Consider the following 48,560-nt stretch of genomic DNA (forward strand, 5'->3'; position numbering starts at 1 on the left):
TCAGCGCCCCTCCGAAAGCCATCGCTCTAATTTTCTTAGACGCGAAGACGTTCAGCGCCCCTCTGAAAGTCATCACGCCAAGTTTCCCAGACGCGAAGGTGTTCATCCTCCATATAAGATCCTTAGGCCGCACTTCCTCGCAGCTGTCATCAGTAAGTGCACAATTTCATCCAATTTTTTTCAGCACGTTTATGAATAATCAGCCAAAATTTTCATAAAATCCCTGCCACAAGCCTTGGGACGGAAACTGTATGTATAAATAGCAATCATTTTTATTTTTTTTACGCATAAATTAGTAAGAGCAATCAGGCTATGGAAGGTATGGTGAACAAGTATGTGTGGGATTATTGGCTGGATAGATTTTACAAGAAGATTAGATCAGGACCAGGGACAATTAAGTCGTATGACAGATGAATTAGCTCATCGCGGACCAGATGAATATGGTTATTGGTATGATCAGCATGTAGGTTTCGGACAGCGGCGGCTCGTTGTCGTTGATCCTGCCGGTGGGAAACAACCGATGATTGCAGATAAGAACGATGCAAAATATGTGCTCGTATATAATGGAGAATTGTACAACACGGAAGAAATAAGAATAGAATTAATTAAGAAAGGCTGGAGATTCCATTCTCACTCCGATACCGAAGTTCTATTAAAAAGTTATATGGAATGGGGTGAAGAACATGTAGAAAGGCTTAATGGGATTTTTGCTTATGCTATATGGGATTCATCAAAAGAGCAGTTGTTCCTCTGTCGTGACCGTTTAGGAGTAAAACCACTGTTCTATAAAGAACACCAGCAGGGATTATTGTTCGGATCAGAGATAAAGGCAATCCTCAGTCATGAGGAAGTAGCGCCAGTAATCACTGCAGAAGGCTTATCAGAATTGTTTGCACTTGGCCCATCAAGAACACCGGGAAATGGAGTATTTTCTGAAATAAAAGAATTGCGGGCAGGTCATGCAGGAATTTTTGATAGAAATGGCTGGAAAGTTTCCAGGTACTGGAATGTAAAAAGCGAAAAACATGACCATAGTGTAGAAGAAACTGCTGCCAATGTCAGGAAACTGTTAGTGGATGCTGTGGAACGCCAACTCGTATCAGATGTGCCGCTCGGAACATTTTTATCTGGCGGCGTTGATTCCAGTGCCATTACAGCAATAGCGGCAAACTATTTAAAAAAGTACAATCAGGCTTCATTAAACACGTTTTCCATTGATTACGAAGAGAATGATCGATATTTTAAACAAAGTGATTTCCAGCCAAATCAGGATAAACCATTTATAGAAAAAATGGTCAATACGTTCCATACAGAACATACAGCATATGAGATGGATAATGATACACTTGTACAATTACTGAAAGATGCTGTAACTTACCGGGATTTACCTGGAATGGCTGATGTCGATTCATCCTTGTTATGGTTCTGTAAACAAACCAAAAAGCAAGTAACTGTTGCGTTATCAGGAGAATGTGCGGATGAAATATTTGGTGGTTATCCATGGTTTTACCGGAAAGAAGATTTAGAACGTGAAGGCTTTCCCTGGATCCGTTCCTCTGAAGTCAGGCAACAACTATTACGCAAGGATATACAATCAAAAGTGCATTTGAAAGAATATGCTGTTCAGCGTTATAAAGAGACGGTAGATGAAACTCCCCTTTTGGAAAGTGATAACAAAGAAGAGCAATATCGCAGGCAAATGTTCTACCTTAATATGCAATGGTTTATGCCTACACTGCTTGATCGAAAAGACAGAATGAGTATGGGAGCAAGCTTTGAAGCCCGAGTCCCTTTCAGTGATCACCGGCTTGTCGAATATGTCTGGAACATTCCCTGGGAAATTAAAACACACGGTAACCGTGAAAAAGGGATATTAAGAAAAGCGCTGGAAGGAATTTTACCTGATGAAATTCTCTACCGCAAGAAAAGTCCATACCCGAAAACACATCACCCCGCATATACTAAAGCAGTCGTTCAATGGATGGAGGAAATTATTGAGGACAGTAATTCCCGGATATTTGAGATCTTGGACCGGGCATCTGTAATAGAACTTGTGAAAAATAAAGCGACAAATATTCAGACACCATGGTTTGGACAATTAATGACAGGACCGCAGCTGCTAGCTCATTTAGCTCAAATTGATTATTGGCTGAAGAAATATGAGGTTCAAATAAAAATATAAATTAACATGGGGACGAGAAAGAGAAAGTAGTGACTGTAATGATGAAAAGAATTATTGTTATCATTCTATTTTTATCTAATCCACTTATTATCCAGGCGATTGACAGGGGCTATCCTTTTGTGATTTTTGACGGAAAAATTTATAAAGTGTCAGAAGAGCATGTAAATGAAGAGCAGATTGGGCGAAAAATCGGCCAGGTAACTTCGAATCCAGATAAAAACGGCCATTACTATGGAAACGCCTCTAACTATTATCCAATAGGAACAATATACTATGAGATTAAACAAATGAAAACAAATGAAGGCATATCCGTTTATTACGATGATAAATACATGAAAGCAGTTTTCATAGAAAAAGCACCATTCCATTGGAAGAATTGGTTTATACCTTCTATGCCATATCTGTTTTTATTATCACTAGTTGTATTATATGTTGTAAGGGAAGAATATAGGAAGCAAGTCCTCAAAAAATCAAGTTTCTAAAAATATTCACAAATAGAAAAGATACGGATTCCCCCTTTCATCACAGCAATAAGCAATCTGCTAGTGATCATTGGGGGATTAAAATTTCCTCTGATCAAAGGTCTCCCTTCAACTATTGATTGACAATTTATCTTAGTCTTGGATAATGGAAGATGGATATTGATAGTAAAAGGGGACGTTTTATGAATAAGATAAAAAAAGGCGCAGTTGCTGCCATAGTATGTTTCATTCTGATGATACCTGCAATTCCTTTACATGCCGCTGATCAACTGGATGAAAGAATCTATTACATACTTGTTGACCGTTTTGTAAATGGAAATAATGAAAATGATCACAACATTAATGTGGAAGACCCGGAGGCGTACCATGGCGGAGATATTGCAGGTATTATTGATAAGCTTCCGGAGATTAAACAAAAAGGCTTCAGTGCAATTAATTTAAGTCCAATTATGGTATCAGAGTCATACCATGGTTTTGACACAACTGATCACCAATTAATAGATGAACAATTTGGTACAATGGAAGATTTAAAAGAACTTGTTGAACAAGCCCATGAACAGGATATAAAAGTAATCCTGGACTTTGTTATTTCCCAAGTCAGCTCCAGTCATCCATTTGCTTCAGCAGAACAAGTCGGTGGATACTTTGATCAATCCTTGTCAAAATTGGAGATAACTAGTGAATCAACTAGCTACATAAATGATGCAATAAAGTTATGGGTTGAGGAAGCTGGTGTTGATGGAATTCATGTATATGCGGATGAACCGGAAAATGGAGAATTAATTGATCGGATTACAGAAAACTTACAAGATCAGGCTTTTGTGATTACGGAAGGAACCGATCGATCTGGTATAGCAATGAACCACGATTTTCAACAGGAGGCAGTTAACTTGTTGAGTAATCCCGGTGAGTCGCTCGAACCGCTTTTTGATCAGGAATATGCTTTCACTGCAAATGGTATTAACTATATGGAATCTGTCTTAACTAGCCGTTTTGCTTTTGAAGCGGTAAGGGAAGGCTACCACCCTGTTACGAGATGGAAACTTGCCTCTACATTGCTATACACATTACCAGGTTCTTCACTATTCTATCAGGGTGGAGAAGTACCGATGGATAATGGACAGGCAGAGCCTGATCACAGAATGGCAGAATTGAATAAAGAAGATGAAGAAATCATACAGCATCTTGAAAAGTTATCACAAATTCGTGAATCATCCCAGGCTTTATCAGAAGGTGAGCTGGAATTAGTGGGGCAGGCAGGTGCAATGACTGTATTTAAGCGTACATCTGCTGAGGAAACGATGTATATCGCGGTAAATAATGATACAAAAACACAGGTAGTACCAGTGGAAGATATCGATTCAGATATGCAGCTTACCGGGCTCCTGGAAGATGATATTGTAAGGCGGCAGGATGATGGGACATATCGCATCGCACTGGAACGTGAAACAAGTAATATCTTTATTGTAGAAGAAAATAAAGGAATCAACTGGTTTTTCATCACAATGATGGTCATTATCTTCGGAGGATTTGTCGCTTTTATTACAGCACTTAATATAAAAGTAAAGCATCGAACAAAATAATTGTTCGATGCTTTTTTAAACGAAAGCTTTTCTAACCCAGACTTTTGATCTCCATCTTCGCAGCATCAGCATTCCGCGGAGCCATTCGTCTGCAATAAAGCCGATCCATATACCTGTGAGGCCGAGGCCAAGGAAAATTCCAAAGAACCAGGCGAAAGTAACACTAACTCCCCACATGGAGAGAATACCCATGAAAACAGGGAATTTGACATCGCCTGCAGCCCGCAGCGCACTTATCACTACTAGATTAAAAGCCCGGCCCGGTTCTAAAATAACGGTCACTAATAACAGGAAAGCACCTTGCTCAATAATGGTAGGGTCATCAGTGAAGATACCTAACAAGCTTCTATGAAAAACATAAAAAACAACTGCAGTAATTGTGCTGATTATAATGGAAATCTTTAAACTTTTCATACAGCGCTCATATGCAGAATCTATATTTCCTTCTCCGATCATATAGCCAATTAATATTTGTGTCCCTTGTCCGATTGCATGGGAAAAGAGCAAAATAAACATCATTAAATTCTGAACATACACTTTAGTTGTAATTGCAACAGTTCCTAACTGTGCAACAAAATAAGTGATAATCATCTGACTGGTATTATAGGAGAGCTGTTCACCGGCAGATGGAACACCAATTCTTAACAGGTCAGTTACATGGGTTCGTTCATAGCGGTAAAACGATGTAAATGGCAGCTTTTTTTCACTGCGATATATTAATACGAAAGTAATAACAATAAAACCAATAATACGGCTAATAATCGTTGAATAAGCTACACCTTCCACACCTAATACCGGAAAACCGAATGGACCGAATATAAAAAGATAATTACCGATCACATTCAGAATATTCATGCCTATCGTTACATACATGGTGTCCTTTGTATAACCATAGCTTCTTAAAATAGCTGAAATTGTCATAATTAATGCCTGAATAAACATAAACCCGCCAACAATATTCATATAAATGGATGCTTCTGCCATTAATTCTGCTGGTAAATCCATTAATTCCAGGATAAAATTACTTAGTAAAAATAAAACAAGACTGATAATAAGAGAGAATATCAGATTGAGACTGATAGAAGTCATGGAAATTTTTGCAGCATCCATTTCCTGTTTTGCACCCAGATATTGTGCAACTAAAATAGAAGCACCGGCTGCTACGAAACCAAACATTACAATAACAACAGCTAATATTTGATTTGCTACTCCCACCGCTGCAACAGAATGGTCTGAATATTGACTAAGCATTAATGTATCCGCATTCCCCATTAACATGTGCAAGAGAATTTCGATAAAAATCGGCCATGTTAAGGCAAAAAGAGTCATTTTCTTTGTGTCTGTATTTTTCAAGTTACTTCCTCTTTCCTAAAATCTCATTCAAAAATATAACTTTACACTATTTTTTAAGAAAAATAAATAAAAAACTTGACATAAAGTCAAGTTTTAACATGAATTCAATATATTTTTAAGAAAAAATCCTTAGATTACGGTACCACCGTTTACATGAATGGTTTGTCCTGTGACGTAACTGGAGTCATCACTGGCAAGGTAAACATAGGCAGGTCCAAGTTCAGCAGGTTCACCAGGTCTACCCATTTCAGTGTCAGAACCGAATATGGACACAGTATGTTCATCAAAAGATGCGGGAATTAAAGGTGTCCATATCGGGCCTGGTGCCACACTATTTACACGAATCCCTTTTTTAACCAATGATTTTGCTAAAGACTTGGTGAAAGTGGTGATCGCTCCTTTGGTACTGGAATAGTCAATTAGACTTTCATTGCCTTGGAAAGCCGTAATAGAGGATGTATTAATTATTGTGCTTCCTTTTCCCATATGCGGGAGTGCGGCTCTGGTCAGGTAGAAATAGGAAAAAATATTAGTTCGGAACGTTTTCTCTAATTGTTCATCAGTTATTTGCAGAAAATCCTGCTGTGGATACTGTACTGCAGCATTATTGACAAGTATATCGATATTTTTATATTCATTGATCATATTTTCAATAACTTGATTACAAAAAGCACTGCTTGAAATATCACCGCGGAAAAGGCTGCAACTGACTCCTTCTGATTCGACCTGTTTTTTCGTTTCTGCTGCATCTTTATCTTCATCAAAGTATATAATACCAACATTCGCGCCTTCACGGGCGAAGTGAATAGCGACAGCACGGCCAATGCCACTGTCCCCTCCAGTGATAACAGCAGTTTTTCCTTTCAATTTATCTGCACCTTGATAGTCTGGCTGGATACTGACAGGAAGTGGGTTCATTTCACTTTCCAATCCTGGCTGACGATCCTGATGCTGTTTTGGTAATACTTCTTTTGTTTTATTAGCCATATGATTCACTCTCCAACTAGTTTTTAACTAGTATGGCTAAAAGAAATTAGATCATGTAATATCTTTCGGTGACTGGTTTAGGAAAAATAATGCAATAGTTCCCGGGCCTGCATGGGCACCTATCGAAGATCCGACCATATTTATTTTAATTTTTTTTACATTCCATTTCTCACGGATCATTTCTGCAAGATTATTTGCAGTATCAAGAGCATCTCCATGACTAATAGCAACCATTTGATTATCAAGGTCTGTCCCGCGTTCTTCCATCAGTTCAATCATACGCTTTAATACTTTTTTTGATCCGCGTACCTTTTCGAGTGGGATCAGTTTCCCATCCTCCATATGCAATAGTGGTTTAACTTTTAGCAAAGTCCCCACAAATGCTGCTGTTTTACTAACACGGCCTCCGCGATATAAATACTCTAAATCATCTACTGTAAAAATATGTTCCATACTTTCATAGTAATACTTACTCACTACCAGTATTTCTTCAACAGTTGCGCCATTATTAGCTGCCTCTGCCGCTTTCAGTACTACTAGTCCATATCCTAAAGAAGCACATTTTGTATCAAGCACATGCAATTGGAAGTCAGGATATCTCTGTTTAATTTCTTCTTCCATTAATTTCGCTGCCTGATATGTACCAGATAATTCTGAAGAAAAAGCAAGATAAACAACCTCATTTCCTTCTTTTGCATGCTTCTCAAATGTGTCATGGAAAACCTGTGCACTTACTTGGGATGTCTTTGGTGACTTGCCTTCACGCATGGCATCGTAAACTTTTTTAGAGGAAATCGAGATACCATCTTCATAGTTCTCTCCATCAAGCTGAACTGTCAGCGGAACCATTTCTATATGATATTTTTCATAATCTTCCTTAGATAAATCGGATGCAGAGTCAGCAATTATTTTTACTGTCATTTGAAAGCCTCCTTTATTTCTTAGGTTCATGTATGTATGCCCTAATTTTGTTTATTATAAGTTTAACCATATCTTTAATCTTCGTCAAAGTAAATCACGGTAGAAATCCATTTTAAAAAAACACAAATACTTCTTTTGCTATTATACATAATCTATGATGGATTAAAGCGAAATAATACAGGGTATTTATTTATAAGATGATTACTCAGGTTGGAGGGATTTTATTGTTCTTAATGGAAGCTAAGCGGATTGCGATCGTTATTGTTGGCGCCATGTTTAACGCAATCGCATTAAACTTTTTCTTAATTGGTGCCGATGTTTATGCAAGTGGTTTTACAGGGATGTCTCAGATTTTATCAACCATATTCACTGAATATCTTGGATATGAGAATATAAGTACAGGTATAATTTTATTCATATTAAATATTCCTGTAGCCATTCTTGGCTGGTTTAAAGTTGGTAAAGGGTTTACCATTTACAGTTTTTTGTCTGTAATATTTACTTCTTTATTCTTGGAAATTCTACCTATTATAAAGTTGGCTGATGATATCATACTAAATGCGGTATTCGGTGGAGTTATCGCTGGTATAGGTGTAGGGATCACATTAAAATGGGGGGCATCTACTGGGGGATCTGATATTGTCGCAATGGTACTATCCAGAATGAAAGATAAGCCAATTGGCGGCTACCTCATGATTATTAACGGATTAATCATCCTGGTCGCAGGACTATTGAATGAACCGGAAAATGCCTTATATACACTTGTTGGGTTGTATGTGACAACACGTGTCCTTGATGGTATTCATACACGTCACGAAAAAGTAACGGCAATGATTGTAACGAAAAAAGCAGATGAGCTCCAGAAAGCAATTCATGATACAATGGTAAGAGGAATTACCATTTTGCCAGTAACAGGTGCTTATACCAAAGAAGACAAACACATGTTATACTTGGTAATAACTAGGTATGAGCTGTATGACCTAGAAAAAATTATTAAAGAAGTTGATGAGAATGCTTTTACGAATGTAGTACAAACAGCAGGAGTATATGGTTTCTTCAGAAGAAATGACTGAAACTTTCTTTCTTATCAAGCGACTATTAAAGTAAAAGGGGAGATATAGTGATGAAAAAACTGTTTACACTATTTATTTTGTTAATGTTTGGTTTGCTTGCGGCATGCGGTTCTTCGAATAGCGGTAATGAAAGCGGCCAGGCAAATGCAGAAGAAAATGATCAAGAAAATACAACAGAAACAGAGTCGGCCATAAGAGATAATCTGGAATTTACAGCTGAGGCAGAGCAACAGCAGGATGGTATTACATTTAGTTTTGAATTAGTTAATCATAATGAAGAGGATGTAACGGTCACTTTTCCATCAGGCCAGCAATATGAAATCGTACTGAAAAAAGATGACGAAGTTGTATATCAGTTCTCTGAAGGTAAGATGTTTACGGAAGCACTAGTGGAAGAAACGATAGCAAGCGGTGAATCAAAGACGTGGGAAGAAGAATGGCAGCCTGAGCAGGAATTGGCGCCTGGTGAATATAATGTGGAAATGCAATTACTGCCAACTAAGGCAGGCGATGAAGAATTGGAGGAAGGAGCTTTCACTAGTCAGTTCTCTATCCAGATTTCAGATATGGCGGAAGAAACAAGTGCAGATGGTGAGGAATTAATCCGCAACATTGAAGTAACAGGAGAAAACGGTACTTACAAGGTTACAGGTGAGATGCATCCATCGATTGGAAATGTTTACTATGAAGTTGAAGATGGTCATAATTACTTAGTTGAACAAACAGAGATTCCAATCGAAGGTGAAGACTGGTATTCTTTCACCATAGATATTTCGATTGCTGAAGAAGATCTTCCGTTTAATGGTGTTATCATGATGTCCATATTTAATGAAGATCGCTCATATGTTGTACCGGTCCAGTTAGACCAGATTCAATAAATCAAAAAAAGAGAAGGTGGTATAAACCTTCTCTTTTTTCTATCTAATATCCAAAATTTGTTATAACCTCTTCTACCTGGCTTATTAGGCTATCCCATTCTGCATCCATTTTTTTATTTACTGTGATAAAATGCTGAAAGCCAAACACGTTATCAACACCATCAAGTTTCATTAATTCATTTAATACGTCATGTTCACTTGTTTGTCCTTGCATTACTGAAACACTGCTGTTTCCTTCAAAGATCATTTTGTCACTGGTAAATTTCATTGCATTTGGATTTGGGGTAGCTTCAACATGAATAGCCATAATTATTTCCTCCTATTTCACCGTACTTTCTTTCTATCATATCAGAAATGCGAAGAATTAAAAAGCTTTTCTACCTGTAATACCAACGTCAAATGAGGTTAGGGGTGATGTGGAATGTTTAAATTTTCAATGATTACCGGGTTCTTTTCCGGACTTGTTTTAGGATGTTTCCTGTGGATGATGGAGAAGCTCATGAATGTAAAAGTTTATACCTTATTAATGAATGTAGACTTCCTGCCATTTTTCGAAGGAAGGGTATTTCCGCCAATATTAGAATGGATCTTTCATCTGCTAATTGCCTGGATTATTGCATTTTTTTATTTAGTATTATTAAAACCAAAATACAAAATCAGAAAGTCGCTTTTAGCTTGTTTGTTAAGTTTTATTGCAGCAATGAGTTATTTTCCTTTAACGGTATTAGCGAAAAAAGAAACACCAGCAGTGGATAATGCAACAGCGGTAATCTTCTGGTTTAGCGGTCATGCAATTTATGGATTGGTCCTTTATCGATTTGGTAAAAGAAATATACACCACCATTGACTGGTGGTGTAAAAAGTGCATTATTTCAACTCGTTTTCTTGCTGCAGTTGTTGTTCCAGTTGTTTCAGTTCACGCTGTTCTTCTGCAGTAGCATTTGTGTAAGCAGATTGTATCGCGTTCTGAGCCGCTTGTTTATCCTGTTCACTAAAATTGTTTCTGTTCATTAAGTTGTTTACAGCATTTTTTGCCTGTTCAAACATATTATTACGCATTGGTGGCCCTCCTTATAAAAATAAGTTTAACCATCAATATTGATGATCAAGCTTATTATGAAGAGATTAAGCTATTTTTATTCTGGTAAATGTTTTCTTCCGGAAGTGGCTTGTTCGAGTTGCAGATAATCAGTGAGGAAGTTTCCAATACCATTTTCTTCATTTGTAGCTGTCTCATATTTCGCAACAGCTTTTAATTCGTTGATTGCATTTCCCATCGCAACACCAACACCAGCAAAGTCAATCATTTCCAAATCATTATCTTCATCCCCAAATGCGATAATATTCTCCTGAGGAATATGGTAGTAATGAGCGATCTTATGTAAGCCGACAGCTTTATTAATACCTTTACGGACAATTTCGATCACATTCCATGGAACACCCCATTTGCGGTGTTCAATAACCGATGCATGTTCATCATCCAGGTATTGCCTTAGTTGTTCGATGTGTTCTTCTTTTGGATGAATCAAAATAGAGGTAGGATCATCCTGTAAGTGATTTTTCAGACTGCCGATTGTTATTAAATCACGGTGGTCAGGCTCTGTGAATATATCCAGTATTTCTTCATCATATCTGTCTAAGTATATGTTGTCTTCTATTTCAGCAAAAATATTTTCTACATTAAAGTCATAACATGTCTGAATGATTTTTTTTGCGGTACGGTTTGGTAAAGGAGAGTGTATACTATCCCATTTACTGTCTCCAGGATGATGGATCAGTGCCCCGTTAAAATTAACCATTGGTGTATTTAAACCAAGTTCATGATAATACATAATACTTGATCTGTGCGGTCTTCCTGTTGCTATAACTACGATATGTCCCTCTTTCATTGCAGTCTGCACTACTTCTTTAGTATATGCACTTATAACCTTTTGTTCTGTTAATAATGTCCCATCTAAATCAAGTGCTATCAAATGTTTTTCTTTGCCCATATCATCACCTCACTATGTAGTATAGTCTATAGTTGTAGACAGCAGATGTAAAGTTCTTGTATTGTTTTGTTTCTATATTTTGCAAGTTCGATTAGAAAGAGATATCATTAATATTATGGGAATTCTATGAAGAAAGGAAATTTAAATGATTATTGTAGAGAAAGAATATTGGCAGGAGATACCATTATTACATGTAGTTGATCATGATAAGAAAGAAGAACCTCTCCCAACGCTTACATACATTCATGGCTATACGAGTGCAAAGGAACATAATTTACCAACAGCTTATTTGCTAGCAGAGAAAGGTTACCGGGTCATATTGCCTGACTGTTTGTTACATGGTGAAAGAGATGAAGAAATAACACATATGGAGCGTGAGTTGCGCTTTTTTGATATTATCAAACAAAATTTGGATGATATTGAATTAATTTATGAAGAATTAGTATCACGACATCTGGTAGAAGTGGAACGGTTTGGACTTGCTGGTACCAGCATGGGAGGAATTACGACAGCAGCTGCATTAACTCAGTTTTCCTGGATTAACACGGCAGGTATTTTAATGGGATCACCGAAACTTACGTCATATGCGAATCAATTGATCGAATTTACAAAAACAAAAGTAAAAGATTTTCCGATATCAGACGAACAGCTCACACTTATTATGGAGGAGTTAAAAGAAATTGACTTATCCATTCAAATTGATAAATTATTTGACCGTCCATTATTTTTCTGGCACGGGGAGGATGATCAGGTGGTTCCGTTCCGGCATGCGTATGAGTTTTATGAGGAAGCAATTGAACATTACAAAAATCCGGAAAACATTCACTTTCTTAAAGAAATGAACAGAGGGCACAAGGTAAGCAGATTTGCGATAGTGGAGTTTGTAAACTGGTTAGAAAATAAGCTGTGATAAATATCATTTTAAAAAATTTCAAAATTTGTTTATAATAAAGATAAGCCGTAAAAGTAACAAGGAGGGATATACAAATGGATCAGGCATTGGAAGAGAATTTAATGGGAGCTTTGGAGAATGTTATTGACCCTGAGCTTGGTATAGATATTGTGAATCTGGGACTTGTATATGGTGTGGACCTAGATGATGAAGGTATTGCAACTGTGACAATGACGTTGACTGCAATGGGCTGCCCGTTAGCAGGTCATATTGAGCAAGATGTTAAGCGTGTGATGGAAGACATTCCGGAAGTAAAAGACACGAATGTGAATATTGTATGGAGTCCGCCATGGTCAAAAGACCGCATGTCACGCTATGCTAAAATAGCACTTGGTATTCCGGATTAAGCAGAAAAACGGACAGAGATGTCCGTTTTTCTAATGAAAAAGTTCCTCTTCAATTTTATCAGCATAAATAATCCATTCATGCGTGGACTTTTGTTCAATAAGCTTATCTTTTTTCAATTGACTTAGCGTTCTGCTAATAGTTTCTCTGCTTGTGCCAATCATATTCGCAAGTTCTTTGTTCGAGAATTGTTTAATCAATCTCATTCCGCCATTTTTATCTTCCGTTCCATTCTTCTTTACAAGCCTTAATAAGAGCATCATCAGTTGTTCACGGCTGGAATGCAAAATTTGTTCCTCTAAACGGTGTTGCAAATCAACAATCATATCACCAAGTACACGAAATATTTTAATACTAACTGAGGGGTAACGGATTAAATAGTCTTCAAATTTCTTTTTAGGTATGTAGATGAGTACACAATGCTCAGATGCTTCCGCATGTGCCGGATATCCATCCTGGCGAAAAAATCCCTGATGTGGAAACATCTCTCCCTGATTCAGTATGTTAACGATCTGTTCACGGCCATGAATGTCCATCCGGTAAATTTTTACTTGTCCCTCTAACACAAAGTACACATTTTTAAGCGGATCGTCCTGCATAAATATATGTGTTCCTTTTGGATATTTTCTCGTATGTGCAATTTCTTCTAATGAGTTTATTTCATGAGAAGTTAGTTCTTCAAACAATGGTATCGCCTGTAAAACCTGATTAATCGAATACTGATTCACGCTGCATCCCCCCTTAACTATTCTACAGAATAAATGGAACCCCTGTCATAAAAACAGGGGTTCCATTTGGCAATATTAATTCTCTTCCTTTAAAATACCGTCACCTAAAAGGAATACTATAATACTAAAGATAGCAGCAATTGCAAGAGTTCCTGGTACATCGAGGGCTTGACCTGCCATACTTGCTAAAACATAACCTACGACTAAACTTATGATAAGCGCCCAAAAAATAGTCATCACATATTTCATTGTTTTCACCTCTTTAGTCATTTATGTAAAAAATAAATTCATATACATTCATTTTTCTATTTTATCAAAAACAATACAGAAAATAAAGTCAGACTTTTGATCAGTGGGGGTGTTACAGACGATTAGTGTTGTGCAAATAAATAAATTGTGCTGTTTTTTTCATAACAGATATTAAGTCTGTAATAAGATTGTAATGTTTTCTATGTTTACGAGCAACGTTGAAAGCGATAAAATAGTCCTATAGACCAAATTTTAGGGATATTTCCAAGGAGTGCATAGATTGAAGAAGCGATTTGGAATTTCAATATTGATTTTTTTTATAATGATGCAGTTAGCAGGCTGTATGCAGTCTGGAGAAATAAATGAAATTGAACGGGTCGGTATGTTAATTGAACACTCAATTAATGATCAGACATGGGGCAATAAAGGTTATCGCGGATTACTTGAAATAGAAGAGGAACTTGATGTGGAAGTTTTCTTCCAGGAAGGCGTAAATACCCAGCAGCTGGTTAATCGTGCAGTAGAAGAATTTGCGAACCAGGGTGTTCAGCTGATTATTGGCCACAGCAGTAATTATGGCGAACTATTTCATACTATACAAGGTGCTTATCCTGACATACATTTTCTCTATGTTAATGGTGCATATTCTGATGAAAATTTAACAAGCTTAAATTTTAATTCATTAGCTATGGGTTATTTCGCCGGTATGATTGCAGCGGAGATGACGGAAACTAATCATGTTGGGATTATTGCCGCATATGAGTGGCAACCGGAAGTAGAAGGTTTTTATGAAGGTGTGAAATATCAGAATGAAGATGTTGAGGTAGCCATACAGTATGTATACAATTGGGATGAATCCGACTTAGCTATGGAGTATTATCATCATATGGTGGAAGGCGGAGTGGATGTCATATACCCGGCAGGAGATTCATACAGTGTTCCAGTTGTGGAAGCTGCAAAGGAGGATCAAATTTATTCGATCGGTTTCGTAAATGATCAGCAAGTAATCGGTGGACAATCTGTATTAACAAGCACAATTCAGCATATTGATAAACTGTATGTGCATGCAGTAGAACAATTGATGGAAGGAAATCTTGACGGCGGAATATATAATTTCGGCTTTGCGGAAGAAGTTATTACAATGGGGCCATACAGTGAGAAAGTCCCGCACTATTTGCAAGAAAAAATAAAGAAAAACATTGAGACATATATTGAAACAGGATTATTGCCATACCAGCAGAATGAGAATAAACCATAGTCTTTCCGGGACTATGGTTTTATTTTTTTAGGGAACACTGTATATATGACTTTGATTCGCGAATGGAGAAAAATTAAACACTTGAAAAATTTTGTATAATATTTTAAAATTAGTACCAAGTCTTAATAATTGATATTAAATTAGTTCCTTTGAGAGGAAGGATAGTATGAAAGCAGGCATTTTAGGAACTGGACATTACGCTCCAGAAAAAGTATTAACGAACTTTGATATGGAGAAAATTGTTGACACGAGTGATGAATGGATACGGACAAGAACAGGGATAGAAGAAAGAAGAATAGCTTCTGACAACGAAGATACGTCAGATTTAGCATATAAAGCTGCATTAAATGCGTTAAACGAGGCTGAATTGTCAGCAGAAGATCTTGACTTGATTTTAGTAGCAACAGTGACACCAGACCAGGCTTTTCCAACAGTTTCCTGCATTCTTCAGGACAGATTAGGTGCAAGCAAAGCTGCGGCAATGGATATAAGCGCAGCATGTGCAGGCTTTATGTATGGTGTGATCACTGCTAAACAATTTATTGAAACAGGCGCATATAAACATGTTCTAATTATTGGGGCAGACAAATTATCCAAGATAACAGATTGGACAGACAGGAATACATGTGTGTTGTTTGGTGATGGCGCTGGAGCTGCGGTTATGGGACCGGTAAGCGAAGACAAAGGTATCTTATCTTTTGAATTAGGTTCAGATGGTTCAGGCGGGAAACACCTAGCTCAAGAAAATGAACATATCATCATGAATGGTCGAGAAGTATTTAAGTTTGCTGTTCGGCAAATGCCCGAATCTTCAGTGAATGTTGTGGAAAAGGCAGGCTATGCTAAAGAAGACGTTGATTATTTAATACCACATCAGGCTAATATTCGTATTATGGAAGCTGCAAGACAGCGGTTAGGCATAGACCCGGAGAAATTAGCTGTGAACGTAAATAAATATGGTAACACTTCTGCTGCTTCTATACCGATCGCTTTATCTGAAGGAGTAAAAGAAGGTAAAATAAAAGATAACGATTTAGTCGTTTTAGTAGGCTTTGGTGGCGGTCTAACATGGGGTGCTGTCGCTCTAAAATGGGGGAAATAAATATACTTGAGGACTAAAGGAGGATGTAGTATGGGTAAAAACAGAGTTGTAATTACAGGTCTAGGTGCAATTACACCGCTTGGAAACAATGTTAATGAATTCTGGAGTCATTTAAAATCAGGTCAGTCAGGTATTGACTTTGTAACGAAAGTAAATAAAGACGAGTTTCCTGCAAAGGTCGCAGGAGAAGTCAGGAACTTTGACCCGACAGAATATATGGAAAAAAAGGAATCCAAAAGAATGGACCTTTTTACACAGTACGCAGTTGCTGCAGCAAAAATGGCGGTAGAAGATGCGAATTTGGAAATTACAGATGAAATCGCCCCAAAAGTAGGTGTCTGGATAGGTTCTGGAATAGGCGGTATGGCAACATATGACGAACAGTTCAGAAGATTTGTTGATAAAGGTTACAAACGAGTTAGTCCATTCTTCGTGCCTATGCTGATCCCTGATATGGCTGCAGGCCAGGTATCCATACAGTTAGGCGCGAAAGGTATCAATAACTGTTCTGTTACTGCTTGTGCATCTGGTGCAAATTCCATAGGTGATGCTTATAAAGTAATTGAGCGTGGTGATGCGGAGTTTATGATTACAGGTGGAGCGGAAGCCCCATTGACTCCAATGTCATTTGCCGGTTTTTCTACAGCAAAAGCATTATCATTTAATGATGATCCGAAAACAGCAAGTCGCCCATTTGATAAAAATCGTGATGGATTCGTTATGGGTGAGGGGGCAGGTATTCTGGTAATTGAATCATTAGAATCTGCTCAAAAGCGAGGAGCGAAAATTTATGCGGAAATAGTCGGTTATGGTGCTTCGGGTGATGCCTACCACATTACGTCTCCAGCTCCGGAAGGGGAAGGGGCTGCTCGTGCAATGAAACAGGCTATTGAAGATGCAGGTATCAGTACAGAAGATATAGATTATGTAAATGCACATGGTACAAGTACTGAATACAATGATTCTTTTGAAACACAGGCAATTAAATCAGTATTTGGTGAACATGCCTATAATTTAGACGTGTCTTCAACGAAATCAATGACAGGGCATTTATTAGGAGCAGCTGGTGCGGTAGAAGCCATTGCCTGCGTTAAAGCAATTCAGGACAGTATTGCACCACCTACCATCAATTATGAAACACCAGATCCTGCTTGTGATTTAAATTATGTCCCAAATGAAGCGAAACAAAAAGAGATCAATTTTGCATTAAGCAATTCGTTAGGTTTTGGCGGACATAACGTGACATTAATTTTCAAAAAATACCAGGATTAATATACAGCGAGGCTTTTGAACGAGTGCAGAGAGTATTTGCACTCGTTCTACTTTTTAGGGAAGAAATGAAGGGGTGCTTGATATGTATAAATTCGCAGCAAATATTTTAAAAATTATCCTAAGTCTATTTGGAAAAATAAAGGTCTATCAAAAAGAAAATCTGCCCAAATCAGGCGGATATGTTATTGCATGTACACATACAGGCTGGGTGGATATATTATGGCTGGGAATTGCTACACTTCCAACAGAAATAAATTATATGGCAAAAAAAGAATTGTTTGAATCCAAATTGTTAAAATGGCTGATGAACCGCCTGCATGCATTTCCTGTTGACAGGGATAATCCAGGTCCAAGTACGATAAAAATACCAAAACGTCTGCTGGCAGAAGGAAAGGTTGTAGGAATATTTCCGAGTGGAACGAGAACGAGTGAGGATGTCCCTTTGAAAAGAGGTGCGGTAACCATCGCAGCAAACTCCAAAGTACCGATAATTCCAGCGGCATATATTGGACCCAATAATTTCAGTGACTTACTTAAACGGAAGAAACCAAAGCTGATTTACGGGAAACCAATATATCTTCCGGAAAATGAATCAAGAAAAGCCGGAATGGAAGTAATGATGTCCCGAGTGAATGAAGAGTTTATAAATTTATCAGATAAATTAAGAGCTAAGTAACCGCTGGCTCTTTCCTCTTCACTGAACATAGTAAATACTTCTCCCCCCTCTATTTTCTAAACTCCGATTCTATATTAAAGGCTTGTACATATAATGAATAAAGTAAAACTCTGATCGTACAGCACTTTGAAAAAGATAAGGACAAGCAGGTGAATAAATGATCTATGCATTATTTTTTCTCTTAGGATTTGGGTTCGCTATATCTGGTGGGATGTCGATTATTTTATACTTGAATTTCATTCCGGCTGGTCTTTCATTCATCGATTATTTATCGATTATTCAATCAAAAATGGAGTGCTATTTCTTTATTGTTGGCTTAGTAATGATGGGGATTTCCTTAAATAAATTAACAGTGATGTCTGTAAAATAATAGTAATGCAAGAATAAATTTTCCTCATTTGGTCATACTGTTTGATAAGAAATTAGCGTAAAGTGAGGGTTTATCATATGTTATATTTACATGATGTATGGGTGAATTGGTTTGAAGGTGAAGAGAATGGATATAATATTTGTTCTTTCCATGAATGGCGGACATCTGATGGAATTGAAATTTTAGATCAAGTTCCCGTACTCTATATTGATAAAGAAACCTTTCATACGATTGAGAATGACTTACATGATATTCCGAAAGAAATACTGGAACAGATTTATAAACGGGCTTATATTCGTAAAAACCAGGAACGGAAAGTATTAGAGTATGCATGTGTTGTTACTGATGGACGGTCTATATTGGCATTCGATACAATGGGTTACCAGATTCCCATTAGAAAAAGCCGCCTGATACCAAGACAGGAAAGGCTTGTTTTGGAGTTAATTGAAGGAAGGGAAGTAAAAACCTATCATAACAATGAACCTGGCGAAAAGGAATTCCATATCTTATCACTGCCGCCAGAATCGATGATGGGTTTGACCAGAAGAGAACGACAGTTGAAACAGCTGTTAATGATCGCACTGGATCAATTACAGGTTTCTAAATGTCTGGAAGAAATTCGCTACTGGTTAACAGAGTGGCAGCCTGAAAATTATGCAATGATTAAAAATATGAATTTTAAGGAAGCATGGACCCATTTATACAATGATCTGGTAACAGGATGGTCCCATAAACATGAAGCGTTTTGCCGACAGATTATGAAAGGGCAGGCGTTCTATGAAAACATTTTGGAAGAGGAACAAAACAATAGAACAACTAAATCAGTAAAGTAAATGATAAGGCTGGAAGAAAACGATGAAGTTTCACCTAATATAAAAAATCTCATGAACTAACATGGTTCATGAGATTTTTTATCTGCTTATTTCTTTTTCTTTACACGGCCAAGTCCCATTGCTTTTTTAGCTTTTGCTAGCATTTTATTTGCAACAAAGTTAGCTTTTTCTGCTCCCTTGTCTAGTAACATATCGAGTTCTTCTGATTCCATTAATTCGTGGTATTTCTGCTGAATAGGACGTAAAGTATCAATCACTGCATTGGCAGCATCCTGCTTAAAATCACCATAACCTTTTCCTTCATACTTTGCTTCAAGTTGTTCGATACTTTCACCAGTACAGCTTGCATAAATTGTCATGAGGTTACTGATCCCCGGTTTATTTTCTTTATCAAATTTCACTATTCCATCCGAATCGGTTACAGCACTTTTAATTTTTTTCTCGATTTGTTTTTCTGTATCCAGCATGAGGATGGACGCTTTCTGATTGTCATCAGATTTACTCATTTTCTTTGTCGGTTCCTGTAAAGACATAATCCGTGCACCAACTTTTGGAATGCTGATTTCCGGGATTGTAAATATATCATTATAACGGTTATTAAATCGTTGTGCCAAGTCACGTGTTAATTCTAAATGCTGTTTTTGATCCTCACCAACTGGCACTATGTCTGTTTGATAAAGTAAGATATCTGCTGCCATTAATGGAGGGTATGTAAGCAAGCCGGCAGAAACGGCTTCTTTTCCTTTGGATTTGTCTTTAAATTGGGTCATTCTTTCCAGTTCACCGATATAGCTGACAGTTTGCAGCATCCAGCCAAGCTGTGTGTGTGCCGGAACTTCAGATTGGATGAAAAGAACAGATTTATCTGGATCAATTCCAGAAGCTATGTATAAAGCTGCTAAAGATTTAATATTTTGACGAAGTTCCAGCCTGTCCTGTGGAACAGTGATGGCGTGTTCATCTACTACGCAGAAATAGCATTCATTCTCTTCTTGTAATGTAACAAAGTGTTTCATCGCACCTAAGTAATTGCCTAGTGTTAATGTTCCGCTTGGTTGAATTCCTGAAAATATCTTCTTCATGTTTTCACCTCATATTAATTTGTTTGCATATAAAAAGGTCCATTCTCCCCAAAAAAGAAGGGACGAATGAACCGCGGTACCACCCTTGTTATCACTAAACTTGTGATCACTTGATAAACTGGATAATGTTAGTTAAACAATGAAAATATACGTGAGAAAAGCCCAATTCCTTCCTAATCTTAGTACCTATTCCCACCATCCATAGGCTCTCTGTAACCAGGGGACTAAGAAGTACTCCACTTTTCATTTTCAAAAAAATTATGATTTTTATTGAATTATATAGAATTCCTGCCATTTTTTCAAGTTTAATTATAGTAAATAACGAGAAGTATACCCATAAGAAGAAACATTAGCCCGCCTTGTAACAAGAAGAACAGGATCCAGTCAGGGTTCACTTTATCTGATGGTGCACCATTATCCTGCCAGGTTTCCTCCCATTGCTTCTTTTTATCAGTTCGGGTAAAAACTTTTCTGAAACTATTTACAGTAATATCAAAGAACCCCTTAGAGATAACGAATAATAATAATCCGGAAACTAAATAAATCCCTGAAAGATAAAAGGTAATATTTATAAAATCAATGATTGAAATATCTTTTTTTAGTAAAAGAAGAAAAATTAGACACACTAAACATTGAACAAAAAAGAAAAGAAACTGTTTTTTCATGTGATCCCCCCTCACAGCTTATTATCTACGAAGAAGAAGAAAATAACAATTATTTAAATAGTCTGAATAGATGGAATATTCCCTATATTTGTCGAAATATAGGAAAAAATATTTATTTTTCGTAAGGTAATCGACTCATTTTTAGCGTAAAAAGAGAAAATATGTCGAATATGTAAGGGGTTAAATGTATAATAAATTGTGAAAAGTTTACAAAAACTTTATCTACATTAACAACAGGAGGTTTCACAATAATGAAGAATAGAAATTGGCTATTTTTATTGCTTGGATTATTGTTAGCAATATCATTGGTTGCATGTTCAACCGGTGGCGACAATTCATCACAGGAAGACACTGAAGAAGAAGAAGGCAATACAGATACAGATACAGTTACAGAAGAAGAGAAAATCTTAAGGATTTCTTCCACATCGGATATTCCAACAATGGATCCAATTATGACGGAGGATAATGTTTCGACACAATGGATTGATACAGTTTATGAAGGTCTATACCGTCAGGCACCAGGTGGAGAAATTGTTTCAGGTATTGCGAAAATGGAAGAAACAGAAGTTAGTGAAGATGGTTTAACTTATACATTCCATTTACGCGATGATGCAAAATGGGCAAACGGAGATCCTGTTACCGCACAAGATTTCGTGTACGGTTGGCAGCGTGCAGTTAACCCTGATAATGGATCTTTCTATGGTAACTACTTAATGAGCGGTAAAATCAAAAACGCAGCACAAATATTTGCAGGAGAATTAGCACCAGAAGAACTTGGTGTAAGTGCTCCAGATGAACATACATTTGTAGTGGAGTTAGAAGTACCAGTTCCTTACTTTGATTCTTATGTAATTAATGCAAACTTCTTGCCAGCACATCAGGAATTTGTTGAAGCACAAGGAGATAACTTCTCGTTATCACCTGAAAGTATTTTAGCAAATGGTCCTTATAAAATGACTAGCTGGAAAGCTGAAAACGGTTGGGAATTAGTGAAGAACGAAGAGTATTGGGATGCTGAAAACGTAGCATTAGACGGAATTTCAGTTAAAGTTCTTAAAGAAGCTGACACAAGATTATCTAACTATGAAACAGGAAACCTTGATCGAGTTACATTGTCAGGTTCACAAGTTAAGGATAATCAAACAAGCCCAGAATTCCAGTCACTAAATGAAGCATCAACATTTTACATGAAAATGAACCAGGAATCTGCGGAGAAAAGTGAATATATGCAAAATTATAATTTCCGTATGGCTCTATCAAAAGCATTTGATAAACAAGCATACATTGATGTAGTATATGGTAATGATTCAACACCAGTAAATTACTTTGTTCCTGCCGAATTTGTAGAACATCCGGAAACAGGGGAAGACTTCCAGACAGGCAGTGATCTTCTAGCTTTCGATAAAGAAGCAGCACAGGAATATTGGGCTAAAGCAAAAGAAGAACTGGGCTTTGAGGAAGTAACCTTAAGCTTCTTAAGTGGGGATACGGATGTTGCAAAAGATATTAGTGAGATAATGAAAACAGAATTAGAGAAAAATCTTGAAGGTTTAACAATAGAAACAGTGAACGTACCATGGGCACAACAATTAGACTTAATGCGTACGAAAGAATATGAATTAGCAGTATCAGGCTGGGTGCCAGACTATAAAGATGCCATTTCATTTATCGACATATTTGTAACAGGTGGAGAGAACAATGATGTTGGCTACTCCAACGAAGAATACGATGCACTTGTTAAATCAGCTAAAAATGAACTGGCTTTAGATCCTGTAGCCCGTTTTGAAGCATTACAGGAAGCGGAAAAAATCCTATTGGAAGATGCTGCAATTGCACCAATCCTTCAAAGAAAAACTTCTGTTTTAGCTAAAAATTATGTAAAAGGTTTAGATCAATTAAATCCTTTCTCTAATAATTACAGCTTTAAGTATGTAGATATTGAAAAATAAGGTTTTTAATGGAAAGAGAGTATATGACTTTATACTCTCTTTTATCCTGTTAAGTGAATTTTTAGAATATTCAATCTTTATTATTTAATGTAGGAGGTGGGGGAATTGGCTAAATACCTTATACAAAGGTTAATTTATATGATTATTACGTTATTTATAATCATAACAGCAACTTTTTTCCTTATGAAGATTATGCCAGGATCTCCCTTTAATAACCTCGGAGGGAAAATAACCGAGGAACAGCAGGCGTTATTAGAGGAAAAATACGGGCTGGATGATCCGGTACCTGTTCAATATTTTAAATACTTAACAGGTATAGTTCGCGGAGATTTCGGTGTGTCCTTTCAATACGAAAATCGCCCGGTAACTGACATGCTGCTTGAGCGTATTGGTCCTTCGGCAGAGCTTGGTGCACAGGCATTAATTATTGGAGCAGTACTCGGAATCATTCTTGGGATGATTGCCGCAATTAAACACAACACCTGGATAGATTATACTTCCAATATTGTTGCAGTTATTGGTATTTCAATACCATCCTTTGTTTTTGCAGGTTTATTACAATATTACCTTGCTGTGAAATGGAGACTGTTCCCTGTATCGTTCTGGGAAAGTCCTATTCATACGGTGCTTCCGACCATTGCGCTTATGATTTTTCCAATGGCGATTTGTGCCAGATTTATGCGAACAGAAATGTTAGAAGTGTTAGGTTCTGATTATATTGAATTAGCACGTGCTAAAGGTGTATCAAATGGAAGTATTATGTTTAAACATGCCTTAAGAAATGCATTAATACCGGTAATTACTGTATTAGGCCCTATGACTGTTAGTTTAATGACAGGAACTTTAGTTATTGAGCAGATTTTTGCAGTTCCGGGTATTGGTGAACAATTTGTTTCATCAATAAACACGAATGATTATCCTGTCATCATGGGAACAACGATATTATTCGCAGTACTGTTTGTTGTCGTTATATTAATTGTAGATTTACTATATGGATTAATTGATCCTAGAATTCGTATTACAGGAGGAGGGAAGGACTAATGGACAAAGCGAAAAATGAATATACAAAAGAGAAGTTTCAGCGTGTCCATGTTCGAGAAGAGTTAGGTGAAGAACTTACTCGTCCTCAACTCTCCTACTGGAAAGATGCCTGGCTTCGACTAGCTAAAAATAAAGGAGCAATTGGCGGGCTTGTTGTCATCCTGTTTATTGTCGCGATCGCATTGACAGGCCCTCTTATGAATGATTATTCAATGGATGATGCGAACTATGATGCTGCATATATGCCGCCTAAAGTAAAAGGTTTAAGTTGGCTTGGATTGGATGGAATGCAAACATATGAAGTTCAGGGGACAACTGTGGAAGATGCCATTCAACGTGGATTAGATGGTTATGAAATTGAAGAGAAATATGTACAGAATACCGAAGTTATAGAAGAACCGAATGAAGGTAATGACAATTATTATAAAGTGGCAATGGAAGTAGATATATATGGTGCCAAGGGACTTGATGACACTTATTACTGGTTCGGAACAGACAGTATGGGGCGTGACCTCTGGACAAGGATATGGAAAGGCACTCAAATTTCCCTTTATATCGGAGTTCTGGCCGCTATGATTGATATGGTAATTGGTGTGTTATACGGTGGTATATCAGGTTATTATGGTGGGCGTACTGACAATATTATGCAACGTATTATTGAAGTATTATCAGGGATACCAAACTTAGTCATTGTTATTTTGATGATTATGCTGCTTAGTCCCGGTTTATTAGCTATTACTATTGCCTTAACGATTACTGGATGGATAGGTATGGCAAGGATTGTGCGTGGGCAAGTATTGAAATTGAAGAACCAGGAATTCGTTTTGGCTGCAAGAACGCTTGGAGCGAATGATAAAAGAGTTTTAATGAAACATTTAATTCCAAATGTTCTAAGTGTAATTATTATCAATACTATGTTTACAATACCTAGTGCTATTTTCTTTGAATCATTTTTAAGCTTTATTGGACTTGGACTACAACCGCCAGATGCATCATTAGGGACATTAATTGATACAGCCTTCGATGATTACAGAGTATATCCATACATGTTATTATTCCCGGCTTTAATAATTTCTCTATTGATGATTGGCTTTAATATATTAGCAGATGGATTACGGGATGCCTTAGATCCGAAAATGAGACGATAGAATGGGAGGTGGCAGCTTTGGAAAATATTTTAGACGTAAATAATTTACATGTTACTTTTGATACGTATGGTGGAAAAGTACAAGCCGTTAGAGGTGTTAATTTCTCGTTAAAAAAAGGGGAAACGTTAGCAATTGTTGGGGAATCAGGTTCTGGTAAATCTGTAACAACAAAGGCGTTAATGGGCTTAATCAAAAAACCGGCAGGGAAAATCCCGGAAGGTGAGATTTTGTTTGATGGTAAAGACTTAGCAAAATTAAACGAAAAACAAATGCAGAAAATAAGAGGTAAGGATATTTCAATGATATTCCAGGATCCAATGACTTCATTGAATCCGACAATGAAGATAGGTAAGCAGATTATGGAAGGTTTAATTCTCCATCAAAAGAAATCCAAACAGGAGGCAAAAGCAAGGGCACTTGAATTATTAGACCTTGTAGGAATTCCGAATCCCGAAAAGAGATTAAATCAATACCCTCACCAGTTCTCAGGCGGGATGCGTCAACGTGTAGTGATTGCTATAGCACTTGCATGCAATCCGAAAGTATTGATTGCAGATGAACCAACAACTGCCCTGGATGTTACCATTCAGGCACAGATAATTGAGTTAATGAAGGACATTCAATCAAAAATGGATACTTCTATTATATTTATAACGCATGATCTAGGTGTGGTGGCAAATGTGGCAGACCGGGTTGCTGTAATGTATGCTGGGAAAATAGTGGAAATAGGAACAGTGGATGATGTTTTCTATAATCCCAAACATCCTTATACGTGGGGATTACTAGGTTCTATGCCTACAGTAGACAGTACGGAAGAGAAACTTCTTGCCATTCCAGGTACACCGCCTGATTTAATTAGTCCGCCTAAGGGAGATGCATTTGCGGCAAGAAATGAGTATGCCTTAGCGATTGATTTTGAAGAGGAACCTCCTATGTTTAAGGTATCTGATACCCATTATGCTGCAACATGGCTTTTACACGAAAATGCACCGGAAATCGAGCCGCCTCCAGCAGTAAAAAAACGAATGGCAGGTATTGCTGGTGAGGAGGGAAGTCAATCATGAAGCAGCAAGAGAAGATATTGGAAGTTAAAGATCTTAAGCAACATTTTCACTCAGGGAAAAATGGTGTGATTAAAGCGGTAGATGGTATCAGTTTTGATATTTACCGTGGCGAGACATTTGGACTTGTGGGAGAGTCCGGATGCGGCAAGTCAACTACTGGAAGGACAATCATCAGATTATATAATGCAACAAGTGGAGAAGTGATTTTTAATGGGACAAATGTCCATGGAGGTAAGTCAAAAAAAGATTTAAAAGCATTTAACAGACAAATGCAAATGATCTTCCAGGATCCGTACGCTTCCCTTAATCCAAGAATGACGGTAAAAGATATTATTGCGGAGGGTATGGATATTCACGGATTGGCTAAGAGTGATAAAGAGAAAACAGAAAGAGTTCATGAATTGCTGGAAACTGTCGGGTTAAACAAACAACATGCCTCACGCTATCCGCACGAATTCAGTGGAGGGCAAAGACAGCGGATAGGTATTGCAAGAGCATTGGCAGTTGATCCGGAATTTATTATTGCCGATGAACCGATTTCAGCATTAGATGTTTCTATCCAGGCTCAGGTTGTTAATTTACTGAAAGAGCTGCAACAGGAGAGAGGATTAACTTACCTGTTTATTGCGCACGATTTATCGATGGTAAAATATATCAGTGACAGAATTGCCGTTATGTATGCTGGTAGAATTGTGGAGTTAGCTGAAAGTGATGAACTCTACAATAATCCACTGCATTCCTACACGAAGTCATTGTTGTCAGCAATCCCTGTCCCTGATCCTGACTTTGAGAGAAACAGAAAGCGAGTCGCATTCGATCCAGATAGCTATCGTCCTGAAGACTCCGAATTGAGGGAAGTGAGCCCGGGACATTGGGTATTGTGTACTTCAGAAGAATATAAACAATATCAGGCTTAACGAAAAAGCTCTTATCCTATTTAACAGATAAGGGCTTTTTCCTTCTCTAAATTAATTAATGTGAAAATTCAGGTTTTTTTACAATTAATTGGTGGAATCTTAACAAAAGTAATAGAATTTTCTATATAATGTAGTAGAGAATAAAAAAATGTAGGAGTTTGATAGAAAATGATGAACCTTAGACAGCTAAGAAATAAGCTATTTATATTATGTATTATCGGATGTTTGCTTATTCCGGTCAGTACATACGCAGATGAGGGAGACGAAACGTTAAAAGCTTCTTTACATACAGTTAAGCAGAGTTCGTCAATAATTCTGGAGATTCCTGACAATCTTCCGCTTTTTACATATCAATCTGGTTTGACATTTGAATATCCAGATGCTGTTAGAGGAATTTACGTAACAGGACCATCAGCAGGTGGAAGCCGATTTGAGAGCTTACTGAACCTTGTAGAGACAACCGATTTAAATGCGATGGTGATTGATGTAAAAGAAGACCATGGTAATTTAACTTTTAAACCTGAAGCAGGATCTGAATTTGAAGACATTTCCCTTAACTATATTAAGGATCCAAGAGCTTTGCTTGAGCAATTGGAGGAGAAACAAATATATCCGATAGCAAGAATCGTTGTTTTCAAAGATTCCGTATTAGCAAAGAAACGGCCGGATCTGTCCTTTACTAAAAATGGTGAAGTATGGGTTAATGGAAAAGGGGAAGCGTTCGTTAGTCCATTTCAAAAAGAAGTTTGGAAATATAATGTAGAATTAGCCAAAATGGCAGCAGAACTCGGTTTTAAGGAAATTCAGTTTGATTATGTTCGTTTCCCGGAAGGTTTTGAGAAGCGGGATAAGGAATTGACATATGACCTGGGGGACTATAAAGGTGATGAACTAAGTGATGTGAAGAAGAGGGTAGAAGCTGTGACAGACTTTGTTGCATATGCTAAAGAAGAATTATCTTATTATGACGTGGATGTATCTGTTGATATATTCGGTTATTCAGCGACAATTGAAGAAGCGCCTGGAATCGGCCAAAATTTCTCAAGAATTGCTGATAATGTTGACGTGATATCCTCTATGATCTATCCAAGTCACTGGACGCCATATTTTGGTATAGATAATCCTGATAAAGAGCCATACCGACTGGTTAATGAGTATGCTAAAGTAGAAAATGAAGTTCTTGGTAAGTTAGAGAACCGTCCGGTGTCAAGACCGTGGATCCAGGATTTCGAAGCACCATGGTTATACAGCGGCGCAACTTTCCAGTATGGAATAGAAGAAGTTGAGGCACAGATACGCGCATTAAATGAAAATGGTATTGATGAATTTCTTATCTGGAATGCTGGAAACTCTTATACTGAAGGAGTAGATTATACACCATTTAATTAATATAGAAAAAAAGGTTTAAGTAATAGTAAAACCGGGTATATTACTTTCGATAATCACTAAACAAATGCATTAATAAAGGGTGTTGTTATTGAACTGGTATGAGAAGCTGAATCAGTATTTCCCAGTAGAAGAGATGAAGTCAAAAGAACACATGGAGCTCCTTCTGCAGGAAAAAGGGGATGTTTATTATAAAGATGAAGGGCCACATCATGTCCTGATGTATGCTGAGTTTCCCACATTTATCTTTATTGATTATGTTTATGTCTCAAAAGAGTCACGAGGCCAAGGGATTGGTCATCAGCTGATAGACAAATTAAAAAACAAGCGAAAACCAATTATCCTTGAAGTGGAACCATACGACTATCAGGATACAGATTCAACGAAAAGACTGCGCTTTTATCAGCGGGAGGGATTCAAACACGCACTTTCCATCGGTTATACACGAAAATCTTTGGCTACAAATGAGAATAACACACTGGAAATCCTTTATTGGTCGCCTACAGGTGAGAATGAAGAAGAAATTTATCAGCAAATGAAGCGGATGTATGAAGATATCCATACATACAAAGACGAAGAACTGTACGGGAAATCGTACCAGCCGGTGGATGAGGTGTTAACATATGGCCAGGAGCGGAGAACCGATGATATATTTAAATCGTTAGATGAATATGACAAAAAAAGAAAAAAATAAATAAAAAAGCGTTTAGTAATTGATTGGAAGGGTATACTCTAGTTGAGTAAAGAATATGGAAAAAGTGAAGAAAATCACGTAAGTCTCTATCATTCAAACGAAATATGTAGTATACTTATACATATTGAGTTATTTAAACTTATTTTAATGTAATAAAAGATGTTAAACAAAACATCCATATTATAAATTTAAATCGATATTGAGGAGTGAAGTTACATGGTAACACTTTATACCTCGCCAAGTTGTACATCATGTCGGAAAGCTAAAGCATGGTTAGAGGAGCATGACATTGCATTTCACGAACGTAATATTTTCTCAGAACCATTAACGCTTGATGAAATTAAAGAAATTTTACGAATGACAGAAGATGGTACAGACGAGATCATCTCAACACGTTCCAAAGTTTTTCAAAAACTGAATGTTAATCTGGATCAGTTACCTTTAAAAGATTTATTTCAATTAATTCAAGATAATCCAGGTTTATTGAGAAGACCAATTATCCTGGATGAGAAAAGACTTCAAGTAGGTTATAATGAAGACGAAATTAGACGATTCTTACCACGTACTGTAAGAACATTTCAATTGCGTGAGGCACAAAGAATGGTTAATTAAAAAGCAGATCTCCTAAAAGATCTGTTTTTTTTTCCACCTTTTCAATAAATGGGTGGAAATGAAACGTAAAAATGATGTATTTATCTAATGACAAATTATATATAATAAGCTACAATCTATAGTTAATACCACCTTTATTTAAAGTAATAAAGTAAAAATATGATAAATTTAAGTTTTTATGTTTTCAAATATGCCATCATTGTCATACAATAGAAATAACACCTTTTCATTAAATGGTTTAGCAATGTATTAGGGTATGAGAAAGATAAGGGTTTAGATAGATGAATAGTGATTCCCTTCCAACCCAAACATTCATATAAGAAGGGAGAGTTAATCTATGGAGATAGAAAGAATTAATGAAAATACGATCAAATTCTATATATCCTACATGGACATTGAGGATCGCGGTTTTGATCGTGAAGAAATATGGTACAATCGGGAAAAAAGTGAGCAGCTGTTTTGGCAAGTGATGGATGAAGTAAATTATAATGAAGAAGATTTTCAAATAGACGGACCTTTGTGGATTCAAGTTCAAGCTCTCGAAAAAGGGCTGGAGATTGTGGTAACAAAAGCCCAAATATCGAAAGATGGTCAGAATTTACAATTACCAACAGAGTCAGGTAAAACAATCGATATGCCTGTAGATGATAAGATAGAATCTTTATTAGAGGAGAAGTTTGGACCTTTGAATAGGGAAGACATCGATGTAGAGGAACAGTTTGGCCATGATTTTGTAGTAGTAGTTAGCTTTAGGGATTTAGAAGATATCATCCAGTTAAGTCATGTATTTGAACCTGTTGAAGGAATGGGCGAGGAACTATACTTTTTCAATGGGAAATATATGCTCATCACTAAATTCGATGAAGAATATTTATCAGATGATGAACAGGAAGATTTAATTAGCCAGATTTTAGAATTTGGTAATGAATCTACGGAAACCATGTTTGTTGTGCAGGAATATGGAAAAGTTATCTTCGCGGAAGATGCATTAATCCAAGTGAAAGAACATTTTCAAGCATAACTAGGTATTTCTAAAAAAGAAATGCCTAGTTTCTTTTTTTGTAACTCCTGGTAAACAAATACTTCGTAATACGAAATAAATTATGTTAATATATTTAAGGTGTAAAAAATACTTATTAGTACAGGCTAAAAAAGACCGTGATACAGAAAGAAGGAATTTAAGTTTATGAACGAAGGACCAATAAACCGGACCCCACTTATGATTGTTTTAATATCAGGGGCTTTTGTTGCAATATTAAATCAAACACTGCTAGGTACAGCCTTACCTCATATAATGACAGATTTAGAAATTGATGCAGCGATGGCACAGTGGCTTCAGTCAATCTTTATGCTTGTAAATGGTATTATGATTCCAATTACAGCTTTTTTAATTGGAAAATTCACAACAAGGTCATTATTTTTAACAGCAATGGGAAGCTTCGCTGTTGGTACATTAATTTGCGGAATTGCTCCCGGATTTTATGTTTTACTTATAGGACGCGTGCTGCAGGCAGCGGGTGCAGGTATCATGATGCCGTTAATGCAGACGATTATGTTTTTAGTATTTCCTATTGAAAAAAGAGGCTCAGCTATGGGAATGTTTGGACTAGTGATAGCATTTGCTCCTGCTATCGGTCCCACGTTATCAGGTTATTTAGTGGAGCATTTTGACTGGCGCAGTTTATTTTATGTGATTTTGCCAATCGCGATTATTGATATCATTGTGGCATACAAAATCCTGGTAAATGTTACGAAGCAAATAGATCCGAAAGTGGATATTTCATCAATTGTATTATCAACATTAGGTTTTGGTGGTTTGTTATATGGATTTAGTACAGCTGGTGATGTAAATCATGGATGGACCAGCCCGTTAGTTTATATTCCGTTAATAATTGGTGCCATAACTCTGTCAATTTTTATTTTGCGACAATTAAAGTTACCACAGCCAATTCTGGAATTTAGAATCTTTAAGTATAAAATGTTTACATTAACTACTGCAATCGGTATGATTTCCTTTTTTGCCATGATCGGTGGTGCCATTATTTTACCGATTATGATGCAGGATTATCTGGGATTCTCTGCATTACAATCTGGTTTAATGCTTCTTCCGGGAGCTTTGTTAATGGGTGCGATGAATCCGGTCACTGGCAGGCTATTTGACAAATTTGGCGGAAGATGGTTGGCCATTATCGGTTTAGGTTTACTTGTTATTACCACATTCTTATTTTCCATCTTGACGACAGAAACAAGTTTTCTTTATTTAACGATAGTTAATGCTGTCAGAATGTTTGGTATAGCAATGGTAATGATGCCTGTTACGACGGCAGGTTTAAATCAATTACCAAGCGATATGGTTCCACATGGTACGGCAATGAATAATACAATGAGACAGATGGCTGGAGCAATTGGTACGGCATTATTAGTGTCTATCATGTTGAATCAGGCAGATCCGGCAAATGGGATGGAAGGGATGATCCATGGTGTGAATGTATCCTTCCTGGTAGCTGCTATCATATCAATCGTAGGCTTTGTCTTAGCTTTCTTTATTAAAAACTCCATTCCCGGAAAAGTAGAACAATAAGCAGGAAAAGTCATCTCCATGTCGAATAAATGTCATGGAGGTGATTTTTTTGTTACAAGCAATAGATAGTAAAGGAAGGATTGTGACGCTCTATTCACTTGATGCCGGAATTCTTGCACAAATGAAAGAAGAAGGCCAGTTTTATTGTCCAGATTGTAAGGAAGAACTAATAATCAGAGCAGGAAGAAAGGTTACTGCTCATTTTGCCCACAGGAAAAAATCAGCATGTCTGCATAGTGGCGAAGGATCCTACCATGCGAAAGGCAAATTAGATTTATATCAATGGTTAAAGAAACAAGGCATTGAGGTGTTTTTAGAGCATTATATATCTGAAATTAAACAAAGGCCTGACTTATTGGTAAAACTGGGAACAAGGACATTAGCCATCGAATATCAATGTGCCAGAATATCACTAACTGAACTTCGGAGCCGAACAGAAAAATACCGGCAAATTGGAATGATTCCAGTATGGATTTTAGGTGCAAACAATCTTAATCGCTTATCAAGTCAACTTATTAAAATAACGTCTCATGATGCCGCCTATATTCACCAATTTCATGAGCACTTCCCTCAGATTATCTACTATTATTGCAGTTCCCAGAAACAGCTTATCTTCTTCCAGGATTTTTATTTCCTTACCCAAACAAAAGCTTACGGCAATTTTACTGTCAAACCACTAGAAAAATGTACATTCAAGGAATTTTTCCTCATTAGAAAGCTGCCAACACAACAATTGCTTCAGATATGGAGAAAGGAATTAAAAAACTGGCGAAATCGACCGGTATCTTTTCATCAAAGAAGAGAAACAGAATGGCGAAAATGGTTGTATTTACACAAGTTTAATACACAAACAATCCCTTATTATGTTAATATACCTGTACAAAGTGAATTTATGATGAAAACACCGCCATGGATATGGCAAAGCTGCCTGTATCTTGACTTAATTGTGAAACGGAGAGAATTTTCATTGAAAGATGCAGCAGATTTAGTGCATAATCATCTTTATCCTGCAAGAGATTTTCCTCTTCTTCATGCCCCTTTACACCCCGTAAAAGAATATTTTCAATTACTGGAGCGTATAGGTATTCTTAAGAGCTGTAAACAAAATGTGTATGTTGTAGTACGTACCGCTGTATGATAAGTGCCAATGTAAGTTATAATAATATTATGCATTTATTCTAGAGTTTGGCAAAGGAGGAAATGTTAATGGCAAAAGCAACAAAATCATTACCTGCCCGTAATGAAATACCTGAGAAATTAACATGGCGATTAGAGGACATCTATGCAACTGATGAAGAATGGGAAAAAGAATGGAAAGCGGTGAAAGAACGATTACCTGAGTTCACCTCCTATCAAGGGAAATTAAATGAATCTGCTCAAAAATTATTCGAATTATTCCAGCTGCAGGACGAGGTATCTGATCGGCTGAGCACATTATATACATATGCACATATGCGTTATGATCAGGATACAACGAATTCTGTATATCAGGCGATGAACGCGAAAGCAGAGAATCTGCTGACCCAAACATCAAGTGTAATGAGTTTCATTACACCAGAGATCTTAACATTAGATGAAGAGACTATCGAAAAGTATCTGAAGGAATTTGAGCCACTGCAGTTATATAAACATACACTCGATGAAATTAACCGTAAAAGGCCGCATATTCTATCGGAAAAAGAAGAGGCACTGCTGGCGGAAGCTTCTGAAGTAACAGATAATGCTTCACAAACATTTGGCATGCTAAATAATGCCGATATTAAATTCCCTGCGGTCAAGGATGAGAATGGAGAAGAAGTTGATTTAACACATGGCCGTTATATTAACTTTCTGGAATCAAAAGACGGCAGAGTACGGCGTGATGCTTTCAAAGCGATGTATGAAACTTTCGGAAGTTTAAAAAATACTTTTTCTTCGACATTACAAGGTGTAGTCAAGAAGGATAATTTCTATGCGAAAGTACGCAATTATGACAGTGCGCGGCATGCGGCACTGGATCGGAACAATATTCCGGAAGCTGTATATGATAATTTAATTGAAGCGATTCATGAAGGTCTTCCATTATTGCACCGTTATATCGGTTTACGGAAGAAAGTAATGGGCTTAGACGAATTGCATATGTATGACTTATATACACCGCTAGTTAAAGATGTGGATATGAAGTTTACTTATGAGGATGCACAGCAAACAGTACAGGAAGCACTGAAACCTCTTGGTGAAGAATATTTACAAGTTATGAAAAAAGCGTTTGAGGATCGCTGGATTGATGTCGAAGAAAACAAAGGAAAAAGAAGTGGTGCCTATTCTTCAGGTTCCTACAGCACCAATCCTTATATATTAATGAACTGGCAGGATAATTTAAATAATCTTTTCACACTTGCCCATGAATTGGGTCATTCGATGCACAGCTACTATACACATGAAAATCAGCCATACCGCTATGGAAACTATTCTATTTTTGTAGCAGAGGTTGCTTCTACATGCAATGAAGCATTGTTAAATGATTACCTTGTGAAGAAAACGGATGATGTGAAAGAAAAACTCTACCTGCTGAATCACTTTCTGGAAGGGTTCCGTGGCACAGTTTTTCGTCAAACGATGTTCGCTGAATTTGAGCATAAAATTCATATGCTCGAACAGGAAGGTGAGGCACTTACTGCAGATAAACTGACAGAAGTATATTATGATTTAAATAAAAAATACTTCGGTAATGACTTAGTGATTGATGAGGAAATTGGGCTGGAATGGGCAAGAATCCCACATTTTTATTACAACTACTATGTTTATCAGTATGCGACAGGATATGCAGCAGCACAATCATTAGCAGCCCAGATTCTCGAAGAAAAAGAGCCTGCAGTTAAACGGTATATAGATTATTTAAGTGCAGGAAGCAGTGATTATCCAATTGAGGTATTAAAACATGCTGGAGTTGATATGACAGAAAAGACACCAGTATTGAATGCTTTACAAGTATTTGAAGAGAAACTAAATGAAATGGAAGAATTGCTCGATCAGATAAAATGATTTTTTAGCTCTATGAGAATTTAAACAAAAGGCTGCCCCGCTAATGTGGCAGCCTTTTTCTAAACCCTTTAAATTTCTTTCTGTCAAAATAGAAATAGACGGACATATAGATTGTAATAAATAACAATGGAATGGTTAGATACATTGGTATTAAACGCATTAAGCCGAAAATATTTAAAAATAATGCAAATAACGGTAAGAGGAAAATAAGTATACGCATTAATATCTCACCCTTTACAATTTTTAATTACACAGAGCTAAAATAAGTTATGTAAGCAGGCATATATTGAGTTATTCCAGTATCTACTCTATGCAAAAAGGCGGGGAATTAGAAGTGTGACACTTTTGTGAATTGTTGCACATATGTATTGTCAAAGAAAAAAACAATTGATATAGTATATGTATGAAATGTTTACAAACAAACCCCTTTGTTTGACCTAAACTTTCTCCCATCCCTTATCTAGTAATAGATAAAAGAAAAGGACATGTATTTACCTACATGTCCTTTTCTTCTTACTTGATATATTTCCAGAAACAGCCGTATTTTACTGGAACCTTCTCAACTAATTGCTTTAATTGTAATTTCTTCATCTCTTTTTCCGTTTTTTCAACGGACCAGTCGTACACAACAGCAACTTCTTTTGTTGCAACAAATTCGTATTGTGATAAAAAGTCAATTAACTCTGGTTTCTTTGCAGGTAAAGGGTCCTTCTGAAGCATTTGCTTTAAAACTTTTACATAAATATCATACGGATAAATTCCGGAAATCTTCAGACCCGCTTCTTCATCAGATTCATTGAAGAAAACCATTGTTGGAATATATTCTACTTCCATTTCTCTTGTGATTTTTAAATCGCATTGTAACGCCTTTGCAGCTGAATTTGAATAAAGATCACTCTTAAATTCATCAATATCTAAATGAATCTCTTCAGCACAGTGCAGCAGAATTTCTTCGCTGGAAATATCCTTCTTATCTAAAAAGGCAAACTCCTGAATTTTACGCAGAAATTTCTTTCCGGCTTTTTTTCCTTGTAATTCTGCTGCCTTCACTGCAATGGAAGTCAGCTTTGGATGGTGGATCGGGTTTTCAATCCATAGATCACCATCACAACACATTCCAGTTCGGTTAGCTGTTTTCTCCCAAATGTCCTTAAGTTTTCTCGGCCGTTCAAATTTGTCTTTGTGCAAATTGGTGAGCTGTCCGCTGAGTACAGGTCTTATCGTAAAAAAGCGCCCATATTCAACAGTTAACTTTTTTAAATAAGGTTCTAATGACCAACATTCTGGACATAGAGGATCGACAAAAACGTAAATCTCTATCGGTTTTTTAAGCATATCGATAAAGTGAAATTGAGTCGACTGATTTTGATCCTGGGGCTGCCATGACCCAGCTGAATTCCAATTCACCACAATGATTCTCCTTTCTCTTCGTCAGGTGTGTTCATCATGTGATTGGCTGTAAGTGTTAAACGTTCAAACATGGCACTTCTGAACGGCTCCTGAATTTGAACTTCGCTTAATGCACCTTCCATACACTTCAGCCATGCATCTCTTCTTACTGGAGTGATTGGAAAGCGTAAATGGCGCTTTCTCATCATAGGATGCCCATGTTCTTGTATATATAATGGCGGACCACCAAAAAATTGTGTTAAAAATTGTTTTTGTTTACGAGCAACTTCTGTAAAATCGTCGGGGAAAATCGGGATTAAGTCAGGATGCTTAGCAACACGCGCATAAAATGCTTCCACCAGCTGATCGATTGTCTCCTCGCCACCTATTGCCTCATAAATTGAGCGTACATCATTCATTTCTTCCAAACCTTTCGTTCCACTATTGTCCAATGAATTGTTAAAAAATATTCATAATTGTTACTATATTGTAACAGTGAAGTGCTGCTTCAGGCAAATAAACTGTTTTGCTAATTTCAACCTATTAATATAAAGGCATTGAGCTGTTATTGTACAGTTTAAAAACAAGATAAAGAACTATTACAGTGTATGATAAAATCTCTCAATTTTGTTCCTCGTTTTTCTAACTGGTATCTGGAATTTTTTTAATAACTGGTCAAAAACTGCTTTTCCATATTTTTCTTCTAGGCACTCTAACTCCAGTTCATAATCTTCTCTGCCATTATACATGCTATGGTCCAGCACTACTAATGTTTCTTCATATTTTACTTCCGTTCGATTTGTGAGAAGTTTTCCTCCATAACGCAATTCAGTTATCTTAATACCCATTTGCTTTAAGGCTGAAGAAATCTCGCGACAAGGTATAATTTTATGATGAAACCACTTATCCGCCTCCTCGGGTGAAATTGCCTCATGTGTTTCTAACAGTCCGGCTCCATCTGGATTAGGTTGTTTTAAAGTAACGGTAAATTTATTATTCTTTTCTCGTATTCTAAGTGCTGATCCGTTTTTTTTCAATGAAAACGATGGTGTTTCAAAATAATGGTTAATGTGTACAATTTCTTTTTTAGAAAATGATTGAAAAAAATCATGCAATAAGCGGAATTCTTCCTCTGTTAGTAAATTCTTAAATTCTATTTCAATTTCCTGAGACATCCGATCTGCCACCTTTTCGTCTATTCTACTCATATTGTGCTTCTTCTTGATTAAAAATGCAAAAAATATACACTAAACGTTTTTTAATTAAGTTAAACTGTGTAAGTGTGGTAATATATACTTAGATAAAGGCAGAGGTGGTGCTAGACATGGACTGGAAAACTTTCTTGGCACCTTATTCACAGGTGGTTGAAGAATTAAAAGTGAAGTTAAGGGGGATGCGAGCACAGTTCGAGCATGAAACAAACCATTCACCGATAGAATTTGTAACAGGTCGTGTGAAACCAATCTCCAGTATCAAAGAAAAAATGCACAGAAAAAGCATTCCACTGGATAAAATAGAAACAGATCTGCAGGATATTGCAGGAGTTCGAGTGGTTTGCCAATTTGTTGATGATATATATGACATATTAAATCGATTAAAATCCCGAAATGACTTTAAAGTAATAGAAGAGCGGGACTACATAAAAAATAAAAAAGAGAGCGGGTATCGCTCCTATCATCTAATTATAGAATACCCTGTTGAAACGATCCATGGGGAGAGGAAAATTATTGCTGAAATACAAATAAGGACAATGGCAATGAATTTCTGGGCAACAAATGAGCATTCCTTAAACTATAAATATGAAGGGCAGATCCCTGAAAAAGTGCAGGCACGTCTTAAAAGGGCGGCAGAAGCAGCATTTAGCATGGATGAAGAAATGTCGAAGATTAAAGATGAAATTCAGGAAGCACAGAGAATTTATCATTCAAATAAGCAGAATCATTAATCATGGGGGTAATCAACATGCGTTTTAGTATATTATCAAAAGGGGACCAGAAATCAGATGTTATTAAGGGCCGTATGGAACAGTATTTAATGGATTTTTCTCTTGAATATGATGAGAAAGAACCTGATCTGGCTATTTCCGTTGGAGGAGATGGTACATTCCTTGAAGCTTTTCACAGATACCAGCACAGGCTTGAGGATACCGCATTTATTGGTGTACATACTGGTCATTTGGGTTTTTATGCAGATTGGTTACCAGATGAAATAGAGAAATTAATAATTGAAATCGCAAAGAACCCATTTGAAATTGTGGAATATCCTTTGCTTGATATTATCATTCATCCAGCAAGCAAAGGGGAAACAAAGCGGTTTTTAGCATTGAATGAAGCATCTGTAAAATCAACGGACGGTACAGTTGTTATGGATGTGCTTATTAAAGGCGCACATTTTGAAAGATTTAGAGGTGATGGTCTATGTATTTCTACACCTTCTGGCAGTACGGCATATAATAAAGCACTAGGTGGAGCCATTATCCATCCTGCATTAAATGCTTATCAAATAACGGAAATGGCATCAATCAATAATCGGGTATTCCGTACAATTGGCTCCCCGTTGATTTTACCAAAACATCACGTTTGTGAATTAAAGCCGCTGCATCACCATAAAAGCTTCTTAATTACAATCGATCATAATACGGATTCCTATTCCAACATTGATACAATTGAATGCCGCGTCTCAGAAAAAAAGATTCGTTTTGCAAGATTCCGGGCATTCCCTTTCTGGAAAAGGGTACATGACTCTTTTATCTCTGATGAGCGTTAAAACAGCAAAAGGGGTAAGTAATAAGTGAAATGGATGATAACTGAACAGCATGAAAACATTTTATTAAGGGAATATTTGATTGAAGTAAGGGGATTCTCGAAACGAACGCTTGCGACTGTGAAACACAAGGGTGGAAAGATACTTGTGAATAGTATCCCCAGAACAGTAAGACATATATTAGCAAAAGATGATATTGTTGAAGTTATTTTCCCGCCTGAAAAAAGAAGTGACTATATGATAGCTGAAGCAATTCCACTATCCATTGTTTATGAGGATGATGATGTGCTTGTAATTAATAAGCAGCCTTATATGGCTACAATACCATCCCGGCATCATCCATCTCGTACTTTAGCCAATGCGATTCTTTACCATTATGATCAGCAGAATCTGCCATACACTGTGCATGTTGTCACAAGATTGGACAGGGATACGTCAGGTTTGCTGCTTATCGCTAAGCATCGGTACAGTCATGCAATTATGTTCAGAGAGCAGCAGGCAGGTCATGTGAACAGAAAATATCAGGCTGTAATCGAGGGAAAACTTGAGCCGGAAGAAGGAAGAATCAGTCAGCCTATTGCCCGCGATCCCCATTCTATATTAAAGAGAATAGTGGAACCGGCCGGACAGGATGCTGTAACGAATTATTGTTCATTGGAAACCTGGGGTGACTATTCCCTTGTAGAAATAAAACTGGAAACAGGGAGAACCCACCAGATACGAGTCCATATGGCATATATGGGGCACCCTTTAGCGGGAGATAGCCTGTATGGCGGAAACCAAAAATATATTGACAGACAGGCCCTTCATTGTACGGAGTTATCTTTTTCCCATCCAACGACGCAAGAAACAATGCGTTTCACTATACCGTTGGCAGAAGATATTGCTAAAATAAAAGAAGCAGCACATTAATTGTCTGCTTCTTCATCATATTTCGAGAATTTCTCTTCGACAAAAGGTTGCTTTGAAGGGACTGAAACTGTTTCTTCTTCAGGCAGCCGAAAAGCGGTTAATTTGTTACCGAAGACACACCCTGTGTCAATATTAACTGTTTTGTTAATAAAACGCGGAGCAAGAACAGGTGTATGACCATATACAATCCACCTGTCTCCATTATAATATCTTGCCCAGTCTCTTCTAACAGGCCTTCCATCAGGAAGTGTTTCTCCTGTAATGTCGCCATATAAAACGAATGTCTTTACTTTGTTTCCCTGTTTTCCAATATAGTCTTCTTTTATGCCTGCATGAGCAATAACAGCATTCACTTCAGCAATCTCCATATATAGAGGGGATTTCTCGTATAATTCAATCATCATTTGCTTTGCTTCCTGCTGTTCCTTTTTTGATAACTTTGTATATTCGGCAACCGTTGTTTCAAGCCCGTGCTGTTGTTTGACATTATTCCCCAGGAAATAACGGTACAGTTTGTTACAATGATTTCCTGGTACATAAAAGGCGAATTTTTGTTTAATTACTAATTGGTAAACGTATCTGACAACTTCGAGAGATTGTGGCCCTCTGTCAGTAAGATCCCCTACAAAAGCAAGCCTTCGATCATCAGGATGGGTAAGATTTTCTCCTTCCCTTCTGTATCCAAGTTTCTCGATTAGTGATAAAAGCTCTTTATAGCATCCATGTATGTCACCAATGATATCTAATTTCATGCGTCAAAACCTCACTTTTTAAGATTCATCAAACATATATGTTTTTAGATGGTAATAAATATTGAGCACGATACCAATTGCCAGCATATAGGTCAATGTCGAACTGCCCCCGTAACTAATAAAAGGGAGCGGAAGTCCTGTGATTGGAAGCAATTGAATCGACATCCCAATATTCTGAAAAACCTGAAAGGCAAACATTCCTATAATCCCTGTAATCATGTAACTCCCGAATGGGTCATTACATTTCAGTGCGATATGGATGAGCCGGTATATTAATAAGAAGTAAATGGTAATGACAATACTTGATCCGATAAAACCGAATTGTTCGGCAATCGAGGTAAAGATAAAGTCTGTATGGTATTCCGGTATCTTGTATGCTACCTCGAAATCACTGACACCTTTACCTGACAGCTGCCCTGACCCAATGGCAAGCATTGCCCGTAATAATTGATAAGCATCTCCCTGACTGTTTTCGTCAGGATTAAGCCATGCATTGAACCTGTCACCAACATGCTGTAAATCTTTTTCATAGAGGAATTCATTTACCTGATCTGGAAAAGAAATATAAATAACAACGATGGAAACGACACTTATTAGTAATCCCCCAAGAATGGAAATAATAATTCTCCATTTAATCCCTGAAACAAGAATCATACAGATCGTAATGGAAGTAAGAACAAGAACCCCGCCTAAATCTGGCTGCTGTGTTAAGAAGAAGATTGGTACTAAAGCACTTAACCCGATTTTGGCAAGTAACCATAAATCCATTTTCACTGTATGTTCCGGATATTTTTCATTATGTGCAACTATAATATGTGCAAGGAAAATGATTAAAAATACTTTCATGAATTCCGCAGGCTGCAATGATCCGAACCCGGGTATCTGAAACCAGCCCCAGGCACCATTTACATTGTCCGCTATTCCAGGAGGGAAGTGGAAATACAGCATGAGTAATGCAATGACACCTAAACCGTAAAAGGCCCATGATACCTGTCTTAATCTGTCATAATCAAAGAACATTATAATAACGACTGCAACAGTCCCGACGATGTACCATTTAATTTGTGACATGTAGTAAGTGGATAATGGATATTTTTCTATTAGATATGGATGCAATGTATATAAAGTAAATATACTAATAACTGCAAGAGCAATAATAATTAGGATGAGTGTATAATCAATTTTTGAATTTGTATTTTCTTCTGCCATATAATAATTACCTTTCCTCTAAATATCTTCTTATAATAGTATAGTGTATTATCGGGTTTTTGAAAAACAAAAATATTAACATTGCAAAAATTCGTTTGATTAATTACAATATCTGCACAGATATCCTGAGTGAAGGAGTAACTTTTCTTAAAAAGAATGTAAATTAAGCGTAATTATTTTGATGATATGTTATTCTTTAAATACTAAAAAAGAAAGTTGTTGAGAATTGTTCTATACATACAGAATGTGTTGGGTATTAAAAGACCTAGGCGAATCAGCGAATGTATAATACCGGAAAGATAGCGCATCTGCTAAAGAAGTGCGGATGCGGGTTTTTCTAATGAGATCGGAGGCGTATATGATGGAACACTTAGAAACACATGAAAGGATGCAAATGTGGGAAAATATCCAGCAAGCTTTGGTTAATGAACAAATCGACCAATTCAGAGCTGAATTTTTAGAATTACATCCATATGACCAGGCAAAAATATTCGAGGAACAAGAAGAAGATATACGCTTTCTTATATATACTTATTTATCACCAGAAGAAATGGCAGAGGTTATGGAACATGTCGACAGGGATTTGGTTAGTGAGTTTATTTCAGAAATGGTACCAGCTTTTGCTGCAAAAATATTTGAAGAAATGGCAACAGATGATGCAGTTGATATTTTGAATGAACTGGAAAAAAATAAGGTAGCAAGTTTCTTGACCATTATGGAAAAAGAGGCTTCGGACGAAATTAAGCAGTTACTTCATTATGAAGAGAAAACTGCTGGTAGTATTATGACAACGGAATTTGTCGTCATCCATCATGAAATGACCGTAAAAGAAGCAATGCGTCATTTACGAAAAGCGGCTCCAGATGCAGAAACTATCTATTATATTTATGTTGTTGATTCATATAAGAAATTAGTCGGTGTTATTTCTTTAAGAGACTTGATTATTGCGGAAGGTGACTGGATTATTTATGATGTAATGAATGAGCGGGTTGTATCAGTTCCTGTTGGAGAAGGTCAGGAAGATATTGCTCAAATGATGCGGGATTATGACTTTCTTGCGTTGCCTGTTGTAGATTTTCAGGATCACCTGCTTGGGATTATTACAGTCGATGATATTATGGATGTCATGGAAGAAGAGGCTAGTGATGATTATTCCAAATTGGCGGGTATTTCAGATGTAGAACGGTTCGGGGATACTGCTGTACATGCTGCTAAGAAAAGACTTCCATGGTTAATTGCACTATTGTTTCTCGGGATGTTTACTGCAAGTATAATAAGCAGATTTGAAACAGCATTGGACCAGGTGGCATTACTGGCAGCTTTTATTCCAGTTATTGCAGGGATGGCTGGTAACACCGGAACACAGGCATTAGCAGTTGCAGTAAGAAGTATTTCCACGGGTGATATGGATAAAATCGGGAAGGCATCTGTTATCTGGCAGGAAGCGAAAACAGGTGTAATTACTGGAACGACATGCGGTGTTCTCATTACAATTATTGTAGCATTCTGGTATGGGGAAATTTACTTGGGAATCCTTGTCGGTATATCTATAATGGCTACGCTAATTGTTGCGACAATTGCTGGTGCATTTGTGCCGCTTGTCATGCACCGCTTTAATATTGATCCGGCTGTTGCATCAGGACCGTTTATCACAACATTAAATGACATCATTTCCATGTTGATATATTTTGGTTTAGCTACAGCATTTATGAATTTATTAATTGGGGGAGGTTGAAATAGATGGAACATGGAGAATCAATTAGTTCATTAGTAATTGTCGTTATAGCTGCTTTTTTAACACCAATATTATTGCACCGTTTCCGCCTGAAGATGATTCCGGTGGTAGTTGCAGAAATTATTGTAGGCTTAATTATTGGACAAACTGGTTTTAATTTAGTAGAAGAGAGTAACTGGTTAGAAACATTGTCAACATTAGGTTTTATCTTTTTAATGTTTCTTAGCGGTCTGGAGATAGACTTTTCTTTGTTTTCAAATAAAAAAAGGCGCAATCAAACGGAAAATAAAATGCCTAACCCTGTGAAAATAGCAACATTAATATTTTTAGGAATATTCATATTATCGTTTGGTCTCTCTTATTTGTTCGTATTGTTTGGTTTTATAGATAATGTATTCCTAATGACATTAATTATCTCTACTATCTCACTGGGTGTTGTTGTACCTACATTAAAGGAAGCCCAGGCAATGCAGACAACCGTTGGGCAGACAATACTGCTGATAGCAGTTATTGCGGACTTAGCAACAATGATCCTGCTGGCTGTGTTTGTATCGTTTTATGGAGAAAGTTCAGGGAATATGTGGCTGCTGCTCATATTATTTGCTGTTGGTGTCCTGCTTTATTTTGTCGGGAAACATTTCAGGAATCAGTCATTTATTGAGACAATGTCCAAAGGAACTATTCAGATTGGAACAAGAGCTGTCTTTACTCTAATCATATTTCTTGTTGCACTGTCAGAGTCAGTTGGGGCAGAAAATATACTTGGTGCCTTCCTTGCAGGAGCCTTAGTTTCTCTTCTAGCACCAAATCAGGATCTGGTCCAAAAATTAGATAGCTTTGGTTACGGGTTCCTTATCCCGATTTTCTTCGTAATGGTAGGAGTGGAACTAAATTTATGGGCACTTTTTGATGAGCCGAAAGTGTTAGCATTAATTCCATTGTTATTTATCGCATTGCTGGTATCCAAAGTAATTCCTGTAGCATTACTAAAGAAATGGTATGATACGCATACGGTAATAGCTGCAAGTATGCTGCTTACATCTACATTGTCATTGGTAATAGCTGCAGCAACAATTGGAGAACGACTCGGTGTTATAACAAGTGAAATGAACGGGGCACTGGTACTTGTTGCTGTACTTTCATGTATTATTACTCCGGCATTTTTCAAGAAATTCTTCGTGAATAAGGAAGAGACAGAGTATGTTGAATCGATTGCGTTTATCGGAATCAACCAGGCAACGATACCTGTTGTAAGAGAGCTGGATCCGAATGAATTCGAAGCACATCTCTTCCATACAAGACATGATAAGATTGAAGATAAGCAGACACGATCCATCTTTGATATTAACTTATTGGACAAATATGATATATCAGCATTGCAAGCTGCTGGCGTTTTTGACCATGATATAGTTGTTGTCTCGACAGGTGATGAAGAAAAGAATGAGGAAATTGCAACATATGCAAAAAATAATGGGGTAGAGCGTGTGATAGCAAGAATAGAAATTCCAGCGATTGAAAAGAGGCTGAATGAAATCGGGGTAGATGTATTCTCTGTTCTCTTATCATCCAAAACATTACTGAAAGCATTAATAGAAGCGCCTCATGTTGTAAATATTTTTACACAGCAGGAATCGGCACTTTATGAAATCAACATGAATAATGAACAGTATGATGGGACAATGTTACGTGAATTCCCGTTTACCGGAGATGTAATTATGGTCAGGATTTTCCGTGGCAAAGATTCAATTGTACCACATGGTGATACTGAACTCCTTATTGGAGACAGGTTAATTGTCACAGGCTCCCATGAGTATGTCGGAGATTTGCAGCGATTACTCGAATATGTGTAAATACATCTTCTTTAGAAAATGATTGAGATAACTTTCCAAGTTAGATAAAATAAGTAGCAGGTACTAATAACAAGTTACATATTTATTTAGGAGGTTATGGGATGAATTTTTCTTTGGAAGGCCGCACATATGTTGTAATGGGTGTTGCAAACAAACGAAGCATTGCATGGGGTATCGCACGTTCTTTACATGAGGCAGGAGCTCGGTTAATTTTCACCTATGCAAATGATCGATTCGAACAGCCTGTGAAAGACTTAGTTTCAACATTAGATGGACAGGATGCGTTATTTTATGAATGTGATGTTACGGACGATCAGGCTGTGAGTAATACTTTTACCAAAATCAAAGAGGATGTTGGTACAATTCATGGTTTAGCCCATTGTATTGCTTTTGCAAATAAAGAAGACCTGCAGGGGGAATTTGTTGACACGAGCCGTGATGGGTTCCTTTTGGCACATAATATTAGCGCCTATTCACTTGTAGTCACCGCAAAGGCAGCTGCCCCGCTAATGACAGAAGGTGGCGGTATTGTCACATTAACTTACCTGGGCGGAGAACGTGTTGTGAAGAACTATAATGTGATGGGTGTTGCAAAGGCAAGCTTAGATGCAAGTATGAAATATTTAGCTAATGATTTAGGGAAACATGGAGTACGTGTGAATGCAATCTCTGCCGGACCTATTCGTACCCTTTCCGCGAAAGGAATTGGTGATTTTAATTCCGTCCTAAAGAAAATTGAAGAAGAAGCACCTTTACGCCGTACAATAACACAGGAAGAAGTGGGCGATTCTGCATATTACTTATTAAGTGACCTTTCACGCGGAGTGACTGGTGAAATCATCCATGTTGATGCAGGATATAATATTTTAGGCTTATCCTAATTATCAAAAAGAGCTGATCTGATGATCGGCTCTTTTTTAATTACCTTATGCTTCTGATATAATGTAAAAATAGGGTGGTGATCTATTGAAAAGAATCATTTTATTCGATGGTGTCTGTAACTTATGCAATTCGTCTGTGCAGTTTGTTGTAAAACATGATCCAAAGATGTTTTTTCAATTCACCTCACTTCAAAGTGAAAAAGGACAGCAATTACTCAGAGAGTACCAAATTCCTTCAACCGTTGAAAGTGTTGTATTGATAGAAGGAAGCAAATATTATACAGAATCAACTGCAGCTCTTAAGATTGCTAAAAAATTAAATAATTTGTATCCATTATTGTTTGGGCTTATTATTATTCCGAGACCGGTTAGAAATAAAATTTATCGGTACATTGCTCGTAATCGTTATCGCTGGTTTGGAAAACGTACCAGCTGCATGCTGCCTGGTACAGAAGACAGAAATCGGTTCTTACAATAAAACCCTCTTATTGCAAAATGCAATAAGAGGGTTTTTTTATTATCTTTGTTCTCTTTTCTTACGTTTTAACGTATAAATTCTTGCTTCTTCTCTAAAAGCTTTAATAATGGAGAAGACCATCAGAATCATGATAATCGCAAATGGAAATGCTGCAATGATTGAAGCGGTCTGCAATGCTGTTAACCCGCCTTGCCATAACAATACTGCTGCCGTACCAGATTGAACGAGTCCCCAGGCTACTTTTACTTTCATATCCGGATTCAACTCTCCATTTGTTGTTTGCATACCAAGTACAAATGTAGCTGAGTCAGCAGATGTGATAAAGAAAGTACTAATTAATAAAACGGCTAGACCAGCCATTACTCCTGATAATGGGAAATTTTCCAATACTGTAAATAAAGCTGTTTCCGTACCTAATTCAGCCATAACTCCAGCAATATCAACTCCCTGATTCATCTCAAGGTGAATAGCTGAACCGCCAAAGACACTAAACCATAATGCCCCAAAAATAGTTGGAACAAGTAAAACTCCTGTTACAAATTCACGAACAGTACGTCCTTTGGATACTCGCGCTATGAACATTCCGACAAAAGGTGCCCATGCAATCCACCATGCCCAGTAGAAGATTGTCCAGCCTTGCAGCCAACCGGCATTTTCCTCATTGAACGGTGCCATACGGAAACTCATCTCAGGTAAGTTAGAAATATATCTTCCTAGAGTTGTTGTAAAAAAATTCATAATAAAATTGGTTGGTCCTGTAAATAGCAAAAAGAGCATTAACAGAATAGCCACAACTACATTGGATGTACTCAAAAACTTAATCCCTTTGTTTAGTCCGGTTAGAGCAGACAGCATGTAAAGTACTGTTACAATCACTATAATTATCGGCTCTAAAATATATGTTGGGGTAAAGAGAAAATTCAAACAAATTAAAACACGCAATCTCCTAATTTTGTTACACTTTGTTTAGACCAATAAACAAATCACAAAAAGGAGATGCGTGTAATTGAATTCTAACATTTCTTTACCAGGATTAGAAGGGGTTATCGTTACAAAGTCATTCGAACAAGATGGCAATTACCAACTTCATGTGGAATTGGAGCGTGTCCCTCATCATTGTCCTAGTTGTAACCAAGTAACAGAAAAAGTGCATGATTATCGAATACAAAAAGTGCAACATCACCATATTTTCG

Annotated in this window: 50 protein-coding genes, 1 pseudogene and 1 other annotated feature; of the genes and pseudogenes, 34 read left to right on the top strand and 17 right to left on the bottom strand. The window is 37.1% G+C overall.

Annotated features, from left to right (window positions below; translation table 11 throughout):
* The first annotated feature begins 334 nt into the window (after nt 1-334).
* The 3 genes from asnB to BMW36_RS11750 all read left to right on the top strand — a co-directional run bounded on the left by asnB (nt 335) and on the right by BMW36_RS11750 (nt 4,247).
* Nucleotides 335-2,182 carry an asparagine synthase (glutamine-hydrolyzing) gene (gene asnB / locus BMW36_RS11740; RefSeq protein WP_089741311.1) on the top strand — a complete coding sequence of 616 codons (1,848 nt, stop codon included), beginning with the start codon at nt 335-337 and terminating at the stop codon, nt 2,180-2,182.
* A 38-nt stretch (nt 2,183-2,220) separates the two neighbouring features.
* Complete coding sequence (locus BMW36_RS11745) at nt 2,221-2,664, top strand: hypothetical protein (protein WP_089741407.1); 444 nt, start codon at nt 2,221-2,223, stop codon at nt 2,662-2,664.
* Nucleotides 2,665-2,846: 182 nt separating this feature from the next.
* The gene (locus BMW36_RS11750) at nt 2,847-4,247 is read left to right on the top strand and encodes an alpha-amylase family glycosyl hydrolase (RefSeq protein WP_175480439.1); all 1,401 of its coding nucleotides are present in this window, start codon (nt 2,847-2,849) and stop codon (nt 4,245-4,247) included.
* Nucleotides 4,248-4,262: 15 nt separating this feature from the next.
* Here BMW36_RS11750 and BMW36_RS11755 read toward each other — a convergent pair whose 3' ends face one another.
* The 3 genes from BMW36_RS11755 to BMW36_RS11765 form a co-directional block, all read right to left on the bottom strand.
* Nucleotides 4,263-5,600, bottom strand: a complete 1,338-nt coding sequence (locus BMW36_RS11755) for an MATE family efflux transporter (RefSeq protein WP_425431946.1) — start codon at nt 5,598-5,600, stop codon at nt 4,263-4,265.
* Between the two features lie 129 nt (nt 5,601-5,729).
* Nucleotides 5,730-6,587, bottom strand: a complete 858-nt coding sequence (locus BMW36_RS11760; protein ID WP_089741314.1) for an SDR family oxidoreductase — start codon at nt 6,585-6,587, stop codon at nt 5,730-5,732.
* A 51-nt stretch (nt 6,588-6,638) separates the two neighbouring features.
* Nucleotides 6,639-7,508, bottom strand: a complete 870-nt coding sequence (locus BMW36_RS11765) for a DegV family protein (RefSeq protein ID WP_089741316.1) — start codon at nt 7,506-7,508, stop codon at nt 6,639-6,641.
* 224 nt (nt 7,509-7,732) lie between these two features.
* Between BMW36_RS11765 and BMW36_RS11770 the strand changes: the two genes are divergently transcribed.
* On the top strand, nt 7,733-8,581 hold the full coding sequence (locus BMW36_RS11770) for a YitT family protein (protein ID WP_089741318.1): 849 nt from the start codon (nt 7,733-7,735) through the stop codon (nt 8,579-8,581).
* A 50-nt stretch (nt 8,582-8,631) separates the two neighbouring features.
* Complete coding sequence (locus BMW36_RS11775; RefSeq protein WP_089741320.1) at nt 8,632-9,459, top strand: BsuPI-related putative proteinase inhibitor; 828 nt, start codon at nt 8,632-8,634, stop codon at nt 9,457-9,459.
* Nucleotides 9,460-9,502: 43 nt separating this feature from the next.
* Here BMW36_RS11775 and BMW36_RS11780 read toward each other — a convergent pair whose 3' ends face one another.
* Nucleotides 9,503-9,766, bottom strand: a complete 264-nt coding sequence (locus BMW36_RS11780; protein WP_089741323.1) for a NifU N-terminal domain-containing protein — start codon at nt 9,764-9,766, stop codon at nt 9,503-9,505.
* A gap of 114 nt (nt 9,767-9,880) precedes the next feature.
* Here BMW36_RS11780 and BMW36_RS11785 point away from each other — a divergent pair, with 114 nt between their 5' ends.
* The gene (locus BMW36_RS11785) at nt 9,881-10,306 is read left to right on the top strand and encodes a hypothetical protein (protein ID WP_089741325.1); all 426 of its coding nucleotides are present in this window, start codon (nt 9,881-9,883) and stop codon (nt 10,304-10,306) included.
* Nucleotides 10,307-10,326: 20 nt separating this feature from the next.
* Here BMW36_RS11785 and BMW36_RS11790 read toward each other — a convergent pair whose 3' ends face one another.
* Nucleotides 10,327-10,518: a DUF3813 family protein gene (locus BMW36_RS11790; RefSeq protein ID WP_089741326.1), complete on the bottom strand. Its 192-nt coding sequence runs from the start codon at nt 10,516-10,518 to the stop codon at nt 10,327-10,329.
* A 77-nt stretch (nt 10,519-10,595) separates the two neighbouring features.
* The gene (locus BMW36_RS11795; protein ID WP_089741328.1) at nt 10,596-11,450 is read right to left on the bottom strand and encodes a Cof-type HAD-IIB family hydrolase; all 855 of its coding nucleotides are present in this window, start codon (nt 11,448-11,450) and stop codon (nt 10,596-10,598) included.
* Between the two features lie 145 nt (nt 11,451-11,595).
* On the opposite strand from BMW36_RS11795, the gene BMW36_RS11800 reads away from it, so the two are divergent.
* Both BMW36_RS11800 and BMW36_RS11805 read left to right on the top strand, forming a co-directional pair.
* Entirely contained in the window at nt 11,596-12,360 is a 765-nt protein-coding gene (locus tag BMW36_RS11800; RefSeq protein WP_089741329.1) for a prolyl oligopeptidase family serine peptidase, read from the top strand.
* A gap of 77 nt (nt 12,361-12,437) precedes the next feature.
* Complete coding sequence (locus BMW36_RS11805; RefSeq protein WP_089741331.1) at nt 12,438-12,749, top strand: metal-sulfur cluster assembly factor; 312 nt, start codon at nt 12,438-12,440, stop codon at nt 12,747-12,749.
* 30 nt (nt 12,750-12,779) lie between these two features.
* Here the strand turns inward: BMW36_RS11805 and BMW36_RS11810 are convergent, their stop codons facing one another.
* Nucleotides 12,780-13,475 (bottom strand): Crp/Fnr family transcriptional regulator, encoded by a 696-nt coding sequence (locus BMW36_RS11810; RefSeq protein WP_089741333.1) that lies wholly within the window; start codon nt 13,473-13,475, stop codon nt 12,780-12,782.
* 75 nt (nt 13,476-13,550) lie between these two features.
* Nucleotides 13,551-13,724, bottom strand: a complete 174-nt coding sequence (locus BMW36_RS11815) for a DUF2929 family protein (RefSeq protein WP_089741335.1) — start codon at nt 13,722-13,724, stop codon at nt 13,551-13,553.
* A gap of 280 nt (nt 13,725-14,004) precedes the next feature.
* On the opposite strand from BMW36_RS11815, the gene BMW36_RS11820 reads away from it, so the two are divergent.
* From BMW36_RS11820 to BMW36_RS11845, 6 genes are all read left to right on the top strand, one after another.
* Nucleotides 14,005-14,982: a BMP family ABC transporter substrate-binding protein gene (locus BMW36_RS11820; RefSeq protein ID WP_245711666.1), complete on the top strand. Its 978-nt coding sequence runs from the start codon at nt 14,005-14,007 to the stop codon at nt 14,980-14,982.
* A gap of 166 nt (nt 14,983-15,148) precedes the next feature.
* Nucleotides 15,149-16,084 carry a beta-ketoacyl-ACP synthase III gene (locus BMW36_RS11825; RefSeq protein ID WP_089741337.1) on the top strand — a complete coding sequence of 312 codons (936 nt, stop codon included), beginning with the start codon at nt 15,149-15,151 and terminating at the stop codon, nt 16,082-16,084.
* Nucleotides 16,085-16,114: 30 nt separating this feature from the next.
* Nucleotides 16,115-17,356, top strand: coding sequence for a beta-ketoacyl-ACP synthase II (gene fabF, locus BMW36_RS11830; RefSeq protein ID WP_089741339.1), 1,242 nt, complete (start codon nt 16,115-16,117; stop codon nt 17,354-17,356).
* Between the two features lie 82 nt (nt 17,357-17,438).
* A complete protein-coding gene (locus BMW36_RS11835) occupies nt 17,439-18,032 on the top strand; it encodes a lysophospholipid acyltransferase family protein (RefSeq protein ID WP_089741341.1) in 594 nt (197 codons plus the stop codon).
* Nucleotides 18,033-18,189: 157 nt separating this feature from the next.
* Nucleotides 18,190-18,402 carry a YuzI family membrane protein gene (locus BMW36_RS11840; RefSeq protein WP_089741343.1) on the top strand — a complete coding sequence of 71 codons (213 nt, stop codon included), beginning with the start codon at nt 18,190-18,192 and terminating at the stop codon, nt 18,400-18,402.
* Nucleotides 18,403-18,479: 77 nt separating this feature from the next.
* Entirely contained in the window at nt 18,480-19,235 is a 756-nt protein-coding gene (locus tag BMW36_RS11845; RefSeq protein ID WP_089741346.1) for a DUF3603 family protein, read from the top strand.
* 86 nt (nt 19,236-19,321) lie between these two features.
* Here the strand turns inward: BMW36_RS11845 and trpS are convergent, their stop codons facing one another.
* Nucleotides 19,322-20,317 carry a tryptophan--tRNA ligase gene (gene trpS, locus BMW36_RS11850; protein WP_089741348.1) on the bottom strand — a complete coding sequence of 332 codons (996 nt, stop codon included), beginning with the start codon at nt 20,315-20,317 and terminating at the stop codon, nt 19,322-19,324.
* A gap of 55 nt (nt 20,318-20,372) precedes the next feature.
* Nucleotides 20,373-20,568 (bottom strand) — a binding site (T-box leader).
* 54 nt (nt 20,569-20,622) lie between these two features.
* On the bottom strand, nt 20,623-20,982 hold the full coding sequence (locus BMW36_RS11855; RefSeq protein ID WP_089741350.1) for a DUF3899 domain-containing protein: 360 nt from the start codon (nt 20,980-20,982) through the stop codon (nt 20,623-20,625).
* A gap of 251 nt (nt 20,983-21,233) precedes the next feature.
* Between BMW36_RS11855 and BMW36_RS11860 the strand changes: the two genes are divergently transcribed.
* From BMW36_RS11860 to pepF, 12 genes are all read left to right on the top strand, one after another.
* Entirely contained in the window at nt 21,234-22,931 is a 1,698-nt protein-coding gene (locus BMW36_RS11860; protein ID WP_089741352.1) for a peptide ABC transporter substrate-binding protein, read from the top strand.
* A gap of 105 nt (nt 22,932-23,036) precedes the next feature.
* On the top strand, nt 23,037-23,972 hold the full coding sequence (opp3b, locus tag BMW36_RS11865) for an oligopeptide ABC transporter permease (protein ID WP_089741354.1): 936 nt from the start codon (nt 23,037-23,039) through the stop codon (nt 23,970-23,972).
* Complete coding sequence (opp3C, locus tag BMW36_RS11870) at nt 23,972-25,120, top strand: oligopeptide ABC transporter permease (RefSeq protein WP_089741356.1); 1,149 nt, start codon at nt 23,972-23,974, stop codon at nt 25,118-25,120. Before opp3b ends, opp3C begins: the two co-directional genes overlap by 1 nt.
* A 17-nt stretch (nt 25,121-25,137) precedes the next feature.
* Nucleotides 25,138-26,184 (top strand): ABC transporter ATP-binding protein, encoded by a 1,047-nt coding sequence (locus tag BMW36_RS11875; RefSeq protein ID WP_089741358.1) that lies wholly within the window; start codon nt 25,138-25,140, stop codon nt 26,182-26,184.
* Nucleotides 26,181-27,101 (top strand): ABC transporter ATP-binding protein, encoded by a 921-nt coding sequence (locus BMW36_RS11880; RefSeq protein ID WP_217640960.1) that lies wholly within the window; start codon nt 26,181-26,183, stop codon nt 27,099-27,101. Before BMW36_RS11875 ends, BMW36_RS11880 begins: the two co-directional genes overlap by 4 nt.
* Before the next feature lie 168 nt (nt 27,102-27,269).
* Complete coding sequence (locus BMW36_RS11885; protein WP_245711667.1) at nt 27,270-28,490, top strand: putative glycoside hydrolase; 1,221 nt, start codon at nt 27,270-27,272, stop codon at nt 28,488-28,490.
* Between the two features lie 88 nt (nt 28,491-28,578).
* Nucleotides 28,579-29,181 (top strand): GNAT family N-acetyltransferase, encoded by a 603-nt coding sequence (locus BMW36_RS11890; protein WP_089741362.1) that lies wholly within the window; start codon nt 28,579-28,581, stop codon nt 29,179-29,181.
* A 216-nt stretch (nt 29,182-29,397) separates the two neighbouring features.
* Nucleotides 29,398-29,793, top strand: coding sequence for a transcriptional regulator SpxA (gene spxA, locus BMW36_RS11895; RefSeq protein WP_054788981.1), 396 nt, complete (start codon nt 29,398-29,400; stop codon nt 29,791-29,793).
* Nucleotides 29,794-30,130: 337 nt separating this feature from the next.
* Nucleotides 30,131-30,814 (top strand): adaptor protein MecA, encoded by a 684-nt coding sequence (gene mecA / locus BMW36_RS11900; protein ID WP_089741364.1) that lies wholly within the window; start codon nt 30,131-30,133, stop codon nt 30,812-30,814.
* 165 nt (nt 30,815-30,979) lie between these two features.
* Nucleotides 30,980-32,374, top strand: a complete 1,395-nt coding sequence (locus BMW36_RS11905; RefSeq protein ID WP_089741366.1) for an MDR family MFS transporter — start codon at nt 30,980-30,982, stop codon at nt 32,372-32,374.
* 49 nt (nt 32,375-32,423) lie between these two features.
* Nucleotides 32,424-33,512, top strand: a complete 1,089-nt coding sequence (locus tag BMW36_RS11910; RefSeq protein WP_175480440.1) for a competence protein CoiA — start codon at nt 32,424-32,426, stop codon at nt 33,510-33,512.
* Nucleotides 33,513-33,580: 68 nt separating this feature from the next.
* The gene (pepF, locus tag BMW36_RS11915; protein ID WP_089741370.1) at nt 33,581-35,398 is read left to right on the top strand and encodes an oligoendopeptidase F; all 1,818 of its coding nucleotides are present in this window, start codon (nt 33,581-33,583) and stop codon (nt 35,396-35,398) included.
* Nucleotides 35,399-35,438: 40 nt separating this feature from the next.
* On the opposite strand, the gene BMW36_RS11920 is transcribed toward pepF, so the two are convergent.
* The 4 genes from BMW36_RS11920 to BMW36_RS11935 form a co-directional block, all read right to left on the bottom strand.
* Nucleotides 35,439-35,618 carry a hypothetical protein gene (locus BMW36_RS11920; RefSeq protein WP_089741372.1) on the bottom strand — a complete coding sequence of 60 codons (180 nt, stop codon included), beginning with the start codon at nt 35,616-35,618 and terminating at the stop codon, nt 35,439-35,441.
* A 293-nt stretch (nt 35,619-35,911) separates the two neighbouring features.
* Nucleotides 35,912-36,805, bottom strand: coding sequence for a ClpXP adapter SpxH family protein (locus BMW36_RS11925; protein WP_089741375.1), 894 nt, complete (start codon nt 36,803-36,805; stop codon nt 35,912-35,914).
* The gene (locus tag BMW36_RS11930; RefSeq protein ID WP_089741414.1) at nt 36,802-37,206 is read right to left on the bottom strand and encodes a globin domain-containing protein; all 405 of its coding nucleotides are present in this window, start codon (nt 37,204-37,206) and stop codon (nt 36,802-36,804) included. The genes BMW36_RS11925 and BMW36_RS11930 overlap by 4 nt, the downstream gene beginning before the upstream one ends.
* A gap of 180 nt (nt 37,207-37,386) precedes the next feature.
* A complete protein-coding gene (locus tag BMW36_RS11935) occupies nt 37,387-37,995 on the bottom strand; it encodes a CYTH domain-containing protein (protein ID WP_245711668.1) in 609 nt (202 codons plus the stop codon).
* Nucleotides 37,996-38,111: 116 nt separating this feature from the next.
* Here BMW36_RS11935 and yjbM point away from each other — a divergent pair, with 116 nt between their 5' ends.
* The 3 genes from yjbM to BMW36_RS11950 are packed head-to-tail and all read left to right on the top strand — an operon-like array spanning nt 38,112 to nt 40,462.
* The gene (gene yjbM, locus BMW36_RS11940; RefSeq protein ID WP_089741379.1) at nt 38,112-38,732 is read left to right on the top strand and encodes a GTP diphosphokinase; all 621 of its coding nucleotides are present in this window, start codon (nt 38,112-38,114) and stop codon (nt 38,730-38,732) included.
* 17 nt (nt 38,733-38,749) lie between these two features.
* On the top strand, nt 38,750-39,553 hold the full coding sequence (locus tag BMW36_RS11945) for an NAD kinase (protein ID WP_089741381.1): 804 nt from the start codon (nt 38,750-38,752) through the stop codon (nt 39,551-39,553).
* A 33-nt stretch (nt 39,554-39,586) separates the two neighbouring features.
* Complete coding sequence (locus BMW36_RS11950; RefSeq protein ID WP_089741416.1) at nt 39,587-40,462, top strand: RluA family pseudouridine synthase; 876 nt, start codon at nt 39,587-39,589, stop codon at nt 40,460-40,462.
* On the opposite strand, the gene prpE is transcribed toward BMW36_RS11950, so the two are convergent.
* A complete protein-coding gene (gene prpE / locus BMW36_RS11955; RefSeq protein WP_089741383.1) occupies nt 40,459-41,214 on the bottom strand; it encodes a bis(5'-nucleosyl)-tetraphosphatase PrpE in 756 nt (251 codons plus the stop codon). The genes BMW36_RS11950 and prpE overlap by 4 nt on opposite strands.
* Before the next feature lie 18 nt (nt 41,215-41,232).
* The gene (locus tag BMW36_RS11960; protein ID WP_089741385.1) at nt 41,233-42,423 is read right to left on the bottom strand and encodes an FtsW/RodA/SpoVE family cell cycle protein; all 1,191 of its coding nucleotides are present in this window, start codon (nt 42,421-42,423) and stop codon (nt 41,233-41,235) included.
* A 361-nt stretch (nt 42,424-42,784) separates the two neighbouring features.
* Between BMW36_RS11960 and mgtE the strand changes: the two genes are divergently transcribed.
* The 4 genes from mgtE to BMW36_RS11980 all read left to right on the top strand — a co-directional run bounded on the left by mgtE (nt 42,785) and on the right by BMW36_RS11980 (nt 47,367).
* Nucleotides 42,785-44,158, top strand: a complete 1,374-nt coding sequence (mgtE, locus tag BMW36_RS11965; RefSeq protein WP_089741388.1) for a magnesium transporter — start codon at nt 42,785-42,787, stop codon at nt 44,156-44,158.
* 5 nt (nt 44,159-44,163) lie between these two features.
* Nucleotides 44,164-46,008 (top strand): monovalent cation:proton antiporter family protein, encoded by a 1,845-nt coding sequence (locus BMW36_RS11970; protein ID WP_089741389.1) that lies wholly within the window; start codon nt 44,164-44,166, stop codon nt 46,006-46,008.
* 101 nt (nt 46,009-46,109) lie between these two features.
* The gene (gene fabI / locus BMW36_RS11975) at nt 46,110-46,889 is read left to right on the top strand and encodes an enoyl-ACP reductase FabI (RefSeq protein WP_089741391.1); all 780 of its coding nucleotides are present in this window, start codon (nt 46,110-46,112) and stop codon (nt 46,887-46,889) included.
* Between the two features lie 85 nt (nt 46,890-46,974).
* Entirely contained in the window at nt 46,975-47,367 is a 393-nt protein-coding gene (locus BMW36_RS11980) for a thiol-disulfide oxidoreductase DCC family protein (RefSeq protein WP_089741393.1), read from the top strand.
* Nucleotides 47,368-47,406: 39 nt separating this feature from the next.
* Here BMW36_RS11980 and BMW36_RS11985 read toward each other — a convergent pair.
* Nucleotides 47,407-48,270: pseudogene (locus tag BMW36_RS11985) on the bottom strand (BCCT family transporter); the annotation flags it as partial.
* Nucleotides 48,271-48,373: 103 nt separating this feature from the next.
* On the opposite strand from BMW36_RS11985, the gene BMW36_RS20195 reads away from it, so the two are divergent.
* Nucleotides 48,374-48,560: transposase family protein (locus BMW36_RS20195; RefSeq protein WP_139180313.1), on the top strand; the 187-nt coding region annotated here is incomplete at its 3' end.

The sequence above is a fragment of the Gracilibacillus ureilyticus genome, assembly GCF_900111195.1.
Classification (GTDB): domain Bacteria; phylum Bacillota; class Bacilli; order Bacillales; family Amphibacillaceae; genus Gracilibacillus; species Gracilibacillus ureilyticus.

Excerpts from the sequence above, each read along its gene's own strand:
- yjbM (WP_089741379.1), top strand. The coding sequence starts at position 38,112 with ATGGACTGGAAAACTTTCTTGGCACCTTATTCACAGGTGGTTGAAGAA.
- BMW36_RS11860 (WP_089741352.1), top strand. The coding sequence starts at position 21,234 with ATGAAGAATAGAAATTGGCTATTTTTATTGCTTGGATTATTGTTAGCA.
- mgtE (WP_089741388.1), top strand. The coding sequence starts at position 42,785 with ATGGAACACTTAGAAACACATGAAAGGATGCAAATGTGGGAAAATATC.
- opp3C (WP_089741356.1), top strand. The coding sequence starts at position 23,972 with ATGGACAAAGCGAAAAATGAATATACAAAAGAGAAGTTTCAGCGTGTC.
- BMW36_RS11935 (WP_245711668.1), bottom strand. The coding sequence starts at position 37,995 with ATGAGTAGAATAGACGAAAAGGTGGCAGATCGGATGTCTCAGGAAATT.
- asnB (WP_089741311.1), top strand. The coding sequence starts at position 335 with ATGTGTGGGATTATTGGCTGGATAGATTTTACAAGAAGATTAGATCAG.
- BMW36_RS11920 (WP_089741372.1), bottom strand. The coding sequence starts at position 35,618 with ATGCGTATACTTATTTTCCTCTTACCGTTATTTGCATTATTTTTAAAT.
- BMW36_RS11930 (WP_089741414.1), bottom strand. The coding sequence starts at position 37,206 with ATGAATGATGTACGCTCAATTTATGAGGCAATAGGTGGCGAGGAGACA.
- BMW36_RS11785 (WP_089741325.1), top strand. The coding sequence starts at position 9,881 with ATGTTTAAATTTTCAATGATTACCGGGTTCTTTTCCGGACTTGTTTTA.
- BMW36_RS11750 (WP_175480439.1), top strand. The coding sequence starts at position 2,847 with ATGAATAAGATAAAAAAAGGCGCAGTTGCTGCCATAGTATGTTTCATT.
- trpS (WP_089741348.1), bottom strand. The coding sequence starts at position 20,317 with ATGAAGAAGATATTTTCAGGAATTCAACCAAGCGGAACATTAACACTA.
- BMW36_RS11855 (WP_089741350.1), bottom strand. The coding sequence starts at position 20,982 with ATGAAAAAACAGTTTCTTTTCTTTTTTGTTCAATGTTTAGTGTGTCTA.
- BMW36_RS11835 (WP_089741341.1), top strand. The coding sequence starts at position 17,439 with ATGTATAAATTCGCAGCAAATATTTTAAAAATTATCCTAAGTCTATTT.
- BMW36_RS11780 (WP_089741323.1), bottom strand. The coding sequence starts at position 9,766 with ATGGCTATTCATGTTGAAGCTACCCCAAATCCAAATGCAATGAAATTT.
- BMW36_RS11795 (WP_089741328.1), bottom strand. The coding sequence starts at position 11,450 with ATGGGCAAAGAAAAACATTTGATAGCACTTGATTTAGATGGGACATTA.
- BMW36_RS11845 (WP_089741346.1), top strand. The coding sequence starts at position 18,480 with ATGTTATATTTACATGATGTATGGGTGAATTGGTTTGAAGGTGAAGAG.
- BMW36_RS11880 (WP_217640960.1), top strand. The coding sequence starts at position 26,181 with ATGAAGCAGCAAGAGAAGATATTGGAAGTTAAAGATCTTAAGCAACAT.
- prpE (WP_089741383.1), bottom strand. The coding sequence starts at position 41,214 with ATGAAATTAGATATCATTGGTGACATACATGGATGCTATAAAGAGCTT.
- BMW36_RS11970 (WP_089741389.1), top strand. The coding sequence starts at position 44,164 with ATGGAACATGGAGAATCAATTAGTTCATTAGTAATTGTCGTTATAGCT.
- BMW36_RS11745 (WP_089741407.1), top strand. The coding sequence starts at position 2,221 with ATGATGAAAAGAATTATTGTTATCATTCTATTTTTATCTAATCCACTT.
- BMW36_RS11775 (WP_089741320.1), top strand. The coding sequence starts at position 8,632 with ATGAAAAAACTGTTTACACTATTTATTTTGTTAATGTTTGGTTTGCTT.
- BMW36_RS11805 (WP_089741331.1), top strand. The coding sequence starts at position 12,438 with ATGGATCAGGCATTGGAAGAGAATTTAATGGGAGCTTTGGAGAATGTT.
- BMW36_RS11950 (WP_089741416.1), top strand. The coding sequence starts at position 39,587 with ATGATAACTGAACAGCATGAAAACATTTTATTAAGGGAATATTTGATT.
- BMW36_RS11905 (WP_089741366.1), top strand. The coding sequence starts at position 30,980 with ATGAACGAAGGACCAATAAACCGGACCCCACTTATGATTGTTTTAATA.
- BMW36_RS11960 (WP_089741385.1), bottom strand. The coding sequence starts at position 42,423 with ATGGCAGAAGAAAATACAAATTCAAAAATTGATTATACACTCATCCTA.
- fabF (WP_089741339.1), top strand. The coding sequence starts at position 16,115 with ATGGGTAAAAACAGAGTTGTAATTACAGGTCTAGGTGCAATTACACCG.
- BMW36_RS11760 (WP_089741314.1), bottom strand. The coding sequence starts at position 6,587 with ATGGCTAATAAAACAAAAGAAGTATTACCAAAACAGCATCAGGATCGT.
- spxA (WP_054788981.1), top strand. The coding sequence starts at position 29,398 with ATGGTAACACTTTATACCTCGCCAAGTTGTACATCATGTCGGAAAGCT.
- BMW36_RS11825 (WP_089741337.1), top strand. The coding sequence starts at position 15,149 with ATGAAAGCAGGCATTTTAGGAACTGGACATTACGCTCCAGAAAAAGTA.
- BMW36_RS11885 (WP_245711667.1), top strand. The coding sequence starts at position 27,270 with ATGATGAACCTTAGACAGCTAAGAAATAAGCTATTTATATTATGTATT.
- BMW36_RS11815 (WP_089741335.1), bottom strand. The coding sequence starts at position 13,724 with ATGAAATATGTGATGACTATTTTTTGGGCGCTTATCATAAGTTTAGTC.
- BMW36_RS11800 (WP_089741329.1), top strand. The coding sequence starts at position 11,596 with ATGATTATTGTAGAGAAAGAATATTGGCAGGAGATACCATTATTACAT.
- pepF (WP_089741370.1), top strand. The coding sequence starts at position 33,581 with ATGGCAAAAGCAACAAAATCATTACCTGCCCGTAATGAAATACCTGAG.
- BMW36_RS11945 (WP_089741381.1), top strand. The coding sequence starts at position 38,750 with ATGCGTTTTAGTATATTATCAAAAGGGGACCAGAAATCAGATGTTATT.
- BMW36_RS11790 (WP_089741326.1), bottom strand. The coding sequence starts at position 10,518 with ATGCGTAATAATATGTTTGAACAGGCAAAAAATGCTGTAAACAACTTA.
- BMW36_RS11840 (WP_089741343.1), top strand. The coding sequence starts at position 18,190 with ATGATCTATGCATTATTTTTTCTCTTAGGATTTGGGTTCGCTATATCT.
- BMW36_RS11765 (WP_089741316.1), bottom strand. The coding sequence starts at position 7,508 with ATGACAGTAAAAATAATTGCTGACTCTGCATCCGATTTATCTAAGGAA.
- mecA (WP_089741364.1), top strand. The coding sequence starts at position 30,131 with ATGGAGATAGAAAGAATTAATGAAAATACGATCAAATTCTATATATCC.
- fabI (WP_089741391.1), top strand. The coding sequence starts at position 46,110 with ATGAATTTTTCTTTGGAAGGCCGCACATATGTTGTAATGGGTGTTGCA.